The sequence below is a fragment of the Gordonia malaquae NBRC 108250 genome, assembly GCF_000344135.1.
Classification (GTDB): Bacteria; Actinomycetota; Actinomycetes; order Mycobacteriales; family Mycobacteriaceae; genus Gordonia; species Gordonia malaquae.
Map to the genome: position 1 here is coordinate 1 of NZ_BAOP01000030.1, position 57,671 is coordinate 57,671.

The window sequence follows — 57,671 nt, forward strand, 5'->3', positions numbered from 1 at the left end:
ACTGCGTTCGCTCAAGGAGCAGGTGGGGCGCGGGCGGACGCCGATGTCACGCGGCAGCTGCGGCCTCCGAGGCAGGCTCCAAGGCAAGCGCGACGATCTCGGCGACATCCAACATCGGCTTCACATCGAGCGCATCGAGCACTTCAGCGGGCACCTCGTCGAGGTCGGGCTCGTTGCGCTGCGGGACGAACACCGTCTTCAGCCCGTTCCGCTGCGCAGCCATGAGCTTCTGCTTCACACCGCCGATCGGGAGCACGCGTCCGTTCAGCGTCACTTCGCCGGTCATCCCGACGTCGCTGCGAACGCGCCGCCCGGTCAGCATCGACACCAGCGCGGTCACCATCGTGACGCCCGCAGACGGCCCGTCCTTCGGGACGGCCCCTGCCGGGAAGTGGATGTGCACCTCGCCGCGGAGCGCCGCCGGGTCGATCCCGAAGTCGGCCGCGTGCGCCTGCACGTAGCTGAGCGCGATCTGCGCCGACTCCTTCATCACGTCGCCGAGTTGCCCGGTGAGCTTGAGCGTCAGCGCTCCACCACCGTCGCCCTCGTCGCCGCGTTGACCGAACACCGACAACGCCTCGATGAACAGCACGTCGCCACCCATGCCGGTGACCGCCAGTCCCGTCGCGACACCGGGGACTTCCGTCCGTTCGGCGGTCTCTGGCGTGAAGCGCGGACGACCGAGGTAGTCGACGAGATCGTCCACGTCGACGACGATCTCCTCTCCCGGCTTCTCCGTCTCGCGGACGGCGACCTTGCGGAGCGCCTTGGCCAAGAGTCGCTCGAACTGTCGCACACCCGGTTCGCGGGTGTATTTCGCAGCGATCTCACGGAGTGCGGCGTCAGTGATCGTGGCTTCCGCCGCCGTCAGCGCAGCACGGTCCATCTGACGCGGGACAAGGTAGTCCCGGGCGATGGCCACCTTGTCGTCCTCGGTGTAGCCGTCGATGGACACCAGCTCCATGCGATCGAGCAATGCGGACGGGATGTTCTCGACGACGTTCGCGGTCGCGAGGAACACCACGTCCGACAGGTCGAGGTCCAGGTCCAGGTAGTGGTCGCGGAACGTGTGGTTCTGCGCCGGATCGAGGACTTCGAGCAGGGCCGCCGCCGGGTCGCCGCGGTAGTCGGATCCCACCTTGTCGATCTCGTCGAGCAGGACGACGGGATTCATAGAGCCGGCTTCACCGATCGCTCGGACGATCCGGCCGGGCAGCGCGCCGACGTATGTACGACGGTGACCGCGGATCTCGGCTTCGTCGCGCACACCGCCGAGGGCCACGCGCACGAACTTCCGCCCGAGTGCACGAGCGACCGACTCGCCGAGCGACGTCTTGCCGACGCCAGGAGGACCGGCCAGCACCATGACCGCACCCGATCCACGGCCGCCGACGACGGACATCCCACGTTCGGCACGCCGAGTGCGGACGGCGAGGTACTCGACGATCCGGTCCTTCACGTCGTCCAGTCCATGGTGGTCGGCGTCGAGGATCTCTCGCGCACCTGCCAGATCGGTCGAATCGTCGGTGGTCACGTCCCACGGCAGGTCGAGGACGGTGTCGAGCCAGGTGCGGATCCAGCCGGCCTCGGGACTCTGGTCGGTTCCGCGTTCCAGCTTGCCGACCTCACGGAGAGCGGCCTCACGGACCTTCTCCGGCAGATCGGCCGCCTCGACGCGCCCACGGTAGTCGTCGGCGCCGTCGGGCTCGTCTTCCCCGAGTTCCTTGCGGATCGCGTTGAGCTGCTGACGGAGCAGGAACTCCTTCTGCGTCTTCTCCATGCCCTCACGGACGTCGGATGCGATCTTCTCGCTCACCTCAGTCTCGGCGAGGTGCTCGCCCGTCCAGTCGATGAGGAGTCGGAGACGTTCGTCGACGTCGCCGGTCTCGAGCAGCTGCCGCTTCTGCGCGTTGGTCAGCCACGATGTGTAGCCGGACGTGTCGGCGAGTGCGGCCGGATCGGTCAGCCGGTTGACGGCGTCGATCACCTGCCACGCTTCACGACGCTGGAGCATCGCCAGGACCACCTTGCGGTACTCGGCGGCGAGTTCTCTTGTCGTGTCGGTGATCGGGGTGTCGTCGACGACCTCGACCTGCACCCACAGTGCCGCGCCCGGGCCGGTGGTTCCGGCACCGATGTGAGCGCGCTGTTCGCCGCGGACCACCGCGACGTACTGCTCCTGGCCCTGCATGCGCCCGACCTGCACGATCGATGCGATCACGCCGTGTGTCGGGTAACGGTCGTCGAGCCGCGGCGCGATCAGGATCTTGCCGTCGGATTCCCCGAGCGACGTGTTCCCCCGGTCCCCGAGCGACGTCGAGGGGCGAGCCGCATCAACCGCAGCCTGCGCGGCGTCGTCGAGCGGCACCGGCACCACCATTCCGGGGAGCACCACCAAGTCGGGAACGAACAGGACGGGAACGGAAATGTTCTCAGACATGACACCTCCAAAGTTCAGTCTGTTCGACTCAACATCCGGGCCGGCGATCTTGTTCCTTAACGCTGTTCACCTACAGCGAACTACTCCGTGGATGAAGCACAAAACAACTCCGAGCCCTGTGACCACATGCTGGTCACAGGGCTCGGAGCGAGTCAGTTCTTACGTTTACGGGGCTGCCAAACCACAAGCGCGTTCGTGCGCGGGACGGGGACGAGTTCGGCACCGGGTCGGATGTTGCGTCGGGCGTTGTCGAGCTCGGTCTGCATCTCCGCGAGGCGGCTGCGGAGCGCGTCGACCTGATCGGTCAGTTCGATGATCCGCTTGACGCCCGCGAGGTTGACACCTTCGTCCTGGGACAGGCGCTGCACCTCGCGGAGCATCTCGACGTCGCGAGACGAATAGCGTCGCCCGCCGCCACTGGTGCGCTGCGGGCTCACCAGGCCGAGCCGGTCGTACGTGCGCAGCGTCTGCGCGTGCATGCCGGCGAGCTCGGCCGCCACCGAGATCAAGAAGGTGGCGGCGTCACCGGCGTCGTCGTGCGATTTCCGTGTAGCCATGGCCGATCACCGGGCCCATCCGTCTCGTGGATCGAATCCGCTCGACCGTTCCGCCTCGGCATACGACTTCATCGCAGCCATCGCTGCGTCGTCGAGCTTCGAGGGAACGGCCACCTTCACGGTGACGAGCAGGTCGCCCGCACCGCCGGACCGCTTCGGAACTCCGCGGCCTTTGAGGCGCAGGGTACGCCCGTCCGAGGTGCCCGCTGGGATCTTCACGCCGACGGTCCCGTCCAGAGTCGGAACAGACACCGTCGCACCGAGCACCAACTCGGAGAATGCGACAGGCAGTTCCACCTTGAGGTCGTTCCCGTTGCGCGTGAACACCTTGTCGGCGGTCACGTGCACCGTCACGTACAGATCACCCGACGGTGCACCGCGTCGTCCGGCCTCACCTTGGCCGGCGAGCCGGATGCGTTGCCCGTCTTCGACGCCCTGTGGGACGCGGACGTTGATCGTGCGAGGGCGAACCGTGATGCCCGAGCCCGAGCAGTCGGGGCACGGATCGTCGATCTTGGTTCCGGTGCCCTGGCAGTCGGGGCACGGCTCGGAGAATCCGAAGTGTCCCTGGTTGCGACTCACGAATCCGGAACCGCTGCAGCTCGTGCACGTGCGCGGGCTGGTGCCGGGCTTGGCACCGCTGCCGTGGCAGTTGGTGCACGGCGACGGGCTCGTCACTCGCAGTTGGACCGTCGTTCCCTGCACCGCGTCGCGGAACGCGAGGGTCGTCTCGGTCTCGAGGTCATTGCCTCGACGCTGACGAGGCGCGGTCGTCTTACGACCCCGTCCGCCGAAGAGACCGCCGAAGAGGTCACCGACATCGGCGCCCCCTCCACCGGCTCCGCCACCGAACAGGTCACCGATGTCGAAGCCGCCGGCGCCACCGCCGAAACCGCCTGCCGACGGTCCGCCGTCGGCGCGGAATCGACCGCTCGCCATGAGTGTGCGCATCTCGTCGTACTCTTTGCGCTTCGCGTCATCGGCGAGCACGCTGTGAGCTTCCGACACTCGCTTGAAGCGTTCCTCGGCGGCAGTGTCGCCGGGGTTGGCGTCGGGATGCAGCTCACGAGCGAGCTTCCGGTATGCCTTCTTGATCTGCTCCGCAGTGGCGTCGGAAGAAACGCCGAGGTCTGCGTAGAAATCGCGTTCCAGCCATTCACGCTGGGCTGCCATCAGACGTCACCTCCTGAAAGTCTGTGTATGTGTGGGATGCCTCTCGACTGCGCTCGAGGAGCGTGAGGCTCGTCGAGCGCAGTCGAGACGCGGATCATTCCGCAGCGGGCGGATCGGTGACGGTGACCATCGCAGTGCGGATCACCTTGTCACCGAGCCGGTATCCGGCGCGGTAGACCAGTCCGAGGACCGGCTGGTCGCCGGAGCCGTCGTTCTGGATCGCTTCGTGCAGCTCCGGGTCGAACACATCGCCCGGTTCGCCGAACTTGGCGAGCTTCTCGCTGGTGAGGACGTCGCCCAGTTTGTCGGCGAGAGCCTTGAGCGGGCTGCCGTCGGCGAGGTCGCCGTGCTCGCGGGCACGGTCGAGGTCGTCGAGCACGGGCAGCAGCTTCTCAACGAGAATCTGCTTTCCACGAGCGACGGCCTGGAGAGCCTCCTCGGCGCTGCGGCGCTTGAAGTTCGCGAACTGTGCGCGCTCCCGCTGCAATGCCTCGGTGAGTTCGGCGACCTGCGGGTCGGCCGCAGCCTGATCGGCTGCGACCTCCTCCGCGGGCGCTTCCTCAACGACAGCCTCGGCCACCGTCTCGTCCGCTTCCGGCGTCACGTCGTCGGGCGTCACGTCGTCGGGCGAGGTCACTTCTTGTCGTCCTCTGCCGGGTCGTCCACGACCTCTGCGTCGACGACGTCGTCGGCGCCGTCGGCTGCCGCGCCTGCTGCTTCACCCTCGGCCTGAGCACTGGCGTAGATCGCCTGGCCGACGGCCTGCGACTCCTCCGACAGCTTCTCGATGGCACTGCGGATGGCAGCGGTGTCGGTGCCTTTCAGAGCCTCGTTGGCCTCGGCGATGGCAGCCTCGACCTTCTCCTTGACGTCGGCCGGAACCTTGTCCTCGTTCTCCTTGAGGAACTTCTCGGTCTGGTTGACGAGCGACTCCGCCTGGTTGCGGGTCTCCGCCTCCTCGCGACGAGCGCGGTCCTCTTCAGCGTGAGCCTCAGCGTCCTTGACCATGCGGTCGATCTCTTCCTTCGAGAGACCGGAACCGTCCTGGATACGGATGCTGTTCTCCTTGCCGGTGCCCTTGTCCTTCGCGGTGACGTGCACGATGCCGTTGGCGTCGATGTCGAAGGTCACCTCGATCTGCGGGACGCCCTGCGGTGCAGGTGCGATGCCGCCGAGCTCGAACGAGCCGAGGAGCTTGTTGTGCGCCGCGATCTCACGCTCACCCTGGAACACCTGGATCTGCACGGACGGCTGGTTGTTCTCAGCGGTCGTGTAGGTCTCCGAGCGTTTGGTCGGGATGGTGGTGTTGCGCTCGATCAGCTTGTGCATCACGCCGCCCTTGGTCTCGATGCCCAGCGACAGGGGGGTCACGTCGAGCAGGAGCACGTCCTTGACCTCACCGCGGAGCACACCGGCCTGCAGTGCGGCGCCGACGGCGACGACCTCGTCCGGGTTCACGCCCTTGTTGGGGTCCTGTCCGCCGGTGAGCTCCTTGACGAGCTCGGTGACGGCGGGCATGCGGGTGGAGCCGCCGACGAGCACGACGTGGTCGATGTCGCCGACTGAGATGCCCGCGTCCTTGATGACGGCCTGGAACGGCGTGCGGGTGCGCTCGAGGAGATCGCTGGTGATCTTCTGGAACTCACTGCGGCTCAGCTGCTCATCGAGGAACAGCGGGTTCTTGTCGGCGTCCACCGTGATGTACGGCAGGTTGATCGAGGTCGACTGCGACGACGACAGTTCGATCTTCGCCTTCTCAGCGGCCTCGCGGAGACGCTGCATCGCCATCTTGTCCTTGGTCAGGTCGATGCCCGAGGTGGACTTGAACTTGTCGACGAGCCATTCGACGAGACGCTCGTCCCAGTCGTCGCCACCGAGGTTGTTGTCGCCCGACGTGGCGCGGACCTCGACGACACCGTCGCCGATCTCCAGGAGCGAGACGTCGAACGTGCCGCCACCGAGGTCGAAGACGAGGATGGTCTGCTCGCTCTCGCCCTTGTCCAGGCCGTACGCGAGTGCGGCCGCGGTGGGCTCGTTGACGATGCGCAGGACGTTGAGGCCGGCGATCTGGCCTGCCTCCTTGGTGGCCTGACGCTGCGAGTCGTTGAAGTAGGCGGGGACCGTGATGACGGCGTCCGAGACGTCCTCACCCAGGTATGCCTCGGCGTCGCGCTTGAGCTTCATCAGCGTGCGCGCGCTGATCTCCTGCGGGGTGTACTTCTTGTCGTCGATCTCGACGGTCCAGTCGGTGCCCATGTGGCGCTTGACCGAACGGATGGTGCGATCGACGTTGGTGACCGCCTGGTTCTTGGCGGGCTGTCCGACGAGGACTTCACCGTTGCGGGCGAATGCGACGACGGACGGGGTGGTGCGGGAGCCTTCAGCGTTAGCGATGACGGTGGGCTCGCCGCCTTCGAGAACGGACACCACGGAGTTGGTGGTGCCGAGGTCGATTCCGACAGCACGGGACATATGTGTTCCTCCTTGTGGGCGGCTACCTGACGAAGCCGGTTGGTTGGTTGGCCTGGCGTGGCCTTCGTTTCCGAAACCCTTAGCGCCTCGGACTCAGGTCTACCGGCCGAACTCTCGGCCGTCAACTTTCTTGAGTCTTCCTCACTCAGGCTTCTTGCTTCGTTCAACCTGCCGAACCACGGTTCCATTCCCCAAACTTGAGCGATATTCGATCAAGTTTGTGTAATCCCGCACACACAACCAGTCGCGCACCCCCTATTAGTCAGCACCCGCCGAACGGGCCTCCGCTCGTCGACCGAAGCCGGGCCGTAGATCGCTCGATCAACACTCCCGAGCACTCCAACAGCAAATCTGAGTCAGCACCCCATTCGTTGGCACAGTTCGAGCACAGAAATGTGACGTCTCACATGCTTACGTTCTGTGCGTGACGCCAGTCACTCAAATTTGGGACCTCGCGCTCGAAACGTCTCTCTTCGCAGGCAGGGCCGCCATCCTCCACTGACATCGGTGGCACAAATCGGACGGAGAGGACTCAAAATCTGTGCAGGTCACGCGCTTGTCCCTAGAACGGGTTACGGGAATCGATCGATCGAATCGGTCACTATTCATCTCATGCCAAACAACGCACGACTGACCCAGACTGTTCGACGCGCAGCCGTCGTCGCTGCCGCCGGAGCAGCTGCGGCAGCGATTGCCGGCCTCGACTCCGGAGCCGCTCACGCAGCGGTTGGAGACAACCTCCCTTCTTCGTGCCTCCAGGTTTCGCAGGATGGCGGTAACAACTGGGGAACGACCGCAGTCATCACCTGGAACAATGCCCGCCCGATACCCGGCGGTGAGGTGAAGCAGGCTTCGTTCAAGGTCCGGAACAACTGCGCTACGGCCGCTAAGTTCCAGGTGTACACAGGAAACTGGTCCCTGCCCGACGGCGGCTCAGCGACAGTGCGTGCAAATGCCGGCTCCGTTCAAGGAACCAAGACCTCACTGGCTGGAATCCCCAAGGGCCATCTGCTCGCCGAAACCGGCCGTCTGACCAAGGACGCGCCAGTCAACGTTGAACTGTTAGTCGGGATTCCCGCGAGCGAAACGGCCCAGGGCTTCACCATCAAGCCCGCATGGAACCTTGCACTCGAAGAGGTCGCGGGCGACAGTCCCGTCGACCCGGTTGACCCGGTTGACCCCGGTGGCTGCAACAACAGCAGCGCGAGCGGAAGCGCCAGCGGTTCGCTCGGCGACATCCTCGGTCCGATCCTCTGCTCGGACAACGGCAGCCTCGGCTCCGGCAGCGCGGCGTCGAAGCTGATCCAGCTCGACTCGCCGAACGTCGTCGCAGCCTCCCGCTGACCGACAAAGACTAGGCTCCCTCCCCTCCCCGATCTGCCGTGGCGGGCCACCTCCCCGAGGCCCGCCACGGCACCCCAAGACTTCGGCCGCACCCTTGGTGACCCCCGGCCGTAGACCTGCGCTCTGCGCAAGTCAGCTCGGCGCCATGGCGCCGAGCACTCCCTCCCAGCACTCCGACAGTCGGAGTGCCCGACCCGACAAGGGACAAACATGAACAAGGTAACCAAGGGCGCACTCGCCGCAGCCGCAGGCGCAGCCATCCTCGCTGGCGGCGCAGGCACAATGGCAGCGTGGAACTCGTCCGATGACATCGCCGGCGGAAACATCAGCGCCGGCCAGCTGAACATCACACAGGTCGGTACCGGATCGTGGTCGGTCCAGAGTGGCGGCCCGTTCGACCCCAACACCGACAAGCTCGCCCCTGGCGCGGTCGTGGTCTACACCGCCGACTACAACATCACCGCCGAAGGCGTCGGCCTGACTGCAACGCTCTCCGCCAACGAGGTCAGCGGCTCGACGGGCGACGCGAACCTGCTTGCCGATCTGGACGTCGAGATCGTCAACACCGGCAACAACACAATTACTTCATCCGGTACCCGCCAGATCCAGACCAAGGTCACCTTCAACGAGGACAGTGACAACAGCACTCAGAACAAGAGCGTTTCGCTCGCTGGCGTGACCGTCCTGCTCCAGCAGAACTAGTCCCACCCCTAAGAGGAAATCGTGAAGCCCCAAATCAAATGGGCGCTCGCAGCGGCGGCGGTTCTGCTGGTGGGATTTGTATCCCTCCAGCAGACCGGCGCCCTCTGGCGTTCGGAAGCAACCGCACCCGGCGGCACCATCACCGCGGGCACGCTCGAGATCTCGGCTGGTCAGAGCGGCGTGAAGAGCTTCAATCTCGACGGATTGACTCTGGCTGACGCCGACGCAGGACAGAGCGTGCAGAAGCCGCTGCCGGTGATCAACTCGGGCAACGTCACCATGCGCTACAAGCTCAATAGCGTTGCAGTGAACGGCTCCACACCGCTCATGCTCCGCGTTGCCACGGTCAACACTCAGGCAGAATGCACCGCCACCGGAAGCCCCGGCACTGAGCTGTACAACGGTGCTGCGAACACTGCGTTCACCGCGCCGCAGAATGTTTCGGCTGGAACCACCGAGGTGCTCTGCTTGAAGGTGACGATCGCGTCCAACGCGCAGACGTCGCAGTCGAGCAACGCCACGTTCACCTTCGGTGCCGAGTCGGTCTCGAACTCATGATTTCGAGCCGCGGAAGCCACCACACCGGCGGGACTGCCGTCTTGCCGGATCCTGACGATGTCGAGAGCACAGTCGACGACGATGAGAAGACTCCGCTTCTGTGGTGGGTCAAGACCATCGCCTCGTGGACTCTGCTCTGCGCCGCCGTCGCGCTGCTCGCGGCGCTAGTGGTGGTTCCGTGGCTGACCGGTTCGACTGCTTATACGGTGCTGACCGGCTCAATGGAACCGACATACCCTCCGGGAACGCTCATCGTCGTCAAACCGACGCCGGGGGCCGACCTCAAGGCGGGCGACGTAATCACGTTCCAGCCGAAGTCGGGTGACCCTTCCGTCACCACCCACCGCATCGTCAGCATCGTCTACGACGCGTCCGGAGTGCGGAAGTTCATCACCAAGGGCGATGCCAACAACGCGACGGACGAGCCGATCATCGAGGAGCAGGTCCGCGGACGGCTCATCTATTCGGTTCCGAAGCTCGGCTATCTGAACAACGTGATGTCGGGCAACACCCGAAGCATCGCGGTATTCCTGATCGCCGGCGGCCTCGGCATCTACGCGTTGTGGATGTGGATCAGCAGCATTCGCGACCGCAAGAAGCCGAAGGACGAGGATTCGGACGCACAGGCGGCTTCAGAGCCGTCTCCACCGCTCGACTCCCCGAGTTCCAACGAGTGGCCCGTCGCCGATGTCCCCGTCGCTCCGACAAGTGATTCCGTCACCCCGACGGTCATCACTTGTCCCCCGGCCGCAGCCCGACACCGCGCTCAGAGCGAATCCGGTACCGACTATCTCGTCGTCAATGACAGCTCTCCGAGTGTCAGTTCCAACTACCCGATCGTTGTTTCCGGCTCTCCGAGCGACGCTTCCTGCTCCCCGAACGTTGTTTCCGGCTCTCCGGCCGTCGCTTCCGGCTCTCCGAGCGCAGTCGAGGAGTCGCACGCGACAAACCAAGCCGCCGTCGCCTTTTCGTCCCTCGCAACTCTGTTCCCCGCCCAACCGACCGCGGTGGCCGAGTCGCCGCGGTCATCGACATGCCACGCGTGTGGCGCGCCGGCCCCTCCCCCGGCTGAACCCCTCGCGGGCGTGCCGTCGACCGCGACTACCCGACCGATCCCCATCATCAAGTGACTTGAGGCAAATGATGTCTTCTCCCACCCAATCCCGCTTGCGCGGCCGCCTCGGCGAGACCGGCTGGACGCGCGCCCGCGCCATCGCATCGCTCGGCATGGTCTTCGGCCTCGGTGCCGTCGGCACGATGGCCGCCTGGTCCGACACCGCCACGGCCACCACCGGCATGTTCACCACGAACTCCGTCAACATCCAGATGGAGCTAAACGGCGACCGCCCGACACACCAATTCACGACCCTCAAGCAGATCAACCTCGGCCGCGGCAACACCACCGCGGGCATGCTCGCAGTCAAGAACACTGGCTCGGACACGTTCAACTACGTCGTGGCGACTGCCGTTGCCGACGACGGCACCGCCACCTACGGCGGTGCCAGCGCTTCGATTCTGGCCCAGAACTTGTTCGTCACCGTCCGCGACGGAGGAACCGTCAGTGGTTCCGGCCCAACTGCCACCTGCACGGGCGGCACCGTCCTGGGCACGGCGGACACGGCACTTGCACTAGGTAACGCGCCGCTTCTGCCGACATCGGCCAACCTCACGGTCAATGCAACCCAGAACCTGTGCGTCCAGGTGAAGGTGAACCCGAATGCACCGAAGGAAGCACGTATGTCCTCGGTCAGCGTCCGCTTCGACTTCACGGCCACCAAGGCGTGATTCGGCATGAGTGAACTTCCGGACGAACGGCCGACAGGCCGCAGCCGACGTGAGGTCGCGCTCAACGTCGGTGCGGTACTCGGGCTGATCTGCATCGTGGTCGCTGTCGCTTCCACGCTGTTCGGGATCACCCCGCTGGTGTTCCGTTCCGGCTCCATGGAACCAGATATCCCGACCGGATCACTCGCTCTCGCCCGAACCGTCGACGCGGCCGATATCCGCGTCGGCGACGTCGTCAGTGTGAACAACGATCACGGAACGCGGATCTCCCACCGCGTAGTCGCGATCGAGCCCGCCGGCGACGGCGTGGTGTCTCTCACCTTGAAGGGCGACGCCAACCGCGCACCCGACGGCCTTCCGTACACCGTCACGGCAGCCGACCGGGTGGTCGCCCACGTTCCGCTGCTCGGCTACGCCGCGGCCTGGCTTTCCAGCAAGTCCGCAATCTTCCTCGGCGGCATCGTCGCCGGTGCCCTGCTGATGCTCGCGTTCGGTCCAATCCGCCGCTCGAGCGACACCAACTCCCCCAAGACCGACGAGCCCGCCGACCACAGCGAGCCGCAATTCCAGGAGGCCGACCGTGGCTAACCTTCTTCAGACCGTCCGCGCCAAGGCCCCGTCCACGCGCGCCATGCTCGCCATCGGCGGTGCCGCAGCCGTCGCCGTCGGCGTCGTCCAGACCACCGACACTCTTGCGGCGAATACCGACGCTGTCGTGGCCGATGCGAGCCAGATTGCAACCCAGAACTACTTTCCTACCCCTCTGCCGTCTTCCATCTCGTGCTCAGAGTCCGGGCTTGCTGGCTTCAAGAAGGCCAATGTGAGCTGGCCGAGTGCGGGCCCCGGCATGACGTACCGCGTGACGTTGTGGAACGAATCATTGACCAGCGCATCGAAAGGTCCCTCATACCAGACTGGCACGGGATGGACACTAAGCGTGAACTACGACCTCTCTTGGAACAACTATGTGCTCACCGTCCAGACCGTGAACACTGAGAGTGGCACCACAGACGCTAACCGAATCTATTCGTCCGGCTTCCGGCGCATCACCCTCGGAAGCAATGGTCAGCGGAATGGCACCTGTCAGGGCGGTGCGGGCGTCTCCGCCAACCAGACGTGGGAGGACCAGACTGCCTTCACGCCGTCCGCACCAGCGCAGCGCGGCGTCGATTCACTCAGTAGGTCTGCAAAGCTCGCCAGCCCATCGAGTTCCACGACGACATCCGAGCCTGCGCCGTCGTCGCAGACTTCGGAGACACCGCCCCAACCATCATCGAGCACGACGCCGTCGGAAGCCCCAGCACCGTCGGATCAGCCGGGTGCACCGTCGACCGGCTCCCCAGCGCCTGCTACCCCACCAGCGTCCGCTGAAGCAGACAAGATCACCTTCGGCGTCGGAGTCGCTGGGAAGGCGAAAGCGCTGCTGGTCTACCGCAACGGCATCGAGATCTGCGATTTTGAACTGCACGAAGGTGACACCCCCTCGATCAACGGCAATATCGTGTCGGTGACCAACGGAGGCTCGGTGAAGACGGTCAACCCCAAGACCTGCACCCTGAGCTAATCCCACGCAGATAGGCGGTGCTCGGCTGAATCCTTTCGGCCGAGCACCGCTGTATCGCGAAATCGAACCCATCTCTAATACGAGGTAGTAGGAGGCCTCGCCATCTCCGATGATAGGCCGATGTCGGACACAAAGTCGGTAGCACTTCCCCACATGCTGACCCCAGAGAACATCCGACTAGTCCGTCTCCAGCCCACTCGCCCATTCGAGAAGGGCTACCGCGAAGCGGACGTCGACCAGTTCCTGCGCCTCGTGGAGGACGACTTCCGTGAACTGCAACGTCGCGTCGACGGCGGAACCGCCGCGGTCAAGTCGTCGAGCGAATCGGCGGAGACTCGTCGACTAGAACGCACGCTGCTACCCGAGGAGATCCGGGACGCGGCCTTCTCGAAGCCTCCGTTCGGGTCGCGCGGCTACCACGAAGATGAAGTCGACCAGTTCCTCGACGAAGTCGAAGCGACCGTGCGGATTCTCCGCGGCCTTCTGTCTAAGTACGAGGCTCTGTAGTCTCCCTCGACCATCGATGTACGTCTCGACTGCGCTCGACGAGCGGGTGAAGACTCGCGCAGGGTGGACACGACGTCGCGGATCTGCGAAGTGTGGAGAGTCGGGTCTGAAATCACTGACGCAGCTCGAAACGGATAGTGGGCGAACACCATCACGGTGTCTGCGAAGTGGACCTCAGAACGGTCGATCATCCACTCAGGCCGGTGGGCCACCGAGAGCTGTGTTCACTGTCGAGTTCGGCTCATGTGTGCACATGGCCTCGGCGAGCACCACCGCGAGCGACGTGTTGTTCGGGTTCACGATGGTCCGGTTGCCTGCAATGATCTCCGTGGTCACCGCTTGCTTCGTCGCCTGGTCGAGACCCATGAACTCGGTGCACGACATCGTCAGCGCATTCGACGGTGCAGGAACAGTCGACGCCGGAGCACTCGACGGCGGTGTGCTCGACTCCACCTGGGTCGACGTCGTGACAGACGTGGACGTCGTCGTTGAACTGTCGTCGGCGGCCTTCACCGGTGTCAGGTCGGACTTCGAGCATCCGGCAAGAGCCGCGACCGCTACTCCGACTCCGCAGAGTGCAACGGCAACACGAGGCTTCGTCATGGTCGGCAGCCTACTGCGCAAACCAGACGGCGTGGTGGATGGACGATCATCCGAATGACTTCACTACCCTCACACCATGAGCAACATCAGCTACGAGGTCCGCGATCAGGTGGCGCATGTGCGCCTCAACCGCCCGGAGAAGCACAACGGGCTCACCCTCGACATGCTCGACGATCTGGCCGCCGCAGCCGACCGCGCTGCGAAAGATCGCAGCCTGCGCGCCGTGATCATCTCCGGCGAAGGCGACTCGTTCTGCTCCGGGCTCGACTTCGCCTCCGCAGGCAAGGAACAGGGCCGAATAATGCGGATGCTGGTCCCCAAGAAGGCCTCCGCCGCCAACAACTTCCAGAACGCGGGATGGGCGTGGCGCAACGTGCCCGTCCCGGTGATCGCCGTCATCACCGGCCACTGCTACGGCGGCGGTCTGCAGATCGCGCTCGCCGCCGACTTCCGGTTCGCCGCGACCGACGCCGACCTCTCGATCCTCGAAGCGAAGTGGGGCCTCATCCCCGACATGTCGCTGTCGGCGAGCATCGCGCAGCTCACCAGCATCGACGTCGCGAAGCGCCTGACCATGACGGGCGAGATGTTCAACGCCGAGCAGGCCCTCGACTGGGGTCTGGTGTCCGGAGTGTCCGACGACCCGTTCGCCGACGCCGACGCTCTCATCGAGCAGATCAAACAGCGGTCGCCCGACGCCGTCGCAGCATCGAAGGCACTGTTCGAAAACACCTGGTACAACGGCTCACGTCTGTCGTTTCCCGTGGAACAAACGCTCCAGGTCCGTCTACTTCGTGGCAAGAACCACACGATCGCCCGCAACGCCGGACTGAAGAAGGAGAAGCCCTCGTTCGGCGAGCGGCAGGTCTGACGCTTCGACTTCGCTCAACGAGCAAAAGAGGACGCCCGCTCAACGAGCAGTAAAGAGGAAGTCCGGTCGACGACCTAATAGGGAGTCCGGTCGACGCGCATGGGCGGGCTGGTCGGATATGGGAAGGTCGAAGGATGCAGGCAGACAGTCGCGGCCGACCCCAGTTGGTCCAGAGCTGGCGGGAGATCGAAGACCGCGACCCCGTGGGCCCGCTGTGGCGAGCAGCGCAGATCTTCCGACTCCTGTCATTCGTGTATGCGCTCGGCTTCCAGATCGCGATCAACGGTGACCTCACCCGGCCCGGCCTCACGTGGACGCTGTTCGGGATCCTGACTGCCGCCAACATCTGGTGGGCGGCGGGCTATCTCGTCGGATTCGGGCGACGCCCCTGGTTCGTGGCCGTCGAGGTCGCAGTGTCGGCGGGCATGATGCTGTCGACGTCGTTCGTCACCGACAACGACTGGATCAGCCACAACCAGACCTGGCCGACCACCCTGTGGATGACCAACGCCGCGCTCTCGGCTGCCGTCATCGGCGGCACTCTGTGGGGCGCCGCGGCAGCGCTCGCGATCGCCGGCGCCAATTACTACGTGAAAGGCGAGATCTACCTGAACTTCGGCCGCAACGCGACGACGATCCTGCTGGTGTCCGCCGCGGCCGCGGTCGGCATGGCCGCGTCCCGTGCCCGAACCGTGCACGGTGAACTCGTCTCCGCCATCGCCCTCGCAGCACGCTCAGCCGAACGCGACCGACTGTCCCGCGAAGTGCACGACGGCGTCCTTCAAGTCCTCGCGCTGATGGCCAAGCGCGGGCGGGAGATCGGCGGCGACGCAGCCGAACTCGCCGAACTCGCGGCTGAACAGGAACGCCGACTCCGCGCGCTCATCGCCGACGAACCCGACAGCCCCAACGCGCTTGCACCATCGAGTCGTGATCTCGCAGCCGCCCTGCGATCGTCGGTCGCGCACCGTGCCCAGGTGAGCGCCCCCGCCGACCCGGTGACCGTCGACGCCCACATCGCCGACGAGCTCCTCGCCGCCGTCGACAACATCCTCGACAACGTCGCGCACCACGCGGGCCCCGGCGCAGAAGCCTTCATCCTGCTCGAAGACCTCGGCGACGAAGTGATCGTCAGCGTCCGCGACGACGGCGTCGGCATCCCCGACGGGCGCCTCGCCGCCGCGGAAGCCGAAGGCCGACTGGGTATCTCGCAGTCGGTGATCGGCAGGGTCGAAGCACTCGGCGGGACGGCGCGTCTGGAGTCCGCGCCCGACGCCGGGACAGAATGGGAACTGTCCGCACCGAAACACGACGGGAAGGCCACACCGTGAGCGACCTACGAGTGATGGTTGTCGACGACCACCCGATGTGGCGCGACGGCGTGGCCCGCGACCTCACCGACAACGGGTTCGACGTCGTCGCCACCGCCGACAGCGTGGCCGCGGCAGCGGCCCGCGCGGCCGCCACCCTGCCCGACGTGGTCCTCATGGACATGAATCTCCCCGACGGAACCGGCGCACAGGCCACCGCCGCCGTGCTCGAGGTTCACCCGTCTGCCCGAGTTCTGATTCTGTCGGCGTCGGACGAGCGCGACGACGTCCTCGAGGCCATCAAGGCCGGAGCCACCGGGTATCTCGTGAAGAGCGCCCAGCAGTCGGAGTTGATCGCCGCGGTCACGTCCACCGGCGAAGGTCAGCCCGTCTTCACTCCCGGCCTCGCAGGACTTGTTCTCGGCGAGTACCGCCGCATGTCGCAGTCGCCGCAGTCGGACGCACCGGTCCTGACCGGCCGCGAGACTGAAGTACTCCGGCATGTCGCGAAGGGGCTGTCGTCGCGGCAGATCGCGACACGACTGGAGATCAGTCCGCGCACCGTCGAGAACCACGTCGGATCGGCGCTCCGAAAACTGCAACTCGGCAACCGAGTCGAACTCGCCCGGTACGCCATCGAACACGGACTCGACGCAGACTGACCCCCACTCGACGGGCAGGGGTGCGCACGCGCAAGTGACCAGGGGAAGTGCGTAGTCCTACTCATGTTCTCGCGCCCGATCCGGGCGAGGGTTGAAGGCATGAACGAGACCCCGCAGCCAACGCCCGTCAATCGTCTGTCCAACCAGCTGCCGCCGACCGGTCCGCAGCCCTACCAACCGCACGTCCAGTACCAGACCTCCGGCTACACGCCGTATCCCGCCATGGCACCGTTGCCCCCGACTCCGACCATCGGCCAACGACTGTCCGCCGCCGCCGAGAGCGGCCTCATTGGCCGTGTCCTCGCCGGTGTCGGCGTCGCGATCACGCTCTCCGGAATCGTGATGCTCCTCGTCCTCGCCGCACAGGCCGGACTGCTGCGTCCCGAAGTCCGTGTCGCAGGCGGCGGTGTTCTCGCCGCCGCACTCACTGCTCTCGGCATCTGGATCGGCCGCACACCCGCCAAGCGCCCCGGCGCCATCGCCATCGTCGCGACCGGCATCGCGGGCCTCCTGTTCGACGTCCTCGCGACCAGCGCGATCTACCACTGGTTGCCTTCCGCCGCGGCGCTCGGAATCGCAGGCGCCATCGCAGGCGGTGGACTCTACATCGCACATCGCTGGGAATCCCAGACCCTCGGCCTGATGGTGTCGATCCCGGTCCTTCTCCTCGCGCCCATCGTCACGCAGGGCATCGACGAGACGCTCGTCGCGTTCATGATCGTGTACGTCGCAGCCACCACCTGGATTCAGGTCGGTCGGGACTGGACAGCCATGTTCCTGGTCAACGCCGCAGCCGTCATCATCCCCGCCGGGATCTATCCCCAGTTCGCCGAGAACCCGTGGGTCGCGGCGTCACTCGCTCTCGCCGGAGTCGCTGTTCTCATCGGTTCCTCCGTCTTCATCGCTCGCACGAGCAGCAACCCTGAGCTCATCGCACTCGCCGCAGCGATCGGCGCGCTGCCCCTGATCACCTCGGTCACCGACCTCGGGGCACCTGCCGCCGCACTTCTCGCCAGTGGTGCGGCCGTGTTCGCCGCCGCCGCCTTCGGCACCGCACGCACCCTGGGACGCGACGTCCGGATCATGTGGCTCATCCCGTCGGGTCTGCTCCTGCTGCTGGCAGCCGGCTTTGCGGTCGACACGGCCTACCGCCCCTCGACGATCCTCGCCGCAGCTGTCGTCCTCGCCGGAGCGTCGTTCTACGCCCGTGACCTCGCGCTCCCGATCCGCGTCATCGCCACCGTGTTCGGATCCATCGGCATTCTGATGCTCAACGCTTACGGCGCCGCCGCCCAGGTGTTCGTCCCGACCCTCGACGAACGCTCCACGTACGCATCACTGCTCGTCGGCACCGTCGTCGGCCTGATCACCACCGCACTGCTCACCTGGTCGTGGGCCACCGCGTTCGGAACACACGCTCTCCGCATCACCATGGCCGGCGGCGTCACCGCCCTGTGGCTCATCACCACCGGCAGCCTCAGCGTCGCCCACCTCGTCACCGACGACGTCGACGCCGCATTCCGTGCAGGCCACGCGGCCACCACGATCATCTGGGGTTCGGTCGCCGTCGTCGCACTGCTGAAGGCTCGCCGCCTCGCCGGCTCCGACCGTGCAGTGGTCCTCACCGCAGGCCTGGCAGTCATAACCGCAGCGATCGGCAAGCTGTTCCTGTTCGACCTCGCCGCCCTCGACGGCGTGTACCGCGTCATCGCCTTCATCGTCGTGGGTCTCATGCTCCTCGGCCTCGGCGTCTCGTACGCACAGACCCTCGTCGCCTCGGACGACGAGCCCGCCCACGCCTGACCGTGTGAACGACGAACGGGCCGGATCCCTTCTGGGATCCGGCCCGCTTTCGTGTGTTGTTGCGGCGTTTCGACACGCGCCTCCGCTATCGCTCCGGCACGGCTCAACGAGCAGTGGGGCTCCGGCACGGCTCAACGAGCAGGAGGAACCTACCAGTCGGCCTCGTCGTAGACGACCATGCCGCGGATGTTGTTGCCTTCCAACATGTCGTCGTAGGCGCGGTTGATGTCCTCGAGGCGGTAGGTCTGGGTGACGAGGTCGGCGAGATTGAGCTGGCCGGACCGGTACTCGTTGAGCAGTTTCGGGATCTGCGTGCGCGGTCCGGCACCGCCGAAGATCGCGCCCTGGATCCGCTTCTGCAGGAGAGTCAGCTCGAACAGATTGAGCTTCACGTCCATCGCCGCGTAGTCGCCCATGCCGACCACCACCACCTGGCCGCCCTTCGCGGTCAGCGCGGCCGCCGGCGCGATGTACTCGCCCTTCATCTCACCGATCGTCAGAACGACGGTGTTCGCCATCTTTCCCCACGTCAGTTCGTTGACAGCAGGAATCGCCTCCTCCATCGACTCGAAGGTGTGCGTCGCACCGAGCTTCTCGGCCATGTCGCGCTTGAACTTCACCGGGTCGACGGCGACGACGTGCCGCGCACCGGACGCCTTCGCTCCCTGCACCGAGTTGATCCCGACACCACCGATGCCGACGACCACCACGGTGTCGCCGACGCGAGTCCCACCGATCTCCGATGCCGACCCCCAACCCGTGGCGACGCCGCAGCCGAGGAGAGCCGCCTGCTGAAGCGGGATGTCGTTCTCGACCTTCACCAGCGAAGCCTCGTTCACCGTGATGTACGGCGAGAACGTGCCCAACAGACACATCTGGGTGAGACCCTCACCGTTCTGCGTCACGCGGTGAGTCTTGTCAGAGATCGAGAGCCCGGTCAACAGACCCGCACCCTCGTCACAGATGTTCTGCGCGCCACGCGAGCACGGTTCACAGACGCCGCACGCCGGAATGAACGCGGTGACGACATGGTCGCCCTCGGCGAACCGAGTGACGCCCTCACCGACCTTGACGACGACACCCGCACCTTCGTGGCCGCCGACGACGGGGAACGGTGCAGGCGACTGCCCGGTCCGGAGATGGTGGTCCGAGTGGCAGAGCCCGGATGCGACCAGGCGCACCTGGACTTCCCCGGCGACCGGGTCGCCGAGCTCGACCTCCTCGATCTTCCATTCCTCGTTGACGCCGTGCAGGACTGCGGCTTTCGTCTTCATGCGCACATCACTCTCTTCGTGGAGTAGGTCGTTCGGGCCACACGCCTGACGTGTGACTACGGTCTCATCCTGCCCTCCGAGGGACGTTCCGCGTGAGCATATGTCGAATTACGCCAGCACCGGATCTGCATGCTCTGGCAACTCGACACGCCACGCCGAAATGGAAATCGGCGTGTCGATGCACGTAGCATCCGGGCTGTGACGAACGCCGGAAGCAGTGCCCGACCATCGTCGCCGCAGGCTCCGTTGACGCCCGCAGCGACCGGAAAGTCGGCGGACTACCGGCTCGACCTCGACGGGCTCCGCGGAATCGCGATCTTCCTCGTCGCCGTCTTCCACGTCTGGTTCGGGCGGGTGTCCGGCGGCGTCGACGTGTTCCTCACCCTGTCGGGCTATTTCTTCGTCGCCTCCCTGCTCAAGCACGTCATCACCACCAACCCGTCGGACGTCGGGTGGTCGGTGGCCATCAACCCCTGGCCGAGGCTGTCGCGAATGCTGCGGCGCCTGGTCCCCGCCCTGTTCCTGGTGCTGGCGGCGATCGCCGTCCTGATCTGGTGGTTGATGCCCACCACCAGGTGGGGCCCGCTCAGCCGCGAACTGTTCGCGTCGGCGTTCTACTACCAGAACTATCACCTGGCGTTCGCGTCGCAGGACTACGGCGCAGCCGACTCCGCGATCAGCCCGATGCAGCATCTGTGGTCGATGGCCATGCAGGGTCAGTTCTTCTTCATCACCATCATCTGCGCCCTCGCGCTCGGCGGCCTCCTCAAGCTCGGCGCGCGACGGTGGCCGGCGCTCGGCACGCCCAAGGTCATCACCGGGGTCGTCGGCGGACCGCTTGCGCTCGTCGCACTGGTGTCGTTCGCGTGGGCGAACTACCGCCACGGCATCCACCAGACGTTCAACTACTACGACACCATCGCTCGCCTGTGGGAGCCGATCACCGGCGGCCTGCTCGCGATCTGGATGCCGCGACTGGCGATGCCCCAGTGGCTGCGGTCGGCACTCAGCGTGGTGGCCGTCGCACTCATCGCATCGTCGGGATTCTGGATCGCCGGCGTCGAGGAGTATCCGGCGGCGATGGCCCTCGTGCCCGCCGGTTCGACGCTCCTGCTGATCTGGCTCGGCTCCACGGCGACCGCCCCGTCGCCGGACGCGGGCCTGTCGCCTACCGGGCGCGTGCTCGCGCACCCGCGAATCGTGTGGCTCGGTTCGATCGCGTACGCCCTCTACCTGTGGCACTGGCCGCTGCTGATCTTCTACATGACATGGCGTTTCCAGGACGACGTGTCGTTCCTGGAAGGCACCGGAATCCTGGTGGTCTCCGTCGTCATCGCGTGGTTCACCACCAAATACGTCGAGACTCCCCTGCGTGCCGGACGCGGCGGCGGATTCTCCGCCCGGTACCGCAAGCTCATGGCGATCTTCGTCGTCTGCGTGTCACTGTTCGCCTTCGCCAGCGCAGGCTACTGGCAGTACCGCGAGTCCAAGCAACAGATCGACACGACCAACCTCGATCCACGCCTCTACCCCGGCGTACGCGCGTTCTTCGACGACGTGCCCGTCCCGGCTGTCGACCCGGTGCCGACCCCCGAGGGCGCCCAAGGCGACTGGCCGCTCAATCACCGCCCCCACTTCTCCAACTTCGGAGATCCGTCCATCCGAATCGGCGTGTACGGAAACAAGCGCGCCAAACGTACGATCGCCGTGGTCGGCGGGTCGCACTCCGAACACTGGATGACCGCGATCGACGTCATCGGCAAACAACGCGGATTCCGTGTCACCACGTACATGAAGGCCGGCTGTGCACTCAGCACCGAAGCCGCCGTCGAGTTCAACGGGCGCATCCTCACCGAATGCAACGACTGGACCGAGCGCGTCATGGCGAAGCTCGCCGAGGACAAACCGGACGTCGTGTTCACTACTGCCACCCGACCCGTCGACGACGGCCGAGGCGACGTGACGCCGCGCGGGTACCTCGACATCTTCGATCAGTTCAAGAAGTCGGGGCAGAAGGTGATCGCCCTCCGCGACACACCGTGGACCCACGGCCCGATGCTGCCCCGAGACTGCATCGCCAATGGTCGAAGCCCCGAAGTGTGCGGTGTCAGCCGCGACCGTGCGCTGTCGCCGGTGAGCCCCATCGACGCGATCCGAGCCGACTACCCGAACATCACGTTCCTCGACTACAGCGACGGATTCTGCCGCGACGGCTACTGCCCCGCAGTGGTCGGCAACATCCTCGTCTGGCACGACTCACACCACTTGACCACGGCGATCGTCCGCAGCGTGATCCCGTACCTCGACTCCGACTTCGGGCGCGCCACCGGCTGGTGGAAGCCGGCGAAGGCGACCCGCTGACATCAGTCGAACAGACAGCGGACTGACGCGCCGTCGAAGCCCGGTGCCACGAGGACGACGTCGTCGTGGCCGCCGGTCCGGCTGTCGAGCAGCGCCCGGACCGGGGACACCGAACGGACGACCAGCGGATCGTGGGCACCCGGCGGCCGATTGCTGTGCTCTCCCGCAGTCAGGACCACCGACGCCGCTCCCTCCTGCTCGGCGTCGGTGATCAGGACTGCTGAGCCTCCGGCGAGAAGTGACGCGCCGACGGCCAGCGCCGACACGAAGCCCGCGGAGCCGCCGTCGACGTCGAACGTCCGGACCAGCGATGACGCGCCTATTCCGTCCCGGACCGCTGTGGCGATGCCTACCGCCGCGCGGTCGCCGACGTGGATCACCGCGGTGAGATCCGATGGACCGAGCCCGGCGTCGTCGAGCGCTGCATTTGCGGCACGGAGCGGAAGCAGCGTCCCCGGCCAGTCACCGCTGGTCACCGCTATGCCCGCCACGTGCAAGCCGGGTCGCCGCGTAGTCATGCGACCACGCTAGGCCCACCGTTGGAAGTGCCTATTCGTTCGAATGACGCACAGCGTCGAAAACCGCGCGCGGACGCGACAAGAGTGCCTCTCGGAGGTGATTGCGCACCTTGCTGTAGAGCGAGCAATGTCCGCACGGCGCGACCACACCGGTGGCGGCGACGCCGAACGCGTCGCACAGCATCACGGCGCGTCCGGCGTGGAAGTTCTGCGTGACGATGAGCGCCTCGGTGATCCCGAACTCGGACGCCGCTCGTCTGCATGTCGCAGCCGTGTTGAGCCCCAGCGGGTCGTCGACGATCACCTCGGGCGGCACACCGTGGTCGACGAGGTACTCCCGCATCACCGTGACCTCATTGCCTGCATCGTCGGAGTTGTTGCCGGAGTTGAGGATCCGGTCGAGCCGGCCCTGTCGGTACAGATCGACGGCAACGTCGAGTCGAGCCCGCACATAGTCACCCGCCTCACGGTCCTCGACCTTCGCACCGAGGACGATGAGAGTTCGCGGCGCGTCATCCGGCAACTCAGTCGGCTCCACCACTCGTCCGCGCGATGCGATCAAGACCCACGACGACGTCGTGATCACCAGAGCCTCTGCCGCGATCACCAAAAACAGGGAGAAGAGGCTGATCCGTCGAGTGAGCACCCGTCTACGGTAGTCACTTCGTCAGACCACTCGACCCCGACGACCGACCCGCAAGAGAATCGAATCCTGTGCCGTATGTCACAATGATTCGCCTGCGTGAGCGCGCAGAGCACCACTCACCCGGAGGCGCACCACCGATGCAGTACATGCCGGTCACGGAATCGATGTTCTTGGTCGCGGAGACTCGCGACCAGCCGATGCACGTCGGCGGACTGCAGTTGTTCGTACCGCGCGAGGGCCAGACCTCGGAGGAACTCGCCGAAGAGATGGCCGCCAGCTTCGCCGCAGCCACCGACGTGGCGCCGATGTTCCTCAAACGACCTGCGACACCCGCCCAGTTCGCCGGATACACGGCATGGTCGTTCGACGACGAGATCGATCCCGACTATCACCTTCGCCGCATCATCCTGCCCCGCCCGGGCGCAGTCCGGGACCTGCTTCGATACGTCTCGCTGAACCACGGCGCGCTGCTCGACCGACGTCGTCCGATGTGGGAGATGCACATCATCGAGGGGCTGGCCGACGGCCGAGTGGCGCTGTACACGAAAGTCCATCACTCCGTCGTGGACGGTGTGACCGCACTCCGACTACTGCAGCGGACGCTGTCGACCGATCCGGCCGACCGGACCGGGACCGCGGTGTGGGACGCACGATTGAAGCGCCGCCGGCCGCCGGTCGAGCGCGAGTCCAAAGGACTGCTCGCCTCGATCACCGGAGCCGCGAGTCAGGTGCTCGACATCGCCGATCAGGTGGTCGGTCTTGCGCCGGCCGCAGCCAAGATCGCGGTCGCGGGCGTCACCGACAAGGACTACTTCGCGCCGATGCAACAGGCACCGCAGACCATCCTGAACGTGCCGATCGGTTCGGCACGACGCTTCGCCGCGCAGGACTGGCCGGTCGAGCGACTCCGCGCAGTCGGCAAAGCGCAGAAGATGACACTGAACGACGTTGTGGTCGCGATGTGCGCGGGCGCGATGCGGACGTACCTCTCCGATCATGACGCACTGCCTGACGAATCACTGGTCGCAGTGATGCCGGTGTCTCTGCACGCCGACGGCGACGACGACGGCAACGCCGTCACCGCGATCTCGGTGCGGATGGCGACGGACCTGGAAGACGCGGGTGAGCGTCTCGCGGCGATCAAGGCGTCGACGACCGCAGCCAAGAAGGCGGTCCGCGGACTGCGTCCGCTTCAGGCGCTCGCCCTCGGCGCGGCCACCATCTGGCCACTCGCCTTCAACACTGTCCCGGGGTTCGTCGAGTACACACCCACCGGCTTCAACCTAATGATCTCCAACGTCCCCGGACCCGAGGAGCAGCTGTACTGGAACGGCGCACGTCTCGACGGCTGCTACCCGGTGTCGATCCCGATGGAGGGCTTGGCGATGAACATCACCGTCACCACGGTCTCGGGCAAAGCGAACTTCGGCATCATCGGTGCCCGAGCCGAGCTTCCCCGCCTTCAGCGCATCCTCGATCACCTCGAAACCACGCTGACCGAGCTCGAGGCCCTTCCGCCCGCCTGACTCACGTTCCCGGGAGGAGAGAGCGCAAAAACATCTCGGCCACCGCGATGGATCGCGGTGGCCGAGGCGTTTCCACTGAGGGATCGATCACGCAGCTGCGGGAGCCTCTTCGGCTGCTGCGGGCGCATCGTCAGCCGCAGGCGCTTCATCAGCGGCCGGAGCCTCGACATCCGCAGGTGCCTCAGCGGCCGGCGCATCCACCGGAGCCTCGACGACCGGGGCCTCAGTCACAGGCGCCTCGACAGCGGGCGTCTCGACGACGGGAGCTTCGACAGCAGGCGTCTCGACGGCCGGAGCGTCGACCACAGGCGTCTCGACTGCGGGCGACTCGACTGCGGGCGTCTCGACGGCAGGCTCGGCCTTCTTGTCGGCGACGACAGCAGTGGTCGGGGCCGGCGCGGTGTCAGCCTTCGGCTTGAAGAGGTCCGACTCGAACTTCGGGCCCTCCGGCGTCATGACGATGCGGAACAGATCATCCGAGAACTTCGGAATGATGTTGCCGCCGAGCAGGTCCATGACCGACTTCGGGATCGGAAGCTTGATGCCCATGGCCTCCTGGACCGCACTGAAGTCCGAGAGGACCTTGAGCGGGTTGCCCAGGGCAAGCGACAGCGGGTTCTTGATCGCGTAGACGACCGGGCCCTCACCCTCCTGCGACTTCTGGAAGATGAAGAGGATGCTGGTGCAGGACGAGACGTTCTTGCCGGTCGTCGGATCGGTGACCTGCGCGGTGCCGTAGACGGCGGTGCAGATCGTCTGTGCCTTGCCGGTGAAACCGTCGTGTTCACCGGATGCGGCGGCGATGCCGCCCAGAGCGGTGGCCGAGGCATTCTGACCGAGGCCCACCGCCAACGCGATGCCGCCGGGGAGCGCCTTGGCGTTGGCCTTCGCATCTCCGATGCCTGCAGCAAGGGCGAAGCCGCCCAGGTTGGCGTGCGCCAGACCCGTGCCGCCGAGGCCGCCGATGCCGATGGCACCGCTCAGGACGTAGTCGGCGATGGCCGTTCCGGTGCCGCCCGCACCGATGGCGGAGGTGAAGCCGCTACCGGAGATCGTGGCATTACCCGGGTAAAGGAGCTGCGGATCCCACTGGGAACCGAGGTCCAGCGGAATCGTGATCGCCTTGTTCATGTCACCCAGGTGGATCCCCAGGTTCGGCGCGATCAGACCGAGAATCGCATCCACACCCTTGGCGATGACGGAGGGAGCCGCCGTCGAGCAGTCGGCGGACCAGTGTTCCTCCGAATTGCTCTTGATCGGGTCGCCGGGGTTACAGCTGTAGGACGGGAGGTCCGGGACCCCCTCGGCAGCGTGCGCGGGAGCGGGCATGAGCCCACCTGCTGCCAGGGTCAAGGAAGCGAAGCCCGCCACCAGTGACCTGCGAATTGTCGACTTCTTCACGTCAACTCTTTCTCTGGAGTTCCTGTCCGGAACACGGATGTCGTGCATACAGGGGACACGACCTGACCCGACAGTAACTTCTGTGATTCGGGTTATGCCCACGGCGTGGGTATGCCACGAGTCACACGGCATGAATCATTCGTTCGCAGGACGAATTTGTGCCCGAGAGCACAGCGACAACCCCACTTGATCGATTGATCGACAACGATTGCTGGTCCAACGCCCGAACTTGGCGGCATCATTACTCACGAGTAACATTCTCTCCAGAGACCTGGAACACGTTGCAACCTGCGAAGTTAGGTAAACCTTGGCGGCGCAGGGCAGGGCCGAAGCCTTACGGTTACCAGGAGAAAAACGTCGACTTCGACGCGGGCATCGGCCGCTCACGTCGAGTCTTGGTACGACCTGAAGAAAGGCCGGTACTTCCATGACGACGACCACGGTTGTGATCGGATCGATTGCCGTTCTGATCAGCATCGCCTGCTGGGGTTCATTCCTCCGCGGCGTGACCAACATGGCGCGAACGATCTTCCAAGGACAGAAGGTCGACTCGGGGCGCTTCGCGTACCCGGGCAAGCGCCTGTACACGATGCTCAAGGAGTTCATCGCGCACACGCGCATGGTGAAGTTCCGAACCGTCGGCGTGGCGCACTGGCTCGTGATGATCGGGTTCCTCGGCGGCTTCCTGCTGTTCTTCGAGGCGTACGGCCAGGCGATCAACCCCGAGTTCCACTGGCCGCTCTTCGGCAACACCTTCGGCTGGCATCTGTGGGACGAGATCCTCGGCATCGGCACCGTGGTCGGCATCGTGACCCTCATCGTCATCCGGCAGATCAACCACCCCCGCATCCCGGGTCGCCTGTCGCGGTTCAGCGGCTCGCGCTTCGCCCCCGCCTACATCATCGAGAGCATCGTCCTCGTCGAGGGCCTGGGCATGATCTTCGTCAAGGCAGGCAAGATCGCCACGTACGGTCACGCGAACGCCGGCTCGGACTTCTTCACCATGCAGGTCGCCAAGCTGCTGCCGTCGAGTGCGCTGATGGTGGCACTGTTCGCCGTCGTCAAGCTCCTGTCGGGCAGCTTGTTCCTGCTTCTGGTCGGCCTCAACCTCAACTGGGGTGTCGCGTGGCACCGCTTCGCCGCGTTCCCCAACATCTTCTTCAAGCGTGAGTCCGACGGCGGCGTCGCCCTCGGCGCGGCCAAGCCGATGATGAGCCAGGGCAAGGTCCTGGACATGGAGACCGCCGATCCCGACGTCGACGCATTCGGTGCAGGCAAGATCGAGGACTTCAGCTGGAAGGGCTGGCTCGACTTCACGACCTGTACCGAATGTGGCCGCTGCCAGAGCCAGTGCCCCGCATGGAACACCGGCAAGCCGCTGTCTCCGAAGCTGATGATCATGTCGCTGCGAGACCACGCGTACGCCAAGGCTCCGTACCTGCTCGCAGGCGGCAGCAAGGACATGAGCGGCGACGAGGTCGGCCTCGTGGACGCCGACGGCAACGTCGACGAAGCCAAGCTCGCGGCGATCCCGGAGGCCGCTCGCCTGGAAGCCGAGCGCAAGCTCGTCGGCGAATCGCTCGGCAGTGATCCCGCAGGCGCGGTCATCGACGTGGAAGCACTGTGGAGCTGCACTACCTGTGGCGCCTGCGTCGAGCAGTGCCCCGTCGACATCGAGCACGTCGACCACTTCATCGACATGCGCCGCTACCAGGTGCTCATCGAGTCGGACTTCCCGTCCGAGCTCGCGGGCATGTTCAAGAACCTTGAGAACAAGGGCAACCCCTGGGGTCAGAACTCGTCGGCGCGCACCGCGTGGATCGACGAGATGGACATCAACATCCCGGTGTACGGCAAGGACGTCGAGTCGTTCGAGGGCTACGAATACCTCTTCTGGGTCGGTTGCGCCGGCGCATACGAGGACCGTGCGAAGAAGACCACGAAGGCCGTCGCCGAGCTTCTCGACATCGCCGCCGTCGACTTCCTCGTCCTCGGTGAGGGCGAGACCTGTACCGGCGACTCCGCTCGCCGCGCGGGCAACGAGTTCCTGTTCCAGATGCTGGCACAGCAGAACATCGAGACCTTCAATGAGCTCTTCGCGACCGCTCCGACGCAGCGCAAGAAGATCGTCGTCACGTGTGCACACTGCTTCAACGCTCTCGGCAACGAGTACCCACAGGTCGGCGGCGACTACGAGGTTGTTCACCACACGCAGCTGCTGAACCGCCTGGTTCGCGAGAAGCGCCTCGTCCCGGTGGCCCCGATCGGCGGCGGCGAAGCCGTCACGTACCACGACCCCTGCTACCTGGGCCGTCACAACAAGGTCTACGACGCTCCGCGTGAGTTGATGGACGCGGCGGGCGGCCAGCTCGCCGAGATGCCGCGTCACGGCGAGCGTTCCATGTGCTGTGGCGCCGGTGGTGCTCGCATGTGGATGGAAGAGCAGATCGGCAAGCGCATCAACGTCGACCGCGTCGACGAAGCGCTCGACACCCTGACGGCCGCACCTGCGGGTGAGACGACCAAGAAGATCGCGACCGGCTGCCCGTTCTGCCGCGTGATGCTGACCGACGGCGTGACCGCCCAGCTCAGCGGTACTGAAGACGAGGGCAAGGTCGAGGTCGTCGACGTCGCGCAGATGATTCTCGAGGGCGTCAACCGCGGTCGTGAGCAGGTCAAGCGTGGAGGCCAGTTCCTCGGCCCGATCGCCGTTGCCGCGCCTGTCGTCGAGGCTCCGGCCGCACCCGCTCCCGCAGCCAAGCCCGCAGCTGCTCCGGCAGCTGCCAAGCCCGCTGCCGCTCCGGCGGCCGGCGGCCTCGCTCCTGCGGGCGGTCTGAAGAAGCCGGGCGGTCTCAAGAAGCCTGGCGGTGCACCCAAGCCGGGTGGCGCGGCCGCCGCAGCTCCAGCGGCTGCACCGGCCGCACCTGCAGCCGGTGGACTGGCCATGGGCGGCGGACTCAAGAAGCCGGGCGGACTGAAGAAGCCCGGCGGTGCACCCAAGCCCGGCGGCGCAGCTCCTGCCGCTGCAGCTCCGACTGCTCCCACAGCCGCTCCCGCGGCCACCGCAGCGACCGAGGGCAAGGCCAAGGGCTTCGGCATGGCAGGCGGACTCAAGAAGCCGGGCGCCAAGAAGCCCGGTACCGCAGCTCCCGCCGCCGCTCCGACTGCGGCCGCTGAGGCACCTGCGGCGGAAGCTCCAGCGACTGCAGCGCCAGCCGGTGCTGCTGTCACTGCGGGAACCGAGGGCAAGGCCAAGGGCTTCGGCATGGCAGGTGGCCTCAAGAAGCCGGGCGCCAAGAAGCCCTTCGGCGGAGCTCAGGAACCACCCGCTGCCGCTCCGGCCGCAGCCACTCCGGCACCTGCTGCAGCAGAGCCCGAGACCGAGGCGGTAGCCGAGGAAGCACCGGCAGCTGTCGAGGCGGCCGAAGCCGCCCCGGCAACCGATTCGCGAACGATCACCGAGACTGGTGCGTCGAAGGCGAAGGGTTTTGGCATCGCAGCCGGAAAGAAGCGCCCCGGCGCTAAGTGATTCGATAGGAGAACGGCCCGGAAGCACCTGCTTCCGGGCCGTTTTCCGTTCGTTCGATCGACACCCATTCGGTAGCGCAATTGTGTTCCACGCCACTCATCAAGTCGGAAGTGTGCCGACTTACAGCAAATTGGCACACGGTTGTGTCAGATGATCACTCCAGTCACACGCGCAACAAGCACTGTCGTCGGATGTCTTAGATTCTCCTCAGCAATGCCCGAATCGACGCTCTCCCTGTCGCATTCGCCCGCACGAAGAAGGGGAAACTTCATGTTCAGCCGCAAGAGTGCGGCGACCGTCGCGACGATCGCCACCGCGGTCGGTTCGCTGGTCGCGTTCGCACCCGCATCACCCGCGTCCGCCGCGGACGTCGTAACAACCACATCGTTCACACATACCTGTGCCGTAGACGGAACGTTCTCCGACTGGACGACGGCATACAACGACACCATGGTCGTGAGTGCGCCTGCCACGGTCGCGCCGGGCGAACAGTTCACCATCAAGATGCAGGCAGGTTCGCTGGTGATGCCCGACGCCAACATTGGCCGCCTGAAGTACGACTTCAAAGTCCCGACCGGCGTGACCGTCGAATCGGCCGCGATCGTCCCCGGCACCGCCGTCGGGCTCGGCGGCCAGACTCCGACACTGTTCCGAGTGAACTCCGCGGGCCAAGTCGACGCCGCCGGCGAGTACTTCCGCATCACCGGCGATGGCCACCTCACGATCAACAACGGCCCCAACGGCAAGGACAACGACCCCGGCAAGGGGTTGCAGGTCAACAAGAACGTCCAGTGGAAGACCCCGCAGATCGCGATCGTCGTGAAGGCCTCGATGACCGAGGGCACCCATATCAAGACGGGCATCCGAACCGGCGACGACACCGCCGCAATCAAGGCGGACTCGACGAGCATCAGCTTCGGCGACACGCGCAATGTCGTCGACAAGACCGCGACGTACTGCGTCGCCGCGGGCGACGGGCGTGGAGCGCTGTCGGACACCGAAGTCGTGGACCCTGCCGTCCGCACCACAGTCGCTATCGATGTGCCGGACAATGCAGGCGTCGGCCAGGAAGTCGCCCTCAAGGCCAACCTCGACCCGAACAACGCCGAGGGCAAGGTCCAGTTCAAGGACGGCTCCGACGATATCGGCGGACCGGTCACAGTCCACAACGGTGTGGCGATACTCGATCACACGTTCACCACACGCGGCGACCATGACATCAAGGCAGTCTTCACCGCGGACGCAGGCTTCCGTGACGCTGTGTCCGCCGTCAAGACGGTCACTGTGAAGACTGCGACCACCACGACACTCACTGTTCCGGCCACCGCCAGGGTCGGCGAGGACGTCGAGTTCACCGCGAACGTCTCCCCCGATGAGGCGACCGGAACCGTGCAGTTCAAAGAAGGAACCACCGACCTCGGTGCACCGGAGCCCGTGGTGAACGGCAAGGCCACCATCACCCGCAAGTACGACGAGGCGGGCAGCCACACCATCAAGGCAGTCTTCAACGCCACCGGGCATTTCGCCGACTCCGAGTCGGACGCCAAGACCGTGACCGTCAAGGACGCCGACTTCGCGACCACCGCCGTCGTAATCGACCCGATGGACGCGGTGACCGGCGAGTCGACCGCGCTCCGCGCCACCGTCCGCCCGATTCCCGACGGCGGCGAGGTCGAGTTCTTCGTCGACGGCGCATCGGTCGGCAAGGCTGACGTCGGAACCGGAGACGGCGTCGCAGTTCTGGCCCACACGTTCACCACAGCGGGCTCGGCATCTGTGACCGCCAAGTTCCTCGGTGCTGAAGGCTTCGCCGCATCCGCCGAGTCGGCTCCCCGCACGGTGACCGTCCGTAACCCGGACACCCGCACCGACTCGAGCACCGAGCTGACCGTCGCGGGCGCACCCAACGTCGGCAAGACCGCGACGTTCACCGCCCGCGTCACTCCCGGCACCGCGGGCGGAAAGGTCCAGTTCCGAGTTGGAACCACTGAGGTCGGCACGCCTGTCGACGTCGTGAACGGCGTCGCGACCCTCACTTACACGTTCAACGCCGAAGGCACGTTCGCGATCACCGCGGAGTACCTGGGCGACAGCAACAACCGCGGCTCCGAGTCGGGCCCGACCGTGGTCAAGGTGACCACCGCGTCAACTCCTGTCGACCCGGGCGGCAACGGCTCGCTCTCCAACATTTTCGGCAGCTAGCCCGCACCTTCCACTAGGAGATTCTCGTGCAGAAGAGAACCCGCCGACTCGTCACGATCGGCGCAGTAACCCTCGCCGGGCTCACGGTCGTGCCGACCGTGCCCGCGAACGCAGAAACCACCACCACCGTCTTCGACGTCATGTGCAAGGCGACACCGTCGTCGTCGCTCGCGGGCGGACCGCAGAACATCGGCAACCCCGGTGCCCCCATCGATGTCGAAGCGCCCGCCAATGTCAATGCGGGCGAAGAGTTCGATGTCGTCATCTCGCCCCCGCCGATCACGATCCCGAACAGCATCGCCGCGTCGGGTATCACCGCGACGATCGAAGAGTCGTCGCGGATCAAGATCGACGTGATGATGCCCTCGAACGCCACGTATCTCAGCGGCGAGATCGTCCCGGGCACAGCTATCGGACTGAGCGGAACCGCACCGAACATGCTCCGCGTCAACGAGGCGGGCACGGTCGACCCCAACGGTTCCATCCTGCGCCTGTCGGGTAACAACCAGGTGATCGGCAACGGCCCCGGATCGAGCAAGAACTCGTCCGGCGGCATCGTCGCGAAGAACGTCGGCGGCAGCGGCGCATCCACAACGTTCAAGCTCCCGCAGGTCAAAGCACGGCTGCAGGCAGGCGCGTCGGGTTCCATCACACTGAAGCTCCGCACCGCGGGCAGCGCGGGCGAGTTCGGCAACGACGCCAACCCGATCACGCTGCTTCCGAAGGCGAGCGCGCCCATCGTCGGCACGATCTGGGCACCCGCCCAGTGCACGCCGCGGACCACCGCCGACGGCCCGCTGAACAACGGGGCAGGTCCGCTGGCCACGGTGAACATCACCGAGGCCGACAAGTCGACCACCACAACCCTCGCGGTGCCCGGCACCGTCAAGAACGGCGACACCGCCACCTTGACCGCAAACGTCGCGCCCGCGGCGAACGGCGGCACCGTGCAGTTCTCGCTGAACGGCGACGATCTCGGCGCACCGGTCGACGTCGAGAACGGCAAGGCCTCGATCGAGCACAAGTTCGAGACCGACGGCGACTTCGATGTGAAGGCCGTCTTCTCCGGCACGAACGGATTCGAGGGCTCCACGTCGGGCACCAAGACGATCAAGGTCACGACCGACGACGTCGCCACATCGGTTCGCACCACCGGTCCGAACGACGCGTACGTAGACGAGGACGTCAACCTGACCGCCCAGGTCACCCCTGCAGTCCAGGGTGGCACCGTGACGTTCACCGTGGACGGCGCGCTCGGTCCGACTGCGAACGTCGGCTCCGACGGCACCGCTGTCGCACCCTACAAGTTCACAACGCCGGGCACTCACCGCGTGTTGGCCCGATACTCAGGACGTTCGGGTGTCGCCGGCTCGGTGGCCCCGATGTTCCCGGTCAGCGTGACCACGGCCCCGGCGGCCTCGGTCTCGACCACGACCACACTGGCTCCGGTCGGCACGGTCAACAAGGGCGAGTCAGTGACTCTGAAGGCGACGGTCGACCCGTCGAACGCGAACGGCACCGTGCAGTTCAAGATCGGCGACGATCCCATCGGACGCCCTGTCCGGGTCGTCAACGGCGTCGCGACTCTGACCACGACGTTCGCCACCGGCGGCACGTTTGCGATCAGTGCTCAGTTCAAGGCCGACAACGGGTTCATCGACTCGGCTTCTGATCCCCAGACGCTGACCGTGCCCGGCGGACAGGATCCGACCGATCCCGGCACCAACCCCGGCGGAAACGGCTCGTTGGACAGCATCTTCGGCAGCTAATCCACTCTGGGCGAACCGACTTCGCTCGCTCAACGAGCAGTGGGATCTCTCCGCGGTCCGCTCAAACCTCTGCTCCTTGAGCGAGCGTGCGGGTCGAAAGGTCCCGTCAGTCAGTCGCGGTAGCGGACTGAGAGCGGAGCGTGGTCGGACAGTCGGGCATCGGGCGAGGGCTCTTTGTCGACCCACACGGCTTCGGCGCGGCGGGCGAGTGCCGGCGAGGCCAGTTGGTGATCCACTCGCCAGCCGACGTCCTTGCTGAACGACTCCCCCGCCCAACTCCACCACGTCAGCGGCCCCGGTTGGTCGCCGTGGGTCTGCCGGACCACGTCCACCAGACGCCTCGGCGACAGCAACGACGAGAACCACTCGCGCTCCTCGGGCAGGAATCCCTCCATCTTCCGCGCCGCGCGCCAATTGGTGACGTCGTGCTCAACGTGGGCGACGTTGAGGTCGCCGATCAGAGTGAAGTCACGCCCGGCGCGCGCCGCGGCCAGCCTGTTCCGGTCGAGTTCCCGCGCGAATCCGGCGAGGAACGCCATCTTCCGCTTGTACTTCGCACCGCCGTCCATCTCTGCCCGCATCCCGCCCGGGCGCTGAAGGTGCGCGGGCAGGCCGCCTTTCGGCAGGTAGAGGCAGGCTACGGTCAGCGGCCGATCGGCGAGGTCGACTTCGATGTAGCGCCCGTGGTCGGAGTATGCGCCGAGACCACGAGCCTTCGGGGGAACGGCAGCCCATGACCGCACCGCGGCCGGTTCGTGGCGAGTGAGCAAGGCGACGCCGTTCCGGCCGGGGATCGACCCGACGTCCACCGCCGCCGAGTATCCGCGGAACTCGCCGACCTCCGACGCCGGACAACGCAGTTCCTGAAGTCCGACGACGTCGGGCGAGCGGTCGGCCAGCCAGTCGTCGAACCCGCGGCGTCGCGCGGCTCTGATGCCGTTGACGTTGAACGAAGTGACAGTGAAACCCACGCCACAACAATGCACGCTGGCGCATAATCGGTTGCCTTCGGCTGACAGAATGTACGTATGAGCCGCCCCCATGTGTCGCACCAGAACCTCAATCTGCGGACGATCGAGCAGTCCGAGAAGCTGCAGAACGTCTGCTACGAGATCCGCGGACCGGTGCATGCGCACGCATCGCGACTCGAAGCGGAGGGACACCGCATCCTCAAACTGAACATCGGCAACCCGGCCATCTTCGGCTTCGAGGCACCCGACGTGATCCTGCGCGACATGATCCATGCGCTGCCCTACTCGCAGGGTTACTCGGAATCGGCAGGCGTGCTGTCGGCCCGACGCGCCGTGGTGACCCGCTACGAGTTGATCCCCGACTTCCCGTACTTCGACGTCGACGACGTCCTGCTCGGCAACGGCGTGTCCGAACTGATCACGATGACGATGCAGGCGCTCCTCAACAACGGCGACGAAGTCCTGATCCCGGCTCCCGACTACCCGCTGTGGACCGCGATGACGGCGCTCTCCGGCGGCACCCCTGTGCACTACAAGTGCGACGAGGACAACGGCTGGAATCCGTCGATCGAGGACATCGAATCGAAGATCACGCCGAACACCAAGGCGATCGTCGTCATCAACCCGAACAACCCGACGGGCGCCGTCTACTCACGCGAGGTGCTGCAGAAGCTCGTCGACGTCGCGAGGAAGCACTCCCTGCTGATCCTCGCCGACGAGATCTACGACAAGATCCTCTACGACGACGCCGAGCACATCAACGTCGCGTCGCTGGCCCCCGACCTGCTGGTGTTCACGTTCAACGGACTGTCGAAGGCCTACCGCGTGTGCGGCTACCGCGCGGGCTGGGTTGTGATGACCGGACCGAAGGACCACGCGCGCGGCCTCATCGAGGGCATGGGCATCCTCGCTTCGACTCGACTGTGTGCAAATGTCCCCGCGCAGCACGCCATTCAGGTGGCGCTCGGCGGTTACCAGTCGATCAACGACCTTGTCCTCCCCGGAGGCAGGCTGCTGGAGCAGCGCAACATCACGTCGGACAAGCTCAACGAGATCCCCGGCGTGAGCTGCGTGAAGCCAATGGGTGCGCTGTACGCCTTCCCGCGCCTCGACCCCGAGGTCCACGAGATCCACAACGACGAGAAGTTCGTCCAGGACCTGCTGCTGCAGGAGAAGATCCTCGTGGTCCAGGGGTCGGGATTCAACATGCCCGACAACGAGCACTTCCGGATCGTCACCCTGCCGTGGGCTCGTGACCTGGCGGACGCTGTGGAGCGGATCGGCAACTTCCTGTCGTCATACCGCCAATAGTCCAAACCTAGTGTCGCGTGTTGAAAGTTCCTTAATGGTTGCGGCACCCCGCTGCACACCTGGCAGCGTTGTCGTCGGTCGCGATACCTGCCGGTATCCCTCCCTCCTCCGCCTTGCCAGCCGCACAGCGGAGCACCACCAACCGTCTAGGAACTTTCAACACGCAACACTAGCGCTAACAATTGTTAGCGTGTTATGTGTCACCGGTGGTACCGTGTCAACGAACAATGGCACGATCGGAGACGACACATGACGGACTGGCAGCGCACCGACATCACGGCAGGCGCCGTGCGGATCGCGACGTTCTCGTACGGCGACACCACCGACAGCAACCGCCCCGCGGTGGTTCTGGTGCACGGGTGGCCGGACACGCATCACCTCTGGGACCGCATCGCCCCGCAGCTCGCCGAGCACTACCGGGTCTTCGCCTACGACACGCGAGGCTTCGGTGAGAGCGACCGTCCAACCGACGTCCCGTCATACGCACTGCCTGGCCTGGCGGAGGATCTGTTCGCCGTCATCGACGCCGTCACCGACGGCGGCAGTGCACACGTCGTCGCCCACGACTGGGGTTCGGTGCAGACGTGGGAGGCCGTGACCACCCCCGACGCCGAGAAACGCATCAAGTCGTTCACCTCGGTATCGGGCCCGAACCTCGACTTCCTCAGCGAATGGGCTCGTGCCCAGCTCGCGTCGCCGACTCCCGGCAACATCGGTCGCGCACTGTCGCAGGTCGCGTCGTCGGCATACACCGGTTTCTTCCAGATCCCCGGCGTCTCTGATGCGTTCTTCCGCGCTTTCGGATCCGAGAAGGTCTGGACCGAGTTCCTCCACACCATCGAGGGCACTCCTCGCGAGAACGTGTCGTTCGCCCCGACGCTGCGCGAGGACATGATCTCCGGACTCAAGCTGTACCGCGCGAACATCCGCGGCAAGCTCGCCCGCCCAGAGCCGCGTCCGACGAAGGTCCCAGTTCTCGAGGTGGTCAACGACCGCGACATCGCGCTGCGCCCGGCGATCTTCGACCTGACCCACACCCACGCCGAGAAGCTGTGGCGCAAGAGCGGAACATCGGGGCACTGGCTGCCCTATACGAATCCCGATTACCTGGCGGAGACGGCGCGTGAGTTCATCGACTTCGTCGAGAACGGCACCTCGAGCGCCCCGAACACCATCGACCGCGCACGTCAGCTCGGCAAGCCGCTCGCACTCACGGGCAAGCTCGCCGTCATCACGGGCGCAGGAAGCGGCATCGGACGCGAGACGGCGTATGCGCTGGCCGCTCTCGGCTGCGAGGTGGTCCTCGCCGACATCAACGTCGCCAGTGCCGAGGAGACGGCCACCGAATGCAAGGCGAAGGGAGTGCTCACCAACGTCTATGAACTCGACGTCTCGAAGGTCGCCGCGGTGGACGAGTTCGCGGAGACCGTCCGCGCCCGCCACGGCGTTCCGGACATCGTGATCAACAACGCGGGTATCGCACTCGCCGGCAGCGCCCTCGCCGCGACCGACGAGCAGCTCGATCGCCTCTTCGACATCAACGTCCGCGGTGTCATCTCCGGCAGCCGGGCCTTCGCCCGCCAGATGGTGGCCCGCGGAACCGGCGGTCACATCGTCAACCTGTCGTCGGCAGCGGCGTTCACCCCGTCCCGCGACCTCGGCCTGTACTCGGCGAGCAAGGCCGCCGTGCTCATGTTCTCCGAGAGTCTGCGTGCCGAGCTCGCCGAGCACCGCATCGGCGTGAGCGCGATCTGCCCCGGCATCGTCCACACGAACATCACCAGCACCACCCAGTTCGCGGGCGCCGCCGACGAGGACGCCACCCGCGCCAAGATCGACGGCTTCTACGAGAAGCGCAACTACACACCCGACCGCGTAGCACGTCAGATCGTCGACGCCGTCGTCTCGAACAAGGCCGTCGTGCCCGTGACGCCGGAGGCCGAGTTCGGCTACCGCGTGTACCGATTCTTCCCCTGGGCGTCGCGCATCGCCGCACGTCAGAAGCTGAACGGATAGGACCACATCATGACCGCAGTGCACGCCAACCGTTCCACCCCCGAGACCGATCCGGGCGAGGTGGAGCTGCACGCCCGCAACGTCGCGTTCGACCTCTCGGAGACGCCCCTTCACTGGATCCCGGGCGCACCCGTCTCATCGAACATGATCACCGTGCTCAACCTGCTGCTGCCCGAGGGCGAACGCTGGTTCGTGGAGACGTTCAACGAAGCGCTCCCGATGATCAAGGACGAGAAGCTCGCAACCGCGATGCGCGGCTTCGTCGGCCAGGAGGCGATGCACGCCGAAGTGCACGATCGAGCAGTCGAGAACTGGCTGTCGCGCCACGGCGTGGACGCGACCGGCTACATCGAGCAGATGGAGTGGATCTTCCGCAAGGTCCTCGGACCGCGCGAAGGACAGACACCGGAGCAGGACCTCAAGCACCTCATCGAGCGACTCTGGCTGATCGCGGCGATCGAGCACTACACCGCCCTGCTCGGCGATTTCGCCCTGAACTGCACGTGGGTCGAGAACGGCGCCGACCCGAACATGGCCGACATGTTCGTCTGGCACGGCGCGGAGGAGGTCGAGCACCGGGCCGTCGCGCACGACGCCGCAGCCTACTTCGGCGACACCCCGCTTCGGCGTGGTCGTGCGATGGCGCTCGCGATGCCGTTCCTCGCGATTCTGCTGGTCCGCGGTTTCCGCTTCATCAACAGCCAGGACCCGCTGTACGACGACATGAGCGTCCCCGCCAAGTACACGAAGTACGTCAAGGACTACTTCGTCGAATCGCGACGCGGACTGTTCCCGAAGATCGGCGGCCTGGTGTGGGCCACGGCCACGTACTTCAAGCCGGGCTTCCACCCGAACGACATCGGTGACACCGCGCAGGCCGTCGCCTATCTGGCGTCGTCGCCGGGCGCTCGACGCGCGGGGTGAACCGATGAACCATCTGATGCATCCGCATGAGACGGCGCTGGTCACCGAGCCGCCCCACCTCCAGGGGCGGTGGCGACGCGACCCGCTGATGCGACTGATCACCGGCATCGGCAAGACGTGGTTCCCGTTCTGGGGCAGCCTCGAACCGCTGCGGGAGACCGCCGAGAACAACGGCATTCAAGTCCTGGAGATCGTCGGCCGCGAGGTGGTGGCGAACGACGACAACGTGATCGCGCTGACGTTCGCGGCCCCCGACCGGTCGGTGCTGCCCGAATGGCACGCCGGGGCTCACCTCGACTTGTTGCTGCCGTCAGGCCGGATGCGCGAGTACTCGCTGTGCGGCGATCCGGGCGACCGGACCACGTACCGGATCGCTGTGCGCCGCATCCCGGACGGCGGCGGCGGTTCGGTGGAGGTCCACGACGACCTCTCCGTCGGCGACACCATCTCGATCAAGGGGCCGCGCAACGCGTTCCCGTTGGCGATGCCCGGCTACGGCTCGCCGGTGGGACGCCTGAGGTTCGTCGCTGCGGGGATCGGCATCACGCCGATCCTGCCGATGGTCGCGATCGCCGACCGATTCGGCCTGGACTGGTCGATGATCTACACCGGCCGCACGCTCGACTCCATCCCGTTCCGCGACGAGCTCGCCCGCTACGGCGACCGTGTACAGATACGGACCGACGACGATCACGGCCTGCCCACGATGGCCGAGCTGGTCGGCGACATCGGCGACGACGGCCTCGCCGTCTACTGCTGCGGTCCGACGCCGATGCTCGAAGCGCTTCGTGTTCACCTCGTCGGCCGAGCCGACGTGGAGTTGCACTACGAGCGGTTCTCGCCGCCGCCGATCGAGAACGGAACCGAGTTCGAGATCCGTCTCGCGTCGACCGGCGAGTCGCAGACCGTCGCCGCCGACGAGTCGGTGCTGACGGCGCTGCGTCGTCTCCGTCCGAACACGCCGTACTCGTGCCAGCAGGGTTTCTGCGGCACGTGCAAGCTGCGGGTGTCCGACGGTGAGGTCGATCATCGCGACGGCAGCCTGATGGAACCCGAGCGCGAGGCGGGCTACTTCCTGCCGTGCGTCTCGCGCTGCGACTCGGACTCCCTCACGATCGACGTCTGACCCGTTCGTCGACCGTTCCCTTCCCAGTCTTCGACCGTCCCTTCCTGGTCTTCAGCGTCCCCTTCCTGGTCTTCGAGCGCAGTCGAGAAGGACTTTGACAGAATGCACGGGTGACCGAGTACCGAATCGACGACCTGGCGCACGCCGCGGGCACCACTACACGCAATGTCCGCGGGTACCAGGACCGCGGGCTGATTCCGCGTCCCATCCGCCGGGGTCGGATCGCGATCTACAACGATGAGCACCTCGCTCAGTTGCGAGTGATCAACGACCTGTTGGGTCGTGGGTTCACGATGCAGCACATCGGTGAGTTCTTCGAGCGGATGCGCCAGGGCGAGGATCTCGCCGAGGTCCTCGGTCTGCGCGAGATGGTCTCGGAGCCGTGGTCCCGCACGCCGTCCGAGACGGTCTCCGCCGCCGAACTGCACAAGCTCCTCGGCACGGACGACCCTGACCTGCTCGCTCGGGTGCAGGCGTCGGGTCTGATCGAGCCGGTCGGCGACGCCACTCCGCCAGCTCAGTACATGATCACCGACACCGAGAGCATCGACGGCTACGTGCGTCTGATGGCGATCGGTGTGCCGTTGGAGTACATCCTCGGTCTGCAACGCAAGCTCGACGACGACATGGATCGCGCCGCGCACACGTTGATCTCTGCGGGCCGCAGCGCCATCACCGAGGGCCGCTTCGACGGCTGGATTCCGGAGAGTGACGAGGAGTCCGGATGGGCCTCACTGTTCCTCGGCGAACTGCGCCGCACGGGCCGCGTCGCCGCGCACAACACGCTGTACCGTGCGCTCGACCGCGAACTGTCCCGCCAGCTGGACGACTACCTGTCGATCGCACGCGAGCGTAAACACGCCGCTGAATCCTGACCTCCGCCTTCGCGCGGAAGGTGCGCCGGACCGCTACCGGACGACGATCGGCGGGAGCCCCGGGATCGGATTCGGCACGGTGCGGCGATGTGGGCCGGGAGACGGATTACGGCCGGTCGACGGCTTCTTCGTCTTCTTCGGCGGCGGCGGTGGCGGCGGTGTCGTGTAGCGGAGCATCGTTGAACGGGCAGCCGCGAGTTCAGCCGGGTCGGCCGAGTTCGGGATGTGCTCGGGAGCCGACGTCGACGACGGCGCATCAGTCGTCGTGGCGGTGCTGCCGGAGTCGTTGACCGACGCCATGTTCGGACCGGCGTGTTCGTGGAGGTTCATCGCGACGGCCGCACCCGCGCCTCCGAGTCCCAGCAGAAGGACGACCGACGCTGCGGCCGTCCAGCGGAATCGGCGTTTCGCCTGCTGCTCGCGGGCGGCGCGCGCCTCGTCGCTCTCTTCGAATGCGTCGTCGGAGACCGGTCCGTCGAACTGGACGTCGCCGTTGGCGTCGATTTCGTAGTCGGCGGGGTCGATTCCTGCCGCGGTGAACGACAGCGGGCCGCTCTCAGTGGTGTCAGTCCATGCAAGGTTCGACGGCGCGTCGTCGACCCTGTCGAGGAGACCCGTCGGCTGCTCGTCGCCCCCGAATGTGGTCGGGAACGGGTCGCCGGGAAGCAGCGCGCTGAACCCGCGCTCGGTGAACGCCTCCCACAGGCCCGGCCACTGGTCGGTGCCCGGACCGAGGAGGATGGCGTCGACGGGCGCGGGGCCTGCCAGTTCGATCAGCATGCCGTGAAGTCGGTTCACTTCCGGGACAGTCGCTTCGACCATCTCCAGTCGCGTCACGGACACGAACTTGAGCGTGCCGCGCCCCATTGCGAGCGCGGAGTCACGGTCGCCGATGGATTGGCGGGCACGCGACGCCAGATCGACGAGTTCGTCGAACACGTCAGCGTCTGACGCCTCGGGGACTTTGCCGTTCTCCAGCAGCTCACCTGCTATCCGCATGTCCAGAACTGACGGGACGATGCGGGGTTCTCGCAGTTCGGCGAGCACGTCGCGGGCGCCGGTCACGCGGCCCATCCACACCCCGGAGTCGGCGAACGTGACGGCGAGCACGGCACCCGTGGGGGCGGACGGGACAGTGAATCCCGCCAACCATGCAAGGGCACCGTGTGCGTCGTTCATGTCAGTCGCTCTGGAAGTTCAGGTACGCCTTGGACGGCGTCGGACCGCGCTGCCCCTGGTACTTGGAGCCGACAGCGGCGCTGCCGTACGGATTCTCCGCCGGACTCGACAGCCGGATGAGGCACAGTTGACCGATCTTCATCCCCGGCCACAGGGTGATCGGAAGGTTCGCGACGTTCGACAGTTCCAGCGTGATGTGTCCGCTGAAGCCGGGATCGATGAAGCCGGCGGTCGAATGGGTGAGGAGGCCGAGACGCCCGAGCGACGACTTGCCTTCGAGTCGCCCGGCGAGGTCGTCTGGCAGCGAGAGGACTTCGAGCGTGGACCCGAGAACGAACTCGCCGGGATGCAGAACGAACGGTTCGCCTTCCACTGGCTCGACGAGTGTCGTCAGCTCGTCCTGCTGCTGCTTCGGGTCGATGTGCGTGTACTTGGTGTTGTTGAACACGCGGAACAGCCCGTCCAGACGCACGTCGACGCTCGACGGTTGGACCATGGCCTCGTCGAACGGTTCGACGCCCAGCCGTCCCCGGCCGATCTCGGCACGGATGTCGCGATCAGATAACAGCACGTGAAGAGCGTACTGTAATTTCGGGCCGACCTTGACATCCGCCATCGTGACAGTTGGCGACATCTCATGTCGGCGACGGCCCATCCGATACCGATTCGGCTCCGAATCGCCTGGTGTTCCTGCTCGCAGAATTCCACCAGATCGGAGAAAACTCCATGATCCGTCGTATTGTCGTCGCCGCGCTGGTCGCACTGACCACGGCAGCCGTGGCGCCCCTCGGCGCCGCCGCTCACGCCGCCCCTCTGCAACCTGTCCCCCGCGTGGACCTGCCTCGCTATCTCGGCGTGTGGCACCAGGTCGCGGCGAACCCGGCGCCCTTCAACATCGACTGCGTGCGCGACACGACTGCGCGGTATTCGCTGATCGATTCCCGGACGATCCGGGTGAAGAACTCGTGCACCACCGTCACCGGTGCCAAACGGTCGATTGTCGGCCGGGCGCGAGTCAACGGCCCGGCGTCTCTGCACGTCTCTTTCCCGGGTGTTCCCGGACAGTCGACCGTCGATGGACCGAGCAACTACCTGGTCGCGTACATCGCTGACGACTACTCGTGGGCATTGGTCGGCGACCCGACGCGACTGTCGGGGTTCGTGCTGTCTCGTTCGGGTTCAGTCGACCGCGCGACGTGGCGGAGCATTCGGTCGGTCGTCGAGCGAAAGGGCTACAACTCTTGCTTGATGCTGACGTCGCCGGTGACGGGAGGCCTTCGCGACATCCGGCCCCTGTGCACTGTGTGAGGTCATTCTTTGATCGACGCATACCGGTCGAGGGCGTCCAGCCGTTCGGCGGCGTGGTCGACGATCGGCTCGGGATAACTCCCGGGTCGGTCACCGGTCGGCTTGTGCACCTTCTTTCCTGGCACTGACCGCAGTTCGGGAATCCAGCGTCGGACGTAGTCGCCCGTCGGGTCGAACTTCTCTCCCTGCGTGGTCGGGTTGAACACCCGGAAGTAGGGCGAGGCGTCGGTTCCGCAGCCTGCGACCCATTGCCATCCGTGCTGGTTGGACGCGAGGTCGCCGTCGATGAGGAAGTCCATGAAGTGCCGGGCGCCCCACTGCCACGGCAGGTGGAGGTCTTTGGTGAGGAACGACGCGACGATCATCCGCACACGGTTGTGCATCCAACCTTCGGCCGCTAGTTGACGCATCCCTGCGTCGACGATCGGATAGCCGGTCCGGCCCTCGCACCACGCTCGAAAGGCTTCCTGGGCGTCGGACCCGGTGTCGTGCGGCATCCGGCGGAACTTCTCGTTGAACTCGATGTATGCACTGTCGGGACGGTGATGGAGGACGTCGGCGTAGAACTCGCGCCAGCACAATTCGCTGCGGAACTTCGCCGCTCCGTCGTCGGTGCGCGACCTCATGTCGTGGAGGAGTGTCCGCGGGTGCAGGCATCCAGTCTTCAGATACGCCGACAGCCGGCTGGTTCGGTCGAGGTCGGGGCGGTCGCGGTTCGTGCCGTAGTCGGCGAGGTCGTCGGTGAGGAAGTCGTGCCACCGGTCGAGCGCGGCAGTCTCCCCCGCAGGCGCGAGTGGCTTTCCGGCCGGCCGCGGCACGTCCTGCCTACCCTGCATTCCTGTCGGGTCGAGCCATGCCAGAGTCGTGGCGTCACTCGAAGCGGGCAGTCGCCAGCCGTGCTCGTGCCACGCGCGCTGGTAGGGGCTGAACACCCGATACGGCGTGCCGTCGCCCTTCACGACGCGCCCCGGCGCGACGGCGTACGGCGACCCGGTACGCACCAGCGGCGTCGTGCCGAGCGCGGTTTCCACCGCCTCGTCTCGCCGACGTCCATACGGCGAGAAGTCGGCCGAGATGTGGACCGATCCCGCGCCGATCTCATCGACCAGTCGCGGCAGCTCCACTTCGGGGTCACCGTGCAAGATGAGCAGTCTGCCGTCCAACGACTCGTTGAGCGCGGCCAAGCAGCCGAGGAAGAAGTCCGTGCGAGGTCCCGGCCGAGCCACCTGATCGTCGAGGACGAACACCCCGACCGCCGTGTCCGCATCGGCGGCGGCCGCCGTCAACGTCGGCAGATCATGCACGCGCAGATCGCGACGGAACCAGACCACCGAAGGGTTCGCTCGAGACTCGATAGGACAACTCCTGTCTGTTCACGACATGCTCTGCACCATCCACGGACCGCGTTTGTTACGGTAGTCCTCGCGCAGGTCACCCTGCGCAGCGCCGATGTAGTTTAGTGGTAGAACATCAGCTTCCCAAGCTGAGAGTGCGGGTTCGATTCCCGTCATCGGCTCCAGGTCAGAGGGGATTTCGTCTTCGACGCTTACTCCTACCATTACTCCTATGGGGCATTGTCAGTCCCTCTTCCGTACCCCGAGCTGCCTGCCGTACTCGGCGAGGTCTGCCCGCACACGCTCGATCGCGGTGACGTCCGGGGTGAGGCTGACTGGGCGCGTAGCCTGTTCGATATGACCGCACCTCAGCCCAATCCGTACCAGCAGCAGCCGCAAGGCTACGCACCTCAGCCCGGCTACGCTCCGCCGCAGCAGGGCTACCAGCAGCCCTACCCGCCGCAGGGCTACGCCCAGCCCGTCTACCAGCAGCCGATCCAGCAGGCCGCCAGCGGAGCCCAGTACGTCCGCCAGCAACAGGGCCATTCCATCATCAAGCACATCCTGTTCGGGTGGGTCACGATGTACATCTACACGATCTACCTCGCGGTCAGCCCGAATCACTACTTCCACGCCTGACGCCGGAACGCAGAAAAGCGCCCCAACCTCCGAAGAGGTTGGGGCGCTTTTCAGTTCACGATGCAACGAGATGCTACGGGTCCTCCGGGTGGTGCTTCGCCGCGATCGCATCCTGACGATCCAGACGGACCGCGAGCTCGTCGAGCCGACCCGCGAGCGCCTGATCACCCGCACGCCGCGCGACGCGATCCTCCCGGACCTCCGCACCGATCGTCTCAACGAGCGCCTTAACCTCGCCGACCGCGTCGGACACGTCGTCGAGGTCATACCGCATCGGCCGCGGATGCGAGTTGACCGTCGACTCGCGGATCTCCTCGATCGTCTTCGCCTGCTCCTCGACCTGCTTCGCCGTCTCTTCGTGCCGGACGCCACCCTTTCGGGCGATCACGATCGCAGTGACGCCTGTGACGGCCGCCGCGATGAGCGCGGCGGCGTTGTCGATGAGTCGAGCGACAAGATCGAAGACGCTGTCAGCCTGGGCCTGCTCCGCAACCCACACCGACCACGCGCCGGTCACTCGCGGTCCTTGCTGAGGATCGGGGTGTGCCACGCGGCCATCGTCGAACCACCCGACCCGAGGAGTGCTGCAGCAACGGCGAGCCACAGCGAAGCCTGCGTGTCGGCGATCAGCCCGTAGGCGACGGCGACCGGAACGAGCGCGGTCAACAGAACGTAGATCCGCGCACGACGTGCCGGCGTCAGCCTGGGGAGCTTCATGCGACCACCCGCCGATCACGCACGAGCGCCTTCAACTCATCGATCGCGGCGCCGAACAAGATCTCCCGAGATCCTGCGCCGTCCGCGTTGTCGATGACGACGACCGGCGTCGCGACGGGTCGATCGGGTGCGCATGTTTCGTGGAACTCGCGGACATCAGCGAGCGCCTGCTCGTCCTGCTGAACGTCGCGGACTTCGAACGGGATTCCGTGCTTGGTCAGCATCTTCTTCATGACCGCGCACGGTCCGCAGTTCGGCTGCGAGTAGACGACCGCGGAGATCACTTCTTCACAACCTTCGAGACGCCGGACGGATCCCACACGAGGTCTGCCTTCTCGAACTCCTGGATGCGGCCGCCAGTCCCGTTGTCGCGCTCGTCCGACGTCGGCCAACCGAGCACGGGCTCGTAGCCATCACGGGCGAAGCGTTTGAAGATCTCGCCGCCCACCGGATGCCCGACCTCGCCGTCCTTTCGGTAGATGACGGCGCGCTCGAATGCCTGGATGACGCCACCGTTGATCGTGGTCGCGACGTTCACCGGGTAGCCGTAGACCTTCTCCCAGCCGTGCTCGCCCCACGTCTCGAAAATCGCGTTCGGGATCGCGAATGCGCCTGTCACCGCAGTCCAGTAGACGTAGCCGCCGGCAAACTTGGCGAAACGGCCGCGACCACCAGGCGTCGACTTCTCTCCGACGGTCTCGCGGGCGCCGAGCCACAGATTCTTCGCTGCGCACTCGTCGATCCGGTTGATGACCGGTGCCGGCGGGGCGGGTGCGAGGTAGCTGCGCAGGTCAGCTTCGAAGACGTCCCACGGGAAGTTCGGGCCGACGTCGGTGTGGTTGCCGATACCGAGGACGGTCGTGACGAAGTTGTGGTCGCTGATGCAGGCGATGTCGCCCTTGCGGTATGGGCGCGACTGGACGACGGCCCGCAGGTAGGGGTACTTCTTGGCGTCCTGCGCGAAAGTCCACGCGGCGATGCGGATCGCGTTGCGGAACTTCGCCAGCCACACCTCGCGCGACTGCGCAGCCCGGGACCCGGCGAAGCAGAGGTTGATCGACCGGTTGTTGGCGTCGAGGACCGCCCACGCGCCGTAGTCGGTGTCGACCATCGCGACGAGCGTCTTGTCGTCTGCGATGTAGTGGTACGAGAACGCACCGGAACTGTTGCCGCTGCGGACGAGGTTCTCGGCCGTCGCCGATCCCTCCTCTGTGTGGAGGAAGAAGTACGGCACTCGGGCACCGTTGCGTGACTGGCGGTTCGGCCCGAGCAACTCGAGGTACCGGAATGTTGGCTTGCTCATGATGTTCCTCCTGGAATGCGAAGGGCCCCGCCGGTGAGCGGGGCCCGTTGGGTGGATAGTCGGAAGGTCGTCAGTCGACGATGTAGCGGAGCTGCCCCGTCACCACGAGGCCCTCCGTGTACTGGTTGACGATGCGCGGGTACCCGGTGTCCGGCTGAGCCGGAGAAGACGCCGCCGACCGCCACGCCCTCATGCGGACATCCACCGACGACGACGCAGCGAAGATCAGTCCCGACGTCGAGCCCGACGAACACAGGACCTGTGCTCGCCAATCCATGAGCCCAGTCGCTGGTGTCGCCAGATGTGCCGGGCACCAGCGGTCAGTCGTGTACGTCCCGACCGGCGCGGGCAGCGCGACAGAGATGTTTCCCCACCGGAAGTCACTGCCGGAGGTTCCTTTGCGGATCTCGAACTCGCCGTACAGCATGTTCCGGATGATCTTGTAGCGGCCGACCATGATGCCGCCCGTGCCCAAGACGACGTTGCCGCCGCCCGCCGACGTGAGCTGCGGAGCCCATGTCGACCACGGCTGCAGATTCGACTCGATGATCGACCACGAACCGTCGGTGAGTCGCCTGTACCGCCACGCGTTCGTGTCTGTGACGAGCTCGGTGCCGACCGGTGCGTCGACCAGCTGAATCCATTGCGCCTGCAGCGTGTGCAGCGGGCCGCCCTTCCCTCCGTACGGGGCGATCGGGAACACCGCAGACCCGGTGAGTTGACCGGTGTTCGGTGCCATACGCACGACGGCGAGCGGAGCCTCGTAGACGGTGCCCGGTGTGCGCGTCGGCGTCGGCGGGTTCACCGCGCCCGGCGTGCCCTGCTTGATGTCGAGGACCGCTGTCGACGCGCCGAGGCCCGCCCACACCAGTCGCAGGACCACCAGATCGAGGCGGACCTGGCTGCCGGTGTTCGCTGCGAGCTGCAGCTGCCGGGCCGCCGTTTCGACGGTGGACACACCGCAGACGAGTGCACTGCCGGCGGCGACCTGGACGGTCCGCTGCAGGCCGGTGACCGCAGTGACCTTGAAATCGTCCGGGGTGCGGACCATGAACGGGACACCCGCGCGCGCCCACCGCCCTGCACCGGTCGACTCGGTGACAGTGCCTTGGGTGCCGAAGTAGGTGATCGCCATGTCAGACCACCGAGTACAGCAGGCTGATGACGATGACCTTGGGGTTGGATCTCGCGCTGCCGATGAGCGGGATGCCCTTCCCGGTGCCGTTCGTGGAGTCGGTGGCGCGCATCGGCTTCATGCGGCAGTCCGCGCCCGACGTCGGCGAGTACATCAACGCCGTGGTCTCGCCGCCCTTCACCAGCGCCTGGATCGGCCAGTCCATCAAGCTCTCATCCGTGGTGTACAGGTGGCCTTCGAGCCACCGGTCGGCGAAGTTCGTGTCCGGCCCATAGCCAGGTGGCATGTCGATCGTCAGGTCACCGGCACCGAAGTTCCACCCCGCCGACCCGGTGCGGACCTCGATCTCACCGATCAGGAACTGGTCGACGACCTTGAACCGGCCACGTCGCACACCGCCGGTGCCGAGGCTCGCTGTTCCGGCCTGGACGTTGCCGTCGCCCTTGTAGCGGATGATCGGGTCGAAGTACTTCCACGGGCTGTTGACGTCGGTGACGAGCGTCCACGAACCATCCGAATTGCGGCGATACGTGCGCGTGGTGCCCTCAATCGCCATCTCCGCCCCGGTCGCGCCGTCAGCGATCGCACAGTACGACTCCTGCGCGATCCGCATCCGGCCACCGAGGCCACCGTAAGTCGCGACATTGAAGATGTTCGGGCTGGTGATCGTCGTTACCGACGTGCCGACCGACACGACAGCCAGCGGCATCTCGTACGTCGCCCCTGCTGAGCGGGTGAGCGTCGGGAGGGTGCTCGACCCGGACGTCCCCTGCTTGACCACGATCGACACCGCCGACGACGGCCCCGCCCACACCACGCGCAGCACGACCACGTCGAGCCGCGTGCCGCCAGAGTTGGCGGCGAACGTCAGTGACGTCGCCGCGTCAGACTTCACGGTCACGCCGCACACCTGCGCGGTACCGGCGGCGACAGACACAGTGCGGGTGCCTGCGGCGGTGGTGACTCGGAGGTCGTTCGGGCCGTCGACGAGTGCGGGCGGCGCGATCCGGAGGAACCGTCCGGCCTCCTGCGACTCGCTGACCGGGCCTTGGAACCCGGCAGTGGACATCACCATCAGCGTCTCCTTCGTTCTGCGGCGACGTTCGCCGCGAGTTTCCGCACCGCCTGGACCACGACGGCCTCGGGTGGTGGGGTGGGTGCGCCGATGCGCGGCGTGTACCCGACTTCGCCGTTGTCGCTGGCAGCGAGCTTGATCTGGCTGATCGGTGACCGCCAGTCGATCCCGGCGACCTGCCCGCCTGCGAGGTCGCCGAGTTGGTAGTCGTCCCACGCTGACCACGGCATCGCGTCCTCGACGGTGAAGTTCGCTGTGATGCCGCCCCGGACGCCGGCGAGAGTTGCCGCACCCTTCGCCACCGGGTCTGAGGTGCCGGCGTCGACGTAGATCTCGGGGAGCCCGTACTTGCCGAGGCTCGCCGCCAGGTCGTCATCGCGCAGCTGTGTGTACTGCTTGTTCACGCCGTCGCCGGTTCCGCCGATCGTCGCAGTGTGCGCCGTCGGCGCAGTGAACGTCAGGTTGCCCTTGACCAGTTCGGCTTCGTCCCACAGCAGCCACGGCTGCACACGCATCGGGACCGCATCGACGATGACGGTGCCCGGTGCGACGCCGGAGTCGGCGAGTGTCGGCGGCGGCTCGTCGCCCGGGCCGAGCGTTGTCACCGTCAAGCCGAGGTTCGCGGCGGCCAGGGCGTCCTCGATGAGTTCAGCGACGGTGTCCATGCGCGCTTTGATGGTGACGATCGGCGACGGGTCCGGGTCAGGTGCCGGAGCGATGACGATGGGGACGCCGGTGCGGACGACGATGTCGGCAAGGATCGCCTTGATGACGGTCTCGGCTGGGCCGGTGCGGGTGTCGAACTCGGCATAGCCCTGCTGGTTGAGCGTGCCGAGCGGGTTCTGCCGAGCCAACAGGGCCTTGAGCCAGATCCAGTCGTCGACGAGCGTCAGCTCCATCTGCCACGACCCGCGGTTCCGGTCCAACTGCAGGTCCATCTCGGTGACTCGGCCGGTCCACGGGCGCCGGTGGTCGACGCGCGCGAGAACGACCTCGTCGGTCAGGGCTGCGATCTGACCGAACAGCGGGTGCAGCTCGGGGACGATCACGCTGCCGGTGCCGACCTGGTTCCACGTCCACACCACATCGAGGTCGGTGTAGGGCAGTTCCCCGATGAGCCGGTTGTCTCGGTCGGCCAGCGACAGGATCGGCAACATCATCAGTACGCCCCCAGGAACATCGGCTCGAGGGTGACGCGCACGTTCGATCCCGGACCAGCCGAGGCCATCTCGACCACGAGCGGCACCTGGTCACCAGCAGGGACAGGCTCGAAGCGACGGTTGTCGAGCTTGTGCCACGCCCGCGCCCCCGACTCGTCGAGCACGTCGCGGCGGATCGGGTTCGTGATGATCGTCAGCCGCTCGCCGTCGCCGAGGAACGGGACCGCCGTCGTCGCACCAGGCGTACCAATCGTCGCCTGCACCGGGCCGGTGATCTCCCACGTGAGCCACGAATCGACATCACCGGGGTTCGCGATCTCCACGCCCGACGACGAGTTGTTGCCGGCCGAGATCATCAACGGTGGCCCGACGCCGGTCGCGCCGCCGTAGTAGTCCTCCGTCGCGACCTCCTGATACGGGAAGTCAATCGGGACCGGCTGCCCCTTCCAGAACGGTTCATCGTCGACCAATTCGACGTCGTACTCGACGAGACCGCGGATGTCGGGCATCTTCGTGAGCTTGTGCCCGATCGACTCCAGGCGCAGGTCCAGCCACCGCGACTGCCCATCAGCAGTGCAGGTGAGCCTGCCTGCCGACGTCGGCGACACACTCGCGCGGACACGACGATCCAACGTCCGCCACGCGGCCCCTCGACGGTACTGCCCGCCGAGCGCGGCGACCTCTGCAGATGCGCGGGTATCGCACACCTGCAGAGTCGCCTCCACCGTCGCAGGCTTCCACCGTGTGCCGTTGTAGCGGCGCCCGGCCGGAGTCGGCGTCGTCAGCTGCTCGAAGTCCGGAAACAAGATCCCGTCGATGCCTTCGCCGAGGATGACTCCGGCAGTGCCGTCGAGCCAGTCCCACGTCGACCCGTCGGGGCCGGTCCAGTCGAGCCGGACACCACTATCAGACAAGAGCCACCTCCTGGCGGATCGCGCGACGCACCGACCGGCGAGTCGACGCGGACTGGGCATCAGGGTCGACGAGCCACTGGTTCTGGACCTGCTGGCCGACATAGGTCGACCCGGCACGCTCATCCTCAACCCACCGCTGCGCGATGCCGACGAACGCCTCAGACTCCGACGGTGTCAGCACCGCTTCCGGCTTACGGAAGCCGTTGTAAAAGGCGTTCACACCCGGGTCCATCCAGCCACCCTGGTCATACCCACCCGCACGGTCGTACGCCGAGGCGAGCGACCCGTACCGCGACATCGCGTACCGCATCGACGACGCGACGTTCGCCATCGGATCCCAGATGTCCGGCGACAGAGCAGGGTCACGGAACGCATCGAACGTGGGCTGGATGACCTGCATCAGTCCCTTGGACGGCGTCCCGTTCTTGGCGTTGATGTCGTAGTTGTTGATCGCTCTGGGGTTACCGCCGGACTCCTGGTTCATCCGGCGCAGCGTCCGGTCGGCGTTGTCTTCGCCGAGCCGGTACCGCATCAGAAGAAGTCGGACGAGCGGCCGCCACCGTTCGACACCGGCGCCGCCTGGATCGGCGAAGCTGGTCGTCTCCTGGATCAGCTTGTCGATCTTCTTGCTCGTCGAGTCCTTCAACCGGGCGGCGACCTTCGACGGGTACTCGTCGATCGTGCCGCCCGCACCGCGGTATCCGGCTGCCGTCGCGGTGATCCTCTGCCACGCGGGGCCGGTGATCGACGAGACGATGTCGCTGAGGGACCGGCCACCGCCGCCGCCGGACACGAACGCTCCGTTGACCACCGGCAGGTGGTAGCGGGTCGGGAACTGCGAGTGGTCAGCACCAACGGCCGGTCCGCCGAACGCGACGTTTCCGTGCGAGCCGCCGGATTCGACGTTGACTGCCGGGATGCCTTCGACGCCACCGATCGTGCCCGCCGTGTGGCCGCCTGCTGGTCCGCCGTTGAGGACGCCGACGGAGAAGCCTGCCGCCAGACCACGGATGAAGCCCTGCGGGCCGGACGCCTGCTGACCGTTTCCGCCGCCGTTGAACGCCATCGTCGCCCACTGCCGAGCACCGTTGCCGCCCTGGATGACGTCAGCGATGCCCGACATGTAGCCGGAGCAGTCGGTGCCGCCCGCGCCGTCGGCGGATCCGCCGAGAACGTACGGGCGTCCCGACCTGGATCGGGCCCAGTCCCAACCGCGTTTGAGGGCTGCCCACGCCGGTGTGCCCTTCACGACGCCGCCCGCGGCCAGACGCTGCGGCACGTCCGACAGTCGCCAGGACGCCGGAAACAGTCCCTGCGGATCCATCCCGCCGTTGATCTTCGCGAGGTTGGATTCACCGAATCGGTCGACGACCTTCTTCCGCATGACGAACTCGCCGGGCATCAGCAGCGCGGGAATCGAGTCCTTGCCCGCCTTGGCGCCGGGAAGGGACGGATCGACGTAGCCACCGGTCGCGAACCGCACCGGATACTGGTTCATCCGTGTCGTCCCGAGCAGATCCGAGACCGAGTTCCACATGCCGACGACGCCGTCATTGAACACCGACGTGATGGTGAACCGGACTGGAGTGGCGGTGGCCTCTCGGATTCCGGACCACTGCTGGCCGATCATTCCGACTGCGGGCCCGAACGTCTGAGCCGTCTGCCAGAGCGCGTTCCGAGCTTCGGCGAAGGCAGTGTTCATCGGGCCGGCCTGCACTGCGCGGATGTTCGCGCCGGCCGCGGCCCACTGCGGGTTGATCGTGCCGGTCACCGCCGACACGAACGCCGACCCGGTCTGCGTGAGCGAGGCGTTGACCGCTGCGAGCGACGGCGAGATCGTCCCTGCCTGCACTGCGGAGATCGTCGACCCCAGTGCGCTCATCGCCGGGCCCGCGATCGTCCCGAGCTGCGTGGTCGCTGTCAGTGCGAGCGACGTCAGCTGCGACTCGACGCCGAGAAGCGCCGGGCCGATCAGCCCGGTAGCCGTCATGACCGTCTCGCCGAGTGCTCCGACAGCGGCGCCAGCCACTCCGGCACCCGCCCCCGTCACACCACCACCAGCCGGGGCTGCCGCACCAGGACCGCCAGTGGCCGCCGCCTGCTGGCCGGTGTTCCCGGCGATCGTCGACAGCAACGCGACCATCTGAGCGAACGGATCACCCGACGGCGCAGCCGGTGCCGACGTCGGCGTCCCGACAGCACCGCCCGAGGCGAACGCTGCAGCGACCTGCGGCTTGAACAGACCGGAATTGACCTGGTTCATGAAGTCGAGGCCGTACTTGCGGACAGCCGCGGTCTTCATCACGAACTCGCCGTTGGACAGCATCGACGGGATCTTGTCGTCCGTCGGGCCACCCGCACCACGAACAGGTCCACCCGACGCGAGGTACGGGATGTCGGGCGTGTCCAGCGACTGCCCGCCGATCTTGAAATCGTTGTCGCCCGGCAGCGGGTTCGGGATGGTGATTTCGGGGATCTTGAAGCTCAGGTCGTTCCACTTTCGGACGACCCAGTTCACCGCCGACTTGAACCCGTCCTTGATGCCGTCCCACAATCCGGACGCCGCATCGCGGACCTTCTGAGGCAGGCCACGGACGAAATCGACTACGGCAGTGAACTTCTCGACGATCCAGTCTTTCGCCCGACCGACGCCGTCCTTGATCATCTGAATCGCCATCGACATCATCGGGCCGAGGTACTGGAGCTTGTCGGTCAGCTTGCCGACCCACTCACTCACCTTCGAGATGATCGGAATCAACACCTTGAGCTGGTTCTCGATCCACGACGCCATCAGCTTTATCAGCTCAGTCAGGATTGGTGCCCACAACTGGAACTGGACCATCATCACCGGCAGCAACTTCACTGCGAGCTCAACCAGCACCGGAAGAATCGGGAGGATCGCCTGCAGCAGCTGCATGAACGCGTCGACCATCGGCATCATCAGCGGAGTCATCTGCTGGATCGCCTGCGTCAGCGCCTCGCCGAGAATCTGGCCGACTTCGGCCAGGATCGGTGTCAGTGCCTCGATCACCGGGCGTAGTGCCTCGGCGAGTTGCGCGATCAACGGGGCGAACGCATCGAACAGTTGCCCGGCGATCGCAATCATCGGCGTCAAGATCGCTGAGACCAACTCAAACAGCGGCGGCAGCAACGGAGCGAGCGCACTCAGCGCCTTACTCAAGTTCTCGGCGATCCCCTCGAACACAGGCGCGACGATCGGGAGGATCTGCGCGAGCACCCGACCGATGGTCTGAATGCCCTGCGACAGCGGCGGGAGGATCGGGATCAGCGCAGTCGCCAGCGCCGAGATCACCTGCCCGAGCACCGGGAGGATCGGCGTAAGCGCCTGCGCGAAAGCAGCACCCAACTGACCCAGCTGCGGCGCGATCATCACAAGGGTGTTGCCCAGCGTCGACAGCAGCGGAGTCAACGCAGGCAGTACCGCGTTCCCGAGAGTCGTCAAGGTACGGACGACGTCGCCGAGCAGCGGCCCGATCCCGGACTCCAGGAGCACGCCGAAGTTCTGGAACAACTGGGTCATCGCGCCGCTGTTCGACAGTTCGGTGAACGCCTTACCGATCTCGCCGAAGATCGCACCGAAACCCTCACCGAGCTGCGTCGCGACCGGAGCCGCAGCAGCACCGAGATCAAGGACGCCCTGCGTCATGTCGAGAATCCCCGACTTCGCGCCAGCGATCACGCCAGCGGTCGCGGAGAATGCGAGGCCGACCTTGTCGACATTCGCAGGCTGCTGCAACAGCCCAGCCATGCCGTGCGCGACACCGTTCATCTCGGTCGCGATACCCGTCAGACCAGTCTTGAGGACAGGAAGATAGGTCGTCGCCAGACCCTGGATCGACTCGGCCGCACCCTCGAACAGCGCGTCCTGCGTCGCGAACTTCACTTCCGTCCACGCATCGCTCATGCCGTGGACGGTCTCCACGAACGCACGCGCGTTCGGCGACAACTTCGCCAGCGCCTCCGCGACAGGATCCTTCCCGCCAGCCGCAGACGCCGTCGACTTCATCGCGTCCGCGAGAGCACGCTGAGCCTCGACGACCTGATAGTCGGCATCGGCGATGGCCTGCTTGGCCTTGACGACCTGGTCCGACCCCTCGACACCCTTCTTGTTCGCCTCAGCCGTGTCCGCCGCGAGTCGCTTGCCTCGCTTGACGGCTTCCTCCTGACGCAGAACAGCCTGATCAAGCGACAGTTGGGCCTTCTCGCGGTCACGCTTAGTGGCCTTCGAGTCGTTCTTGGTCTTGGCGAGTTCGTCGCGGGCGTCGGCGACAGCGATCGCCGCCTCACGCTCGTCGAGAGCCGACTGCCGCAACGACATGTTCATGTCGTCGATCTCTCGGCGCGCATCCTTCCGAGCGCGCGTCAGATCCTCCTGGGCCTGCTTCGACCCACGCATCGCAGTCTGCACACTGTGCTCAGCCGACGCGATGGCCGACGAATTGTCGACCGCAGCCGCAGCACCACCACCGGCGTCTTTGCCGAACGCCTTGAACGCTTCGCCGATTCCCTTGAGGCCGACCGTGATCGCGCCGATCGCAGGGAGACCTGCAGCGGCCAGACCAGCAAGCCCCATCGCGAGACCACCGACCGCGCCGCCCGCCAAACCCGCCGCGCCACCGATACCGACGATCAGACCCGAGATCTTCGCGACCGACCCAGCAGCACCGCCGATCCGACCCAGCGCCGACGACGTCCCGTTCGCCGACGACGACGCGCGGTTCGACGCCGACGACACCTGGTTGAGGTGCCCGATCAGCTGCTGGAGTGTCGAGTTGTCGGTGTGGACCCGCACGGTGAGCGGATTGCCGTTGAGCCACGCCTGCATCTGGGCGTGCGCGGCACGCACCGATGTCATCGCCGACGACGCGTCCACCTGCAGGCTCGTGTGGATCGTCCCCGACGGCAGAGTCGCCAACGCCGCATGGACAGCGGCTGTGTCCACATCGAGGGACGTCGGGATCGTGACCCGCAGATGCTCGACCTGCGCCCGGAAGTGAGCCGCATCGACCTGCAGCTTCGTCGGGACAGTGACGTTGAGGTTCTTGACCTGCTCACGGAACTGCGCCGCCGACACCGACAGCTTCACCGGGACCGTGACCTTGACGGCCTCGACCCGCGACTTGAACGCCGCAACGTCCGGGACAAGATCGACCGACGCGGTCAGCTTCATCTTCCGCAGATCCGACGACGCCCTCCGATGGAACCCTTCCAGCGACGGGACCAGCTTGATCTTTGCGCTGGCTGCGGTAAAGGTCGCCACTGATCCCCCTGCTGTTCGGTTATTCGCCCATCATCTGAGCGATGATGTCGTCGGCCTCTTCCCGCTCAAGGACGCGTTTGCGTGCGTCGAGCGCGGCCTGTCGTGCCGTCTTCGGACGTGGAGCCGGCTTCACCGACGGCCGTTTGTTCTTCTTCGCGTGCGGCAACAGCGTCGCGACGATGACCTCGCCGAGACGATCGGTGATGTCCGCAGCGAGATCACGCCACGGATCCCAATCCGCCAGATCCGGATTCGGTGCCGATCCGGCCGCCGAGTCGAAGTCCTCGAGCGTGAACTTCTCCGCCCACTCCGCTGCGAGTTCCTCGTCGGAGTCGAGAGCCTTCTTGAACCGCGAGTACCACGGCAGCTGCCACGCGAGGCGGTGAAGTTTGGCCCACGGGTGGACCCCTCGAAAGAAGTCGAGAAGGTCCAACCCGTTGAGCTCGTGCTGGAGGTCGTACTCGAGTTCGTCACCGAACTCGTCGACGAGTTCGACCGTCTCGATCAGTCGTCGGATGGCACGGCCGAGAGCTTCCGCGCTTTTCCCTTGTCACCGTTGAAGTGATCGAAGATGTCCTGCAGGAGGCTGCTGAGAACCGATGCGGGCACGTCTTCGTAGGCGTCGAGGATCTTCTCTGCCTTCTTCGCGCCGAACAGGATCTCGAGCTGTTCGTCTTCGTCGTCGGTGCGCTTGAGTCGGCGCGCCTGTCCGCCGCTGATCTGCTCCACGCGGACGGTCGTGCCGTCGGGCAGGTCGAATTCGACGGGCTCACGCTCTGCCTCTCGTACGCGTGCGTCCCAGCCTGCGAGCTTCTTGGCCATGATG

The 57,671-nt window shown here is 65.9% G+C and carries 48 protein-coding genes, 1 tRNA gene and 2 pseudogenes; 26 read left to right on the forward strand and 25 right to left on the reverse strand.

Annotation, left to right across the window (positions count from 1 at the left end; genetic code table 11):
* Window positions 1-46 precede the first annotated feature (46 nt).
* From lon to dnaK, 5 genes are all read right to left on the reverse strand, one after another.
* Window positions 47-2,440 carry an endopeptidase La gene (gene lon / locus GM1_RS16605; RefSeq protein WP_008380739.1) on the reverse strand — a complete coding sequence of 798 codons (2,394 nt, stop codon included), beginning with the start codon at window positions 2,438-2,440 and terminating at the stop codon, window positions 47-49.
* 152 nt (window positions 2,441-2,592) lie between these two features.
* Window positions 2,593-2,997, reverse strand: a complete 405-nt coding sequence (locus GM1_RS16610; protein WP_008380740.1) for a heat shock protein transcriptional repressor HspR — start codon at window positions 2,995-2,997, stop codon at window positions 2,593-2,595.
* A gap of 6 nt (window positions 2,998-3,003) precedes the next feature.
* Window positions 3,004-4,170 (reverse strand): molecular chaperone DnaJ, encoded by a 1,167-nt coding sequence (dnaJ, locus tag GM1_RS16615; RefSeq protein ID WP_008380742.1) that lies wholly within the window; start codon window positions 4,168-4,170, stop codon window positions 3,004-3,006.
* Window positions 4,171-4,264: 94 nt separating this feature from the next.
* Entirely contained in the window at window positions 4,265-4,807 is a 543-nt protein-coding gene (gene grpE, locus GM1_RS16620; RefSeq protein ID WP_008380744.1) for a nucleotide exchange factor GrpE, read from the reverse strand.
* Window positions 4,804-6,642, reverse strand: coding sequence for a molecular chaperone DnaK (gene dnaK / locus GM1_RS16625; protein WP_008380745.1), 1,839 nt, complete (start codon window positions 6,640-6,642; stop codon window positions 4,804-4,806). Before dnaK ends, grpE begins: the two co-directional genes overlap by 4 nt.
* Window positions 6,643-7,254: 612 nt before the next feature.
* Here dnaK and GM1_RS16630 point away from each other — a divergent pair.
* The 9 genes and pseudogenes from GM1_RS16630 to GM1_RS23290 all read left to right on the forward strand — a co-directional run.
* Window positions 7,255-7,986, forward strand: coding sequence for a hypothetical protein (locus tag GM1_RS16630; protein WP_008380746.1), 732 nt, complete (start codon window positions 7,255-7,257; stop codon window positions 7,984-7,986).
* 210 nt (window positions 7,987-8,196) lie between these two features.
* Window positions 8,197-8,688 (forward strand): alternate-type signal peptide domain-containing protein, encoded by a 492-nt coding sequence (locus GM1_RS16635; RefSeq protein WP_008380748.1) that lies wholly within the window; start codon window positions 8,197-8,199, stop codon window positions 8,686-8,688.
* Window positions 8,689-8,709: 21 nt separating this feature from the next.
* Window positions 8,710-9,246: a hypothetical protein gene (locus tag GM1_RS16640; RefSeq protein WP_008380750.1), complete on the forward strand. Its 537-nt coding sequence runs from the start codon at window positions 8,710-8,712 to the stop codon at window positions 9,244-9,246.
* Window positions 9,243-10,376, forward strand: a complete 1,134-nt coding sequence (locus GM1_RS22005; protein WP_008380751.1) for a signal peptidase I — start codon at window positions 9,243-9,245, stop codon at window positions 10,374-10,376. Before GM1_RS16640 ends, GM1_RS22005 begins: the two co-directional genes overlap by 4 nt.
* 13 nt (window positions 10,377-10,389) lie before the next feature.
* Window positions 10,390-11,031, forward strand: a complete 642-nt coding sequence (locus GM1_RS16650) for a SipW-dependent-type signal peptide-containing protein (protein WP_008380752.1) — start codon at window positions 10,390-10,392, stop codon at window positions 11,029-11,031.
* A gap of 6 nt (window positions 11,032-11,037) precedes the next feature.
* Window positions 11,038-11,619: a signal peptidase I gene (locus tag GM1_RS16655; protein ID WP_008380753.1), complete on the forward strand. Its 582-nt coding sequence runs from the start codon at window positions 11,038-11,040 to the stop codon at window positions 11,617-11,619.
* Between the two features lie 43 nt (window positions 11,620-11,662).
* Window positions 11,663-12,595: a hypothetical protein gene (locus tag GM1_RS16660; RefSeq protein ID WP_157436129.1), complete on the forward strand. Its 933-nt coding sequence runs from the start codon at window positions 11,663-11,665 to the stop codon at window positions 12,593-12,595.
* A gap of 153 nt (window positions 12,596-12,748) precedes the next feature.
* Window positions 12,749-12,850, forward strand: a pseudogene (locus GM1_RS23285) (DivIVA domain-containing protein); the annotation flags it as partial.
* A pseudogene (locus GM1_RS23290) lies at window positions 12,848-13,072 on the forward strand (DivIVA domain-containing protein); the annotation flags it as partial. The pseudogenes GM1_RS23285 and GM1_RS23290, both read left to right, overlap by 3 nt.
* A 225-nt stretch (window positions 13,073-13,297) precedes the next feature.
* Here GM1_RS23290 and GM1_RS22420 read toward each other — a convergent pair.
* Window positions 13,298-13,705: a hypothetical protein gene (locus GM1_RS22420; RefSeq protein ID WP_157436130.1), complete on the reverse strand. Its 408-nt coding sequence runs from the start codon at window positions 13,703-13,705 to the stop codon at window positions 13,298-13,300.
* Window positions 13,706-13,781: 76 nt separating this feature from the next.
* On the opposite strand from GM1_RS22420, the gene GM1_RS16675 reads away from it, so the two are divergent.
* From GM1_RS16675 to GM1_RS16690, 4 genes are all read left to right on the forward strand, one after another.
* Window positions 13,782-14,576 carry a crotonase/enoyl-CoA hydratase family protein gene (locus tag GM1_RS16675; protein ID WP_008380761.1) on the forward strand — a complete coding sequence of 265 codons (795 nt, stop codon included), beginning with the start codon at window positions 13,782-13,784 and terminating at the stop codon, window positions 14,574-14,576.
* 134 nt (window positions 14,577-14,710) lie between these two features.
* The gene (gene macS, locus GM1_RS16680; protein WP_008380763.1) at window positions 14,711-15,907 is read left to right on the forward strand and encodes a MacS family sensor histidine kinase; all 1,197 of its coding nucleotides are present in this window, start codon (window positions 14,711-14,713) and stop codon (window positions 15,905-15,907) included.
* Window positions 15,862-16,548, forward strand: coding sequence for a response regulator (locus tag GM1_RS16685; RefSeq protein WP_052005447.1), 687 nt, complete (start codon window positions 15,862-15,864; stop codon window positions 16,546-16,548). Before macS ends, GM1_RS16685 begins: the two co-directional genes overlap by 46 nt.
* Window positions 16,549-16,647: 99 nt before the next feature.
* A complete protein-coding gene (locus tag GM1_RS16690; RefSeq protein ID WP_008380765.1) occupies window positions 16,648-18,351 on the forward strand; it encodes a DUF2339 domain-containing protein in 1,704 nt (567 codons plus the stop codon).
* 149 nt (window positions 18,352-18,500) lie between these two features.
* Here the strand turns inward: GM1_RS16690 and GM1_RS16695 are convergent, their stop codons facing one another.
* Window positions 18,501-19,625 (reverse strand): NDMA-dependent alcohol dehydrogenase, encoded by a 1,125-nt coding sequence (locus GM1_RS16695; RefSeq protein ID WP_040520484.1) that lies wholly within the window; start codon window positions 19,623-19,625, stop codon window positions 18,501-18,503.
* 198 nt (window positions 19,626-19,823) lie between these two features.
* Here GM1_RS16695 and GM1_RS16700 point away from each other — a divergent pair, with 198 nt between their 5' ends.
* The gene (locus tag GM1_RS16700) at window positions 19,824-21,986 is read left to right on the forward strand and encodes an acyltransferase family protein (RefSeq protein WP_052005448.1); all 2,163 of its coding nucleotides are present in this window, start codon (window positions 19,824-19,826) and stop codon (window positions 21,984-21,986) included.
* 2 nt (window positions 21,987-21,988) lie between these two features.
* Here GM1_RS16700 and GM1_RS16705 read toward each other — a convergent pair whose 3' ends face one another.
* Window positions 21,989-22,504: a beta-ketoacyl-[acyl-carrier-protein] synthase family protein gene (locus GM1_RS16705; RefSeq protein WP_157436132.1), complete on the reverse strand. Its 516-nt coding sequence runs from the start codon at window positions 22,502-22,504 to the stop codon at window positions 21,989-21,991.
* A 31-nt stretch (window positions 22,505-22,535) separates the two neighbouring features.
* A complete protein-coding gene (locus tag GM1_RS16710; RefSeq protein ID WP_008380771.1) occupies window positions 22,536-23,150 on the reverse strand; it encodes a SanA/YdcF family protein in 615 nt (204 codons plus the stop codon).
* A 137-nt stretch (window positions 23,151-23,287) separates the two neighbouring features.
* Between GM1_RS16710 and GM1_RS16715 the strand changes: the two genes are divergently transcribed.
* On the forward strand, window positions 23,288-24,676 hold the full coding sequence (locus tag GM1_RS16715; protein ID WP_008380773.1) for a WS/DGAT/MGAT family O-acyltransferase: 1,389 nt from the start codon (window positions 23,288-23,290) through the stop codon (window positions 24,674-24,676).
* A gap of 87 nt (window positions 24,677-24,763) precedes the next feature.
* Here the strand turns inward: GM1_RS16715 and GM1_RS22720 are convergent, their stop codons facing one another.
* On the reverse strand, window positions 24,764-26,077 hold the full coding sequence (locus GM1_RS22720; protein WP_176564440.1) for a hypothetical protein: 1,314 nt from the start codon (window positions 26,075-26,077) through the stop codon (window positions 24,764-24,766).
* A gap of 427 nt (window positions 26,078-26,504) precedes the next feature.
* Here GM1_RS22720 and GM1_RS16725 point away from each other — a divergent pair, with 427 nt between their 5' ends.
* The 3 genes from GM1_RS16725 (at window position 26,505) to GM1_RS16735 (ending at window position 33,577) form a co-directional block, all read left to right on the forward strand.
* On the forward strand, window positions 26,505-29,606 hold the full coding sequence (locus GM1_RS16725; protein WP_008380777.1) for a (Fe-S)-binding protein: 3,102 nt from the start codon (window positions 26,505-26,507) through the stop codon (window positions 29,604-29,606).
* Between the two features lie 270 nt (window positions 29,607-29,876).
* Complete coding sequence (locus GM1_RS21685) at window positions 29,877-31,808, forward strand: Ig-like domain-containing protein (protein WP_008380778.1); 1,932 nt, start codon at window positions 29,877-29,879, stop codon at window positions 31,806-31,808.
* Between the two features lie 26 nt (window positions 31,809-31,834).
* Window positions 31,835-33,577 (forward strand): Ig-like domain-containing protein, encoded by a 1,743-nt coding sequence (locus GM1_RS16735; RefSeq protein WP_008380780.1) that lies wholly within the window; start codon window positions 31,835-31,837, stop codon window positions 33,575-33,577.
* A 110-nt stretch (window positions 33,578-33,687) separates the two neighbouring features.
* Here the strand turns inward: GM1_RS16735 and GM1_RS16740 are convergent, their stop codons facing one another.
* Window positions 33,688-34,548 (reverse strand): exodeoxyribonuclease III, encoded by an 861-nt coding sequence (locus tag GM1_RS16740; protein WP_008380782.1) that lies wholly within the window; start codon window positions 34,546-34,548, stop codon window positions 33,688-33,690.
* Between the two features lie 57 nt (window positions 34,549-34,605).
* On the opposite strand from GM1_RS16740, the gene GM1_RS16745 reads away from it, so the two are divergent.
* The 5 genes from GM1_RS16745 (at window position 34,606) to GM1_RS16765 (ending at window position 40,800) form a co-directional block, all read left to right on the forward strand.
* Complete coding sequence (locus GM1_RS16745; protein WP_008380784.1) at window positions 34,606-35,859, forward strand: pyridoxal phosphate-dependent aminotransferase; 1,254 nt, start codon at window positions 34,606-34,608, stop codon at window positions 35,857-35,859.
* A gap of 249 nt (window positions 35,860-36,108) precedes the next feature.
* The gene (locus GM1_RS16750; RefSeq protein WP_008380785.1) at window positions 36,109-37,875 is read left to right on the forward strand and encodes an SDR family oxidoreductase; all 1,767 of its coding nucleotides are present in this window, start codon (window positions 36,109-36,111) and stop codon (window positions 37,873-37,875) included.
* Between the two features lie 9 nt (window positions 37,876-37,884).
* Window positions 37,885-38,799 carry a metal-dependent hydrolase gene (locus GM1_RS16755; RefSeq protein ID WP_008380787.1) on the forward strand — a complete coding sequence of 305 codons (915 nt, stop codon included), beginning with the start codon at window positions 37,885-37,887 and terminating at the stop codon, window positions 38,797-38,799.
* Window positions 38,800-38,803: 4 nt separating this feature from the next.
* Entirely contained in the window at window positions 38,804-39,925 is a 1,122-nt protein-coding gene (locus GM1_RS16760) for a PDR/VanB family oxidoreductase (protein WP_040520488.1), read from the forward strand.
* Window positions 39,926-40,035: 110 nt separating this feature from the next.
* Window positions 40,036-40,800 carry a MerR family transcriptional regulator gene (locus tag GM1_RS16765; protein ID WP_008380791.1) on the forward strand — a complete coding sequence of 255 codons (765 nt, stop codon included), beginning with the start codon at window positions 40,036-40,038 and terminating at the stop codon, window positions 40,798-40,800.
* A gap of 33 nt (window positions 40,801-40,833) precedes the next feature.
* Here GM1_RS16765 and GM1_RS16770 read toward each other — a convergent pair whose 3' ends face one another.
* Together GM1_RS16770 and dcd are read right to left on the reverse strand one after the other, a co-directional pair.
* Window positions 40,834-41,979, reverse strand: coding sequence for a hypothetical protein (locus GM1_RS16770; RefSeq protein ID WP_008380793.1), 1,146 nt, complete (start codon window positions 41,977-41,979; stop codon window positions 40,834-40,836).
* 1 nt (window position 41,980) lies between these two features.
* Window positions 41,981-42,550 carry a dCTP deaminase gene (gene dcd / locus GM1_RS16775; protein WP_008380794.1) on the reverse strand — a complete coding sequence of 190 codons (570 nt, stop codon included), beginning with the start codon at window positions 42,548-42,550 and terminating at the stop codon, window positions 41,981-41,983.
* 155 nt (window positions 42,551-42,705) lie between these two features.
* On the opposite strand from dcd, the gene GM1_RS16780 reads away from it, so the two are divergent.
* Complete coding sequence (locus tag GM1_RS16780; RefSeq protein ID WP_008380796.1) at window positions 42,706-43,287, forward strand: lipocalin family protein; 582 nt, start codon at window positions 42,706-42,708, stop codon at window positions 43,285-43,287.
* 2 nt (window positions 43,288-43,289) lie between these two features.
* Here the strand turns inward: GM1_RS16780 and GM1_RS16785 are convergent, their stop codons facing one another.
* Entirely contained in the window at window positions 43,290-44,618 is a 1,329-nt protein-coding gene (locus tag GM1_RS16785; protein WP_008380797.1) for a cryptochrome/photolyase family protein, read from the reverse strand.
* Window positions 44,619-44,732: 114 nt separating this feature from the next.
* Here GM1_RS16785 and GM1_RS16790 point away from each other — a divergent pair.
* Window positions 44,733-44,806 (forward strand) — tRNA-Gly (locus GM1_RS16790).
* Window positions 44,807-44,978: 172 nt separating this feature from the next.
* Window positions 44,979-45,260 (forward strand): hypothetical protein, encoded by a 282-nt coding sequence (locus tag GM1_RS22010; RefSeq protein ID WP_157436134.1) that lies wholly within the window; start codon window positions 44,979-44,981, stop codon window positions 45,258-45,260.
* Between the two features lie 73 nt (window positions 45,261-45,333).
* Here GM1_RS22010 and GM1_RS16800 read toward each other — a convergent pair whose 3' ends face one another.
* The 11 genes from GM1_RS16800 to GM1_RS16850 all read right to left on the reverse strand — a co-directional run bounded on the left by GM1_RS16800 (window position 45,334) and on the right by GM1_RS16850 (window position 57,667).
* Window positions 45,334-45,777 (reverse strand): hypothetical protein, encoded by a 444-nt coding sequence (locus GM1_RS16800; protein ID WP_008380799.1) that lies wholly within the window; start codon window positions 45,775-45,777, stop codon window positions 45,334-45,336.
* A complete protein-coding gene (locus tag GM1_RS16805) occupies window positions 45,774-45,977 on the reverse strand; it encodes a phage holin (RefSeq protein WP_008380801.1) in 204 nt (67 codons plus the stop codon). Before GM1_RS16805 ends, GM1_RS16800 begins: the two co-directional genes overlap by 4 nt.
* Complete coding sequence (locus tag GM1_RS16810; RefSeq protein WP_008380803.1) at window positions 45,974-46,261, reverse strand: glutaredoxin family protein; 288 nt, start codon at window positions 46,259-46,261, stop codon at window positions 45,974-45,976. The genes GM1_RS16805 and GM1_RS16810 overlap by 4 nt, the downstream gene beginning before the upstream one ends.
* Complete coding sequence (locus tag GM1_RS16815; RefSeq protein ID WP_008380804.1) at window positions 46,258-47,280, reverse strand: N-acetylmuramoyl-L-alanine amidase; 1,023 nt, start codon at window positions 47,278-47,280, stop codon at window positions 46,258-46,260. Before GM1_RS16815 ends, GM1_RS16810 begins: the two co-directional genes overlap by 4 nt.
* A 70-nt stretch (window positions 47,281-47,350) precedes the next feature.
* Window positions 47,351-48,415 (reverse strand): hypothetical protein, encoded by a 1,065-nt coding sequence (locus GM1_RS16820; protein WP_008380806.1) that lies wholly within the window; start codon window positions 48,413-48,415, stop codon window positions 47,351-47,353.
* A 1-nt stretch (window position 48,416) separates the two neighbouring features.
* The gene (locus GM1_RS16825) at window positions 48,417-49,490 is read right to left on the reverse strand and encodes a hypothetical protein (RefSeq protein ID WP_008380807.1); all 1,074 of its coding nucleotides are present in this window, start codon (window positions 49,488-49,490) and stop codon (window positions 48,417-48,419) included.
* On the reverse strand, window positions 49,490-50,650 hold the full coding sequence (locus GM1_RS16830; protein ID WP_008380809.1) for a Gp37-like protein: 1,161 nt from the start codon (window positions 50,648-50,650) through the stop codon (window positions 49,490-49,492). Before GM1_RS16830 ends, GM1_RS16825 begins: the two co-directional genes overlap by 1 nt.
* Window positions 50,650-51,564 carry a hypothetical protein gene (locus GM1_RS21690; protein WP_008380811.1) on the reverse strand — a complete coding sequence of 305 codons (915 nt, stop codon included), beginning with the start codon at window positions 51,562-51,564 and terminating at the stop codon, window positions 50,650-50,652. Before GM1_RS21690 ends, GM1_RS16830 begins: the two co-directional genes overlap by 1 nt.
* Complete coding sequence (locus tag GM1_RS22780; protein WP_008380812.1) at window positions 51,557-56,845, reverse strand: transglycosylase SLT domain-containing protein; 5,289 nt, start codon at window positions 56,843-56,845, stop codon at window positions 51,557-51,559. The genes GM1_RS21690 and GM1_RS22780 overlap by 8 nt, the downstream gene beginning before the upstream one ends.
* Window positions 56,846-56,864: 19 nt before the next feature.
* Window positions 56,865-57,278, reverse strand: coding sequence for a hypothetical protein (locus GM1_RS16845; protein ID WP_008380814.1), 414 nt, complete (start codon window positions 57,276-57,278; stop codon window positions 56,865-56,867).
* A 71-nt stretch (window positions 57,279-57,349) separates the two neighbouring features.
* The gene (locus GM1_RS16850) at window positions 57,350-57,667 is read right to left on the reverse strand and encodes a hypothetical protein (RefSeq protein WP_008380816.1); all 318 of its coding nucleotides are present in this window, start codon (window positions 57,665-57,667) and stop codon (window positions 57,350-57,352) included.
* Between the last annotated feature and the right edge of the window lie 4 nt (window positions 57,668-57,671).

Coding starts and splice junctions, on each gene's coding strand:
- GM1_RS16760 (WP_040520488.1), top strand. CDS start 38,804: ATGAACCATCTGATGCATCCGCATGAGACGGCGCTGGTCACCGAGCCG.
- GM1_RS22010 (WP_157436134.1), top strand. CDS start 44,979: ATGACCGCACCTCAGCCCAATCCGTACCAGCAGCAGCCGCAAGGCTAC.
- GM1_RS16780 (WP_008380796.1), top strand. CDS start 42,706: ATGATCCGTCGTATTGTCGTCGCCGCGCTGGTCGCACTGACCACGGCA.
- GM1_RS16755 (WP_008380787.1), top strand. CDS start 37,885: ATGACCGCAGTGCACGCCAACCGTTCCACCCCCGAGACCGATCCGGGC.
- GM1_RS16630 (WP_008380746.1), top strand. CDS start 7,255: ATGCCAAACAACGCACGACTGACCCAGACTGTTCGACGCGCAGCCGTC.
- GM1_RS16770 (WP_008380793.1), bottom strand. CDS start 41,979: ATGAACGACGCACACGGTGCCCTTGCATGGTTGGCGGGATTCACTGTC.
- GM1_RS16830 (WP_008380809.1), bottom strand. CDS start 50,650: ATGATGTTGCCGATCCTGTCGCTGGCCGACCGAGACAACCGGCTCATC.
- lon (WP_008380739.1), bottom strand. CDS start 2,440: ATGTCTGAGAACATTTCCGTTCCCGTCCTGTTCGTTCCCGACTTGGTG.
- GM1_RS16820 (WP_008380806.1), bottom strand. CDS start 48,415: ATGGCGATCACCTACTTCGGCACCCAAGGCACTGTCACCGAGTCGACC.
- GM1_RS22420 (WP_157436130.1), bottom strand. CDS start 13,705: ATGACGAAGCCTCGTGTTGCCGTTGCACTCTGCGGAGTCGGAGTAGCG.
- GM1_RS16675 (WP_008380761.1), top strand. CDS start 13,782: ATGAGCAACATCAGCTACGAGGTCCGCGATCAGGTGGCGCATGTGCGC.
- GM1_RS16725 (WP_008380777.1), top strand. CDS start 26,505: ATGACGACGACCACGGTTGTGATCGGATCGATTGCCGTTCTGATCAGC.
- GM1_RS21685 (WP_008380778.1), top strand. CDS start 29,877: ATGTTCAGCCGCAAGAGTGCGGCGACCGTCGCGACGATCGCCACCGCG.
- GM1_RS16685 (WP_052005447.1), top strand. CDS start 15,862: ATGGGAACTGTCCGCACCGAAACACGACGGGAAGGCCACACCGTGAGC.
- dnaK (WP_008380745.1), bottom strand. CDS start 6,642: ATGTCCCGTGCTGTCGGAATCGACCTCGGCACCACCAACTCCGTGGTG.
- GM1_RS16750 (WP_008380785.1), top strand. CDS start 36,109: ATGACGGACTGGCAGCGCACCGACATCACGGCAGGCGCCGTGCGGATC.
- macS (WP_008380763.1), top strand. CDS start 14,711: ATGCAGGCAGACAGTCGCGGCCGACCCCAGTTGGTCCAGAGCTGGCGG.
- GM1_RS16745 (WP_008380784.1), top strand. CDS start 34,606: ATGAGCCGCCCCCATGTGTCGCACCAGAACCTCAATCTGCGGACGATC.
- GM1_RS22005 (WP_008380751.1), top strand. CDS start 9,243: ATGATTTCGAGCCGCGGAAGCCACCACACCGGCGGGACTGCCGTCTTG.
- GM1_RS16650 (WP_008380752.1), top strand. CDS start 10,390: ATGTCTTCTCCCACCCAATCCCGCTTGCGCGGCCGCCTCGGCGAGACC.
- GM1_RS16655 (WP_008380753.1), top strand. CDS start 11,038: ATGAGTGAACTTCCGGACGAACGGCCGACAGGCCGCAGCCGACGTGAG.
- GM1_RS16635 (WP_008380748.1), top strand. CDS start 8,197: ATGAACAAGGTAACCAAGGGCGCACTCGCCGCAGCCGCAGGCGCAGCC.
- GM1_RS16815 (WP_008380804.1), bottom strand. CDS start 47,280: ATGAGCAAGCCAACATTCCGGTACCTCGAGTTGCTCGGGCCGAACCGC.
- GM1_RS16705 (WP_157436132.1), bottom strand. CDS start 22,504: ATGACTACGCGGCGACCCGGCTTGCACGTGGCGGGCATAGCGGTGACC.
- GM1_RS16715 (WP_008380773.1), top strand. CDS start 23,288: ATGCAGTACATGCCGGTCACGGAATCGATGTTCTTGGTCGCGGAGACT.
- GM1_RS16825 (WP_008380807.1), bottom strand. CDS start 49,490: ATGGTGATGTCCACTGCCGGGTTCCAAGGCCCGGTCAGCGAGTCGCAG.
- GM1_RS16610 (WP_008380740.1), bottom strand. CDS start 2,997: ATGGCTACACGGAAATCGCACGACGACGCCGGTGACGCCGCCACCTTC.
- dnaJ (WP_008380742.1), bottom strand. CDS start 4,170: ATGGCAGCCCAGCGTGAATGGCTGGAACGCGATTTCTACGCAGACCTC.
- GM1_RS16660 (WP_157436129.1), top strand. CDS start 11,663: ATGCTCGCCATCGGCGGTGCCGCAGCCGTCGCCGTCGGCGTCGTCCAG.
- GM1_RS16850 (WP_008380816.1), bottom strand. CDS start 57,667: ATGGCCAAGAAGCTCGCAGGCTGGGACGCACGCGTACGAGAGGCAGAG.
- GM1_RS16695 (WP_040520484.1), bottom strand. CDS start 19,625: ATGAAGACGAAAGCCGCAGTCCTGCACGGCGTCAACGAGGAATGGAAG.
- GM1_RS16690 (WP_008380765.1), top strand. CDS start 16,648: ATGAACGAGACCCCGCAGCCAACGCCCGTCAATCGTCTGTCCAACCAG.
- GM1_RS16805 (WP_008380801.1), bottom strand. CDS start 45,977: ATGAAGCTCCCCAGGCTGACGCCGGCACGTCGTGCGCGGATCTACGTT.